Source organism: Cupriavidus sp. 01L46, from assembly GCF_056399905.1.
The window spans coordinates 1-55929 of sequence record NZ_JBFTSF010000013.1 but is presented as its reverse complement, the minus strand read 5'-3'; the positions used below and the strand labels follow the sequence as shown (position 1 = coordinate 55929).

Here is a 55929-nt window from a genome sequence, read left to right as displayed (position 1 = left end):
CGCCACCTCGGGACGCACCACCCTGGGGGGCGAGGGCCTGCAGCACCAGGACGGCACGAGCCACCTGGCGGCTTCGACCATTCCCAATTGCCGCGCCTACGATCCGGCGTTCGCCGGGGAGCTGGCGGTCATCGTCGACCACGGCATGCGGCGCATGGTCAGCGAACAGGCCGACGAGTTCTACTACGTCACCGTGACCAATGAAAGCGTCGAGAATCCGAGCCTGCCGGCCGACGCGCACGAAGGCGTGGTGCGGGGCATGTACCTGCTGCGCAGCGGCGCGGCGTTCGAGCACCGCGTGCAGTTGTTTGGCAGCGGGGCCATCATGGGCGAAGTCCTGAAGGCGGCGCGCCAGCTCGAGCAGGTGCATGGCATTGCCGCCGATGTCTGGAGCGTGACCAGCTACATCGAGCTGGCGCGTGAAGGAGTGGCGCGCGAACGCTTGTGGCGCCATGGCGAGGTTGCGGCCATCGATAGCTGGTTCGGGCGGCAGCTCGGGGCGGGCAGCGGCCCGATTGTCGCGGCCACCGACTATGTGCGCGCGCTGCCGGAGCTGGTGCGTGCCTTCGTTCCGCCGGGGCGGCGCTACGTGACGCTGGGCACCGACGGCTTCGGACGCAGCGATTCGCGGGCTGCGCTGCGGCGCTATTTCGAGGTCGATGCCGCGGCCATCGTCCAGGCCAGCCTGGCGGCGATGGCGGAGATCGTGGCCGATGAGATGGCTTGCGAAAGAAAGCACCTTGCCGAGGTGATTTCCCTGGCGTCGATCTAGCTGGCGACCGGTTGCCGGCTCTCATGCCGGCAACCTTCTCGATCCTCATCAAGCCCCATCAAGCCGCATCAAGCCGCGGTCAGCTGGCGCAGTGCTTCCAGCAGCTTGACCGCGGGGCCAGGCAGGATGCCCTGGCGCCGCCGGAAGGCCGTCAGCGTACGCGTGCCGACCCCACCGGGAATGTCCAGAATGTCGATCACGCCGGCCTTGCGCTCGGCCTCGACCATCGGCTCGGCCATCCAGCTCAGAAAGCCGGATTGCGCGACCAGGCTCTTCAGCGCGGTCACCGAACGCGTCTCCACGACGATGTTCGGCAGGCCCAGCCCCTGCGCCGCGAACACCTGCCGCATGTGCTCGAACGGCCCGGTGCCCCGGGGCGGGATGGCCCATTGCTGGTCAAGGGTATCGGCCAGGGTCAGCGCCGGCTTGCGCCGCAGCGGGTGGCCCGGCGCCGCCACCACGTAGCTGCTGTCCTCCCATCGGCAGTCGGCAATGGCCTCGATCTCGTCGGTGTCCGGCGCGCAGATGCTGAGCGCCAGGTCGATCTCATGCCGGATCAGGCTTTGCGCCAGCCGGTCCCACACGCCCTCCGTAATCTCCACGCGCAGGTTCGGCCACGCCTTGGTGACCCGGCCAACCGCCAGCGGCAGCACCATGCTGGCGATGCTGCCCACCGCGCCCACCTTGATGGTGCCCTTGGCCAGGCCGCGCATGGCATCGATCTCCTCGCGCGCGTGCTCGGCCTCGCGCTGCAGCAGCGTGGCATGGGGGAGCAGGGCGCTGCCCACCGCGGTGAGCAGCATGCCCTTGGCGTGGCGCTCGAACAGCGGCGCGCCAAGCTCGTCCTCCAGCCGCTTGATGGTGCGGCTTAGTGCGGGCTGGGTCACGTGCAACGCGTCCGCCGCCCGGCCCAGGCTGCCGCTGGCGACGATGGTGGTGAAGGCCTTGAGCTGGCGCAGATCGAAAGTCATGCGCAAAAGTAATGCCTTTTGATCAAGAAGGCAATATTCAATTAAGGGTTGGGCTCGCATACTTTGCACACCAAGCACGCGCCGGCCTTGGGCCAGGCGTTCCACCAAATGCATCGACGGGAGAGATTTGCATGACCGGTAGCACGACAACCGTGGCGGGCGCCGCGCGCAACGCAAGCAGCACCGTGCGCGACGCCGTGATCGACCTGCTGCGCCAGCTTGGCATCACTTCGGTGTTCGCCAATCCCGGTTCGACCGAGTTGCCGATGTTCCGGGATTTCCCCGCCGACTTCCGCTACGTGCTCGGGCTGCAGGAGGCGGTGGTGGTGGGCATGGCCGATGGCTTTGCGCAGGCCAGCCGCAATGCGTCGCTGGTCAACCTGCATTCGGCGGCTGGCGTGGGCAACGCCATGGGCAACATCTTTACCGCGTTCAAGAACCGCACGCCGATGATCATCACGGCGGGCCAGCAGGCGCGCTCGATCCTGCCGTTCGATCCCTTCCTGTCGTCTGCCCAGGCCACCGAGCTGGCCAAGCCCTACGTCAAGTGGAGCATCGAGCCGGCGCGCGCCGCGGATGTGCCGCTGGCCATCGCACGTGCCTATTACGTGGCGATGCAGGAGCCGCGCGGCCCCGTGCTGGTCTCGATCCCGGTGGACGACTGGGACCAGCCGGCCGAACGGGTGGCTGCGCGCGCCGTCAGCACCGAGGTGCGGCCCGATCCGGTGGCGATTGCGCGCGTTGGCGCCGCGCTGGATGCCTGTGAGCGGCCCGCCTTCGTCATCGGCGGCGCGGTCGATCGCGCCGGCGCATGGGACGAAGTGGTGCGCCTGGCCGAGGCGCACAACGCGCGTGTCTATGTGGCGCCAATGTCCGGTCGCTGCGGCTTTCCGGAGGACCATCGCCTGTTCGCCGGTTTCCTGCCCGCCATGCGCGAGAAGATCGTCGGCCTGCTGGGCGGGCACGACCTGATCCTGGTGCTGGGCGCGCCGGCCTTTACCTACCATGTGGAAGGCGCTGGCCCCCATGTGCCGGAGGGCGCCACGCTGTATCAGCTGATCGACGATCCCGCCATCGCGGCCTGGACGCCGGTGGGCGCATCGGTGGTGGGCAATATCCGGCTCGGCGTGCTTGACCTGCTGGCGCGTCCCGCGCCCAGGGCACGCCCGTTGCCTGCCCCGCGCCAGCCGCGTGCGCATGCCGAACCGACGCGGCTGATGTCCACCGCCTATGTGCTCCAGACCCTGGCCGAGGTGCGCGACGCCGCCGACATCGTGGTGGAAGAAGCGCCCAGCGCGCGTCCCGTCATGCAGGGCTACCTGCCGTTCACGCAAAGCGGCACCTTCTACACCATGGACAGCGGCGGCCTGGGCTACGGCATGCCCGCTGCCGTTGGCGTGGCGCTGGCGCGGCCGGGGGCACGCGTCATCGCGCTGATCGGCGACGGCTCCAGCATGTACTCGATCCAGGCCATCTGGAGCGCGGTCCAGCTCAAGCTGCCGATCACCTTCGTGATCCTCAACAACGCGCGCTACGCCGCGCTGCAGGATTTCGCGCCGGAGTTTGGCTTTGCCCCGGCCGATCCGGTGCAGGGCACGGACCTGCCGGGGATTGATTTCGTGGCGCTGGCCAAGGGGATGGGTTGCGAAGGCGTGCGGGTGCGTGACGCCAAGCGATTGCGCGATGCCCTGGCCGACGCGTTGCGCTCGCCAACGACGATGCTGGTGGAGGTTGAGGTGGCATGAGCACCGAGGCAAAGGCCGAAGCCGCCGAACAGGCCAAAGCCGCGTGCCATGACGACGGCTGTCTCTCCCTCTCCCCTCATGGGGAGAGGGTTGGGGAGAGGGGCGGTTTGGCTAGGAGCCACTGGAAGCGAAGCCCGTGGTTTTTTCCAGCGCGACGACGTAACGAGCGCCCGCAAGCGCAGAGCGAAGCAAACCGCAGGCAAGCAAAACAAAGGAGACAAGGATGCAGAAGATTTCGTTGCTGATCGACGGCCAACAACGCCAGGCAGGCAATGGCGCCACCTTCGAGCGCCGCAATCCCCTGGACGGCGAGGTAGCCACGATCGCCCCGGCCGCGACGGTGGCCGATGCGCTGTCGGCGGTGGACGCCGCCGCGGCGGCCTTCGACGCCTGGGCCGCCATCGGCCCGAGCGAGCGCCGCGCGCTGCTGACCAAGGCCGCGCATGCGCTGGAAGCCCGCAGCGAAGCCTTTGCTGCCGCCATGGCCGCCGAGACCGGTGCCTCCGCCATGTGGGCCGGCTTCAACGTGCACCTGGCCGCCGCCGGCCTGCTTGAAGCGGCCTGCCTGACCACGCAGATCCATGGCGAGGTCATTCCGTCGGACGTGCCGGGCAGCCTGGCCATGGGCGTGCGCCAGCCGGCTGGCGTGGTCCTCGGCATGGCGCCCTGGAACGCCCCGGTCATCCTGGCCGTACGCGCCATCGCCTTGCCGCTGGCCTGCGGCAATACCGTCGTGCTGAAGGGTTCGGAGATCTGTCCGGCCACGCACGGGTTGATCATCGAAGCCTTGCAGGAAGCCGGCCTGCCCAGGGGCGTGGTGAACTTCGTCACCAATGCGCCGGCCGATGCGGGCGAACTCGTGGAAGCCATGATCGCCCATCCGGCGGTACGGCGCGTGAACTTCACCGGCTCCACGCGCGTGGGCAAGGTCATTGCCGCTAGCTGTGCCAGGCACTTGAAGCCGGTGGTGCTTGAGCTGGGCGGCAAGGCCCCATTGCTGGTGCTGGACGATGCCGATATCGATGCCGCCGTCGCCGGCGCCGCCTTTGGCGCGTTCGCCAATTCCGGCCAGATCTGCATGTCGACCGAGCGCATCATCGTCGACAACAAGATCGCCGATGCTTTTGTCGCGCAACTGGCGGCCAAGGCCAGCGCGCTGCCGCTGGGCGATCCGCGCAAGGGGCCGGTGGTGCTGGGCTCCGTGGTCGACATGAGCACCGTTGCGCGCTGCAACTCGCTGATCGACGATGCCTTGGCCAAGGGCGCGAAGCTGTTGTGCGGCGGCAAGGCGGACAGCACCCTGATGCCGGCCACGCTGCTCGACTACGTCACGCCGCGGATGCGGATCTATGCGCAAGAGTCGTTCGGCCCGGTCAAGCCCATCGTGCGCGTCAGCGGCGACGCCGAGGCCATCGCCTGCGCCAACGACAACGAGTACGGGCTGTCGTCGGCAGTGTTCAGCCGCGACGTGGCACGGGCCATGAACGTGGCCAGGCGCATTCAATCCGGCATCTGCCATATCAATGGCCCGACGGTGCACGACGAGGCGCAGATGCCCTTCGGCGGCGTGAAGAGCAGCGGCTTTGGCCACTTTGGCGGGCAGGCCGGCATTGCCGAGTTCACTGACCTGCGCTGGGTCACCGTGCAGACGACGCCGCGCCACTACCCCTTCTAGGCCGTGCCGCCACACCCAGACAACGCCATCCAACCAGCGCCGGATCGCGGCGACGCCTATGATCAGAATCGCAATTCTCGGGGCCGGGGCCATGGGCTCGCTGTTTGGCGCACGCCTTGCCCAAGCGGGCCATATCGTCACCTTGATCGATGTCAACGACGCGCATCTCGACGCGATCCGCCGCTTCGGCCTGCGCCTGCAGACAGATGAGGCGGACCGGCGGGTCCACGGCATGCGGGCGGTGCGCCCGGAACAGGCGGATGCCATCCCCGATCTGCTGATCGTCTTCACCAAATCCATGCACACGCGCGCCGCGCTGACGGGCGTGCACCACCTGCTGGGGCCCGACACGGTTGTGCTGACGTTGCAGAACGGCCTGGGCAGCGTCGATGCGATTTCCGACTTCGTGCCGGCGCAGCGGCTTCTGATTGGCGTCACCACATGGCCTGCCGACCTGGTCGGCCCCGGGCACGTGCATTCGCACGGCGAGGGCGGGATCCGGATGATGAGCGCCGATGGCGTGGACCGGCCCGCCGTGGCGGGGACGGTAGCGGCGCTGGAGCGCGCCGGGCTGCGCTGCCACGCCGATGCGGACGTGTGGGCCGCGATCTGGGAGAAGGTGGCATTCAACGCCGCGCTGAACCCCCTTTGCGCGGTCACTGGCAGCACCGTGGACCAGCTGCGCAACATCCCGGATGGCACGGCGCTCGCCTTGTCCGTGGCGGCCGAGGTGCTGGCCGTGGCCAGGAGTCATGGCGTGGCTGTCGATGCGGACAAGGTCGGCGCCAATGTGTTGCACGCCATCGGCCACCACATCGGCCACAAGCCTTCCATGCTGCAGGACATCCTTGCCGCCCGGCGCACCGAGATCGATGCGATCAACGGCGCCGTGGTGGCCGCGGCGCGCCGCAGCGGGGTGCCGGTGCCGTGCACCGAGAGCCTGCTGCAACTCGTCCGGCTGATCGAAGCCCGGGCGGCAAATGGCGGGCAGGGCGCCAGCCCGCTCCGGCAGCACTGAGCCACGGCACGCCGCGGCCTCAAGACGTAATACGTAGTACGCGATACGCAAGACGCAATACAAAAAAGCGCTGGCCCCGGCCAAAGCGCCCATCGACAGGAGACACGCATGAACACGCCTATGAGTACGCCTATGAGTACGCATCTGTTCCGCGCCATTGCGGCGCAAGCGCCCGGCGCGCATCGCCATGGAGCGGCGGCATGAGCGCGAACCTGCAGCAAGCCGGCACGCCCGTCGACGTGGGCAGCGTGCTCGACGACGGCCCTTACACGACCATGCAGAAGATCGTCGTGATGCTGGCCGCGCTGTCCATCGTGATGGACGGCTTCGATGGCCAGTTGATCGGCTTCGCGATTCCCGTGCTGATCAAGGAGTGGGGCATCACCCGCAGCGCCTTCGCGCCCGCGGTGGCGGCCGGGCTGGTGGGCATGGGCATCGGCAGCGCGTGCGCGGGCCTGTTGGCGGATCGCTTCGGGCGCAGGTGGGCCGTGATCGGCAGCGTCTTCCTGTTCGGCGCGGCCACCTGCGCCATCGGCTTCGCCCCGGACACGACCACGATCGCCGTGCTGCGCCTGATCGCCGGGCTGGGCATCGGCGGCGCTTTGCCAAGCTCCACCACCATGACGGCCGAGTTCACCCCGGCACGCAGCCGCACGCTGGCGGTGACGGCCACGATCGTCTGCGTGCCGCTGGGCGGCATGCTGGCCGGCCTGTTTGCCAGCGTGGTCCTGCCGGCCTACGGCTGGCGCGGCTTGTTCTTTATCGGCGGCGCCCTGCCGCTGGGCCTGGGCGTGCTGCTGATGCTGGTCCTGCCCGAGTCGCCGCGCTTCCTGGTGCGCCGAGCGCACCGGTGGGACGAACTGCGCCGGCTGCTCGGCCGCATGTCCAGGCCGCTGCCCGCGAACGCCGTCTTCACCGACCTGGCCGAGCGCGGCGCGGAAAGCCGCAAGGGCTTCGGCGCGCTGTTCGCACCCGGGCAGGCGCGCGACACGCTGGCGATCTGGTGCGCGTTCTTCATGTGCCTGCTGGCCGTCTACAGCGCCTTTAGCTGGCTGCCGACCATGCTGGCGTCGGAGGGGTTGAACGTGGCGGTCGCGGGTTCCGGCCTGACCGCCTACAACCTTGGCGGCGTCATCGGCGCGCTGTGCTGCGCGGTTGCCATCGCGCGCTTCGGCTCGCGCTGGCCGCTGGCGATCTGCTGCGCCGGCGGGGCGGCCAGCGCGCTGTTGCTGCAAGGCGTGGATGTCCGCCACAGTACGGGGTTGCTGATCGTTGGCCTGGGCGTGCACGGCATGTTCGTCAATGCGGTGCAGTCGACCATGTACGCGCTGTGTGCCTTCGTGTACCCCACGGCAGTGCGGGCCACCGGCACGGCGTCGGCGCTGGCCTTTGGCCGCCTCGGGGCAATCCTCAGCGCCTTCGCGGGCGCGGCGGTGATCACTGCGGGCGGCGCGTCGTCCTACCTCGGCATGCTCGGCGCGGCGATGGCCGCCGTGCTGGTGGCGCTGCTTGCGGTCAAGGGGCATATCCCGAAGCTGGCGCGTACGCCGGCCAGCGGTGACGCGGTCCTCGCACGCAGCTGAGGCCAGGGCCGGTACATCCGGAATTCGCTATGATCCGGGATCGGAACCGTCTTTCGCGCGGCCGGCTTCCCCAGGTGCGCCGAGGCAGATAGCCGCGCCCGGAGGCCAGGCGGCGCGCGCCCATGCCAATGACCCAGATGATCAGCAAAACGCCTGTCGCTTCAGCCCAACCCGAAGCGCAGGCGGCCGCCCTGTTGCAACAATCCGAACGGATCGTCACCGATGCCGATGGCTGCCGCATGGTCTGGCGCCGCTTTGGCCAGGGGCAACCCGTGGTCCTGCTGCATGGCGGGCATGGGAGCTGGCTGCACTGGGTGCGTAATATCGAGGCGCTGGCCGCGCACCGCACGGTGTGGGCGCCGGACATGCCGGGGTTTGGCGAGTCGGACGATATCGCCAGCGATCTTTCCGTGATGACCGGCACGCTTGTCGAGGGCATCAGGCAACTGCCCGGCTGCGACAAGGCGCTCAGCCTGGTTGGCTTCTCCTTCGGCGGGCTGGTGGCCGCCAACGTGGCCGCGTCGCGCGGCACGGTGCGCCGGCTGGTGCTGATGGGCTCAGGCGGCCATGGCGGCATCCGCCGCCAGCAGCGTGCGCTGGTGGACTGGCGCAAGGCCGCGGACGCCGAGGCCCTGGCGGTGGCGATGCGCTACAACCTGGCGGCGTTCATGATGGCCGACCCGGCCAAGATCGACGCCATGGCCATGTACGCGCATACCGAGTCATGCCGCCTCACGCGCTTTCGCAGCAAGAACATCTCCCGCTCCGGCGACCTGCGCGGCGCGCTGGACCGCTTCGGCGGCGAGGTGCTGCTGGCCTGGGGCGAGCACGACGTCACGGCGGATCCCGTCCCGGCCATCGCGGCAATGACCCGGGGCAGCCCGCGCCGCGAAGGCCGCGTCATTGCCAATGCGGGCCACTGGGTCCAGTACGAGGCCCACGAGCCAGTCAACGCGTTGCTGGACGGGTGGTTGCCGAAATAGCCGGCGCGGTGGCGGCCGGGTACGTCTTCTGGTAATGCACCGTGAACGTCCCTAGCGCCGCCAGCGCGGCCTGCGGGTCGTGGCTCGGCTTGACGGCGAAGGCATCGAAGCCGCAACGCGCCATGTAGTGCACGGTATCGATCATCACGTCGCCCACCGCGCGCAGCTCGCCGCCCCAGCCATATTGCGTGCGCAGCAGCTGCGCCAGCGAATAGCCGCGCCCGTCGGTATAGACCGGGAAGTCGATCGCCAGGTGCGCGATGCCGGTGGCATCGATGGTGGCGGCGCCCGCCTCAAGCAGGTCTTCAGGGTCCGCATCCGGGCCGAGGTACACGGCCACCGGGTGGCGGCGCCGGCGCAGGGCGTCGTGGGCTGCGCGCCATGTGGCAAGGGTGACCAGCCAGCCGTTTTCATCCGGCGGCAGCGCGTGTGTTGTCGATGTCGATGTCGATGCCGAAACCGGCGCGTTCTCGTCCGGCACGAAGGCGCGCCAGATGTCTGCTTCCAGCTGGCCGTTGCGAATCACATTGTTTGGCGGTGGCAATGATTGGAGATCAGGCACGGGCTTCCTCCGCTTGCTGCCGCCGCGCGACGATCCTCGGGTCCTGGTAGACCGCCTGCTTGAAGGGGTCCGGGCCAACCCGCTCCACCACGTCGATAAACCGCTCCGCCTCGCTGTCGCGCAGGGACAGGTAGGTATCGATCAGCAGCGCCACCACATCCGGGATTTCATCGCGCGCGAACGACGGGCCGATGATGCGGCCGATCGCCGCGCCGCCGCCCTTGTGCGGGTCCAGCAGCGCATGGCCGGCCGCGCCGTTCTGGCGCCCGCCGATGGTCACCTGGTACCACTCCTCGCCGGCCTTGTCCACGCCGAGGATGCCGATATGGCCCACGTGGTGGTGCCCGCAGGAGTTGATGCAGCCGGAGATGTTCAGGTCCAGCTCGCCGATCTCGAACAGGTAGTCCAGGTCGTCGAAGCGGCGCTGGATGGCCTCGGCCAGTGGAATCGACACCGCGTTGGCCAGCGAGCAGAAATCCCCGCCCGGGCAGGCAATGATATTGGTGAGCAGGCCGATGTTGGCGGTGGCCAGGTTCAGCGCGTCCAGCGCTTGCCAGAGCGCAAACAGCGCGCCCCGGCGCACGTCGGCCAGGATCAGGTTCTGCTCGTGCGAGACCCGCAGCTCGCCAAAGCCGAAGCGCTCCGCCAGGTCCGCCACCGCATCCATCTGGTCGGCGGTGATGTCGCCGGGCGGCATGCCGGTGGCCTTCAGCGAGACCGTCACGGCGGCGTAGCCGGGCACGCGATGCGCGTGCACATTGCTGCGCAGCCAGCGGGCAAAGCGCGGATGCGCCGCCGCCAGCTCGGGATCCGGGCCGGCCTCGTGCGCCGCCGCGGGATCATAGTCCGGCAGGGTGAAGCGGCCCGCCACGCCGGCCACGAAGTCCGCGCTGACCGTGTCCGGGCCGCCGCGGATCCGCTGCCATTGCTCGTCCACCTGTTGCGCGAACACGCCCGGCGTCAGGTCCTTGACCAGGATCTTGATGCGCGCCTTGTACTTGTTGTCGCGCCGGCCGTGCAGGTTGTAGACCCGCAGCGTGGCCTGCAGGTAGGTGAGCAGGTCGGACCAGTGCACGAAGGCGTTGATCAGCTTGCCGACCATGGGCGTGCGGCCCATGCCGCCGCCCACCCACACGCGGAAGCCAAGCTCGCTATCGCGCTCCACGGCTTGCAGGCCGATATCGTGCACGCCCACCGCTGCGCGGTCCGTGGTGGCACCGCTCACCGCGATCTTGAACTTGCGCGGCAGGAAGGCAAACTCGGGATGCAGCATCGACCACTGGCGGATGATCTCGCACCACACCAGGGGGTTCACGATCTCATCCGGCGCCAGCCCGGCGAAGTGGTCGGTGGTGGTGTTGCGGATGCAATTGCCGCTGGTCTGGATGGCGTGCATCTGCACGGTCGCCAGTTCCGCCAGGATAGCGGGGGCGTCCTCCAGGCGCGGCCAGTTGAACTGCATGTTCTGCCGCGTGCTGAAGTGCCCGTAGCCGCGGTCAAAGCGGCGCGCTATCTCGGCCAGCTTGCGCAGTTGCCGCGACACCAGCATGCCGTACGGAATCGCCACGCGCAGCATGGGCGCATGCCGCTGGATGTAGAGGCCGTTCTGTAGCCGCAGCACGCGGAACTCGTCCTCGGTGAGCTGGCCGGTGAGAAACCGTTCGGTCTGGCCGCTGAACTGCGCAACGCGCTGGTCGACCAGTTGCTGGTCGACGGTGTCATACACATACATGAAGCACTTCCAGGTGTGCCGTGCGGGGAAGGGGGGAGTTCACCCCCGCCGGCGAGGGGCTTGTGGGTAGCCATGAGGCTAGCGCCCCTTGCCCGTGCCGAACAGGAGCAGAAGGGGCCTGTTCGGGCCGGAGCAGATGCCTTGCCGGTGCCTTGTTGTTTCAAATTGAATGATATACGATGCGTATATCACATATCATTTATGGGTTCATCATGAGTCGCATCCTGATCGACCTTGCGGAGGACCAGCTGCAAGCGCTGGCCGCCATTGTCGAGGCAGAAAGGCGCCCTCGGGCGGTAGTCATTCGCGAGGCAATTCAAGCGTACATAGCGCAGCGCAAGCCCGGCCTGGCCTCTGACACCTTCGGGCTTTGGAAGCACCGCGAGGTGGATGGCCTTGCGTATCAGGAAAAGCTGCGGGAGGAGTGGTGAACGCGCTCTTCGATACCAACATCCTGATCGACCACCTGAACGGAATCGAAGAGGCAATGATCGAGATGCGCCGCTACGAGTCAAAGGCGATCAATGTCATCACCTGGATGGAGGTGATGGCCGGCGCAACGGCTGAAGAAGAGCAGACATTGCGCGCGTGGCTCAATACGTTCCGGCTGATTGCAGTCGATGATGCGGTTTCCTCTCGCGCCGTCCAGATTCGAAAGACCGCGCGAATCAAGCTGCCTGATGCGATTATCTGGGCGTCCGCGCAAGCGCATTCCATGTTGCTGGTCACACGCAATACCAAAGACTTCTCAATCAGCGAGCCTGGTGTGCGGATTCCCTATCAACTCAAATAACTCAAATGAGCGAGAGCGCGCCCATCGCCGCCAGTCGCTATTCTTCCTCGCAGCCCGGCGCTGCCATGCCAGTCATTTCCCGGCCACGCCATCCAGCCGCTCCACGGCCTGCACCGCTGCCGCGCGGGCGGCCGGTGACACCGTGAGCATGATGTGGCCGGTGCCGGGCACCAGCGTGACCGGAATATCCGGGCGGCCCGCATCGGTGAACACCTGTGCAAACCTGGCGGCGACAAACACTTCATCGTCCTGCCCGGCCAGTACCGCCGCCGGCTTGTGGATCTCGCGAATATCGCGCTGGTAGTCCTCATCGGGCTGGAAATTCGTCGCCAGCGCGTAGGAATAGGACGGCGTCAGTTCGGCGCGCGGTGCGTCGTTGATGGCAAAGGCCAGAACGGGCAAGTGGTTGAAGGCGGTGATGCCGATCCGGTTCAGCAGCGTGAGCGCGATCACGCGCGGTACGCCGACCGAGACCCAGCCGCCGGCGTCGGGGCGGAACGTGGGCGCGCGGCGGTTCGTAAAGGGCGCCATGAACAAGTAGTTGTCAAACAGCGCGTGGCGCGCGCCGCCCGCCACGCGCAGCGCAAAGCCGCCGCCTGATGAGAATCCCACCAGCGTCTTCGGGCCGGCGGGCTGAACGGCGCTCACAAAGTCCTCCAGGTCGTCATCGAGCTGCCCGATGTAGGCAATGTCGCCACGCGGGCCGGAGGCCCCGTGGCCGCGCATATCCAGGGCGTAGGCCGTGAAGCCGGCCTGCGCGAAGCGCTGCGCAAGCGGATGCATGCTCTGGCTGTTGGCCGAGGAGCCATGCACCAATACCACGCTGCCTCGGCTGGGCAGGCCGCCGGCAGGGGGATAGCGGCGGTAGGTGAGCTGCGCGCCGTCGCGTGCCGCGTAATGTGCCGGGGCCGCAAGCGCAGAGAAATCCACGTCCTTGAACGGATCGCTGATGCTTAGCATCGGTTTTGGCCGGGTCGGGCCGCCTGCGGCCAGCGCTGCGGCAAGGGCCACGAGCATCACGGAAAGTATGGCGGAGACGGCGAGCGTGGCGGTTCGAAGTTTCACGGTATTCGCTTTACGCAAGGGGTGGATTGCAGAAGGGACCGCGCTGTCGGGACAGAATCGAAAAGTGCGCTAGTCCAGCCAGGAAGCTAGCACCGAATCCGCCACCGCGCGACATCCGTTGGTGGAGGGCGTGAATTCTTCCACATGCGTCAAGAGTGTTTTCCCATCGCGGCATTTCTTTCCGCCCGGCGGAAGGCTAACGTGCATTGGCGCGTCCGCTGGCTGTGGTCTCTGGCTGCTCAACGCCACAAGCGCTGGACAAGACACACGACAAGCGGGCACAGATCCCGATCCTTGCGGAGGAAGACAAAGCCATGCCAACGTCATTTTTATACGTGGCCCAGCCCACGCGCGTGCTATTTGGCGCGGGCACCCTGAGCCAGGTGGGGCAAGAACTGGAACGGCTGGGCGCCAGGCGGGCGCTGGTGCTGTGCACACCCAACCAGGCCGAAGACGCAACGCGGCTGTCCGATGCGCTCGGGCCGTTGTCCGCCGGCATTTACCCTGGCGCGGTAATGCACGTGCCGGTGGAATCCGCCCGCGCGGCGATTGCGCATGCGCAGGAAGTGGGCGCGGATTGCATGATCGCCCTTGGCGGTGGGTCGACCACCGGGCTGGGCAAAGCCATCGCGCTGACCTCCGGCCTGCCGATCCTGGCGATTCCCACCACCTACGCCGGGTCCGAGATGACGCCGATCTATGGCCTCACCGACGCGGGCCTGAAGAAAACCGGCCGCGACCCGCGCGTGCTGCCGCGCACCGTGATCTACGATCCCGCGCTGACCGTGGGCCTGCCGGTGGCCTTGAGCGTGACCAGCGGCCTGAACGCCATCGCCCACGCTGCCGAGGGGCTGTACGCTGAGGATGCCAACCCGGTGACGTCGCTGATGGCGGAGGAGGGCATCCGGGCGCTGGCCAGCGGCATTCCCCGCGTGTTTGCTGCGCCCACCGACCTGGATGCCCGCGCCGATTGCCTCTACGGCGCATGGCTGTGCGCAACGGTGCTGGGCAGCGTCGGCATGGCGCTGCACCACAAGCTGTGCCATACGCTGGGCGGCAGTTTCAACCTGCCCCATGCCGAGACGCACACGGCGGTGCTGCCGCACGCCATGGCCTATAACGCCATGGCCGCGCCGGATGCCATGGCGCGGATCCGCCGGGCCATGGGCGGCGAGGGCGTCTCCGCCGCCGCCGCGCTTTACGACCTGGCCGCCCGCCTTGGCGCGGCCACGGCGCTGCGCGATATCGGCATGAAAGCCGAGGACCTGGACCGCGCCGCGGATATCGCCATGGCCAACCCGTACTGGAATCCGCGCCCGATCGAGCGCGCGCCGATTCGCGAATTGCTGCAGGCCGCCTTTGAAGGCGTGCGCCCGGACTGAGCGGGCCCGCAAACACACAACGCACAACACACAACGCACAACACAAAACGCGCAACGCATCGGAGACGAACAATGCAAATCGGCTTTATCGGAATCGGCAAGATGGGCTTGCCCATGGGGCGTCACCTGGCCGCCGCCGGGCACGCTGTCGAAGGCTTCGACCTGTCGCCCGCCGTGCTGGAAGCCGGGCGCCAGGTCGGGCTGAAGACGACCGGCTCGCTCGCGCAGGCAACCGCCGGCAAGGACGTTGTGTTCAGCTCGCTGCCGCACGACGCGGCCTTCGAGGCCGTGGGCGCGCAAGTGGCGGAGCTGGCCGCGCCGGGCACGCTGTATATCGATACCAGCACGGTGTCGCCGCAAGCGTCTGCCCGCGTGGCCGCCGTGCTGGCGCAGCGCAACATCCCGTACCTGCGCGTGACGGTATCCGGCAACAACAAGATGGCCGAGGCGGCGCAGCTGACCGCGCTGGTGTCCGGCCCGGCGGCCGCCTATGCGGTGGCAAAGCCGCTGCTGGCCGCGCTCGGGCCGGCCCAGTTCTACCTGGGCGAAGCCGAGCAGGCGCGCCTGATGAAGCTGGTGGTGAACCTGATGATCGGCCTGACCTCCGGCATGCTGGCCGAGGCGCTGGCACTCGGCGCCAAGGGTGGCCTCAAATGGCAGGACATGTGGTCCGTGATCACCACCAGCGCGGTGGCCGCGCCCATCGTCAAGGCCAAGTCCGCGCAGCTGTTGGAGAACGACTACACGCCCACCTTCACCGTGGACCAGATGCTCAAGGACGTGGGATTGATCCTGGATGCGGGCGCCGACCTGCGCGTGCCGCTGTCGCTCACCGCGCTGCTGGGCCAGATGCTGCAGGGCGCCGCCGCGCAGGGCATGGCCGGCGACGACTATGCCGCGGTGATCAAGTCCGCGCGGCTCGCCGCCGGGCTGCCCAGCATCAATGGCTAGGCAGGGCGCTTAAGCGCACCGTCACGACGTCCACTTGCGCTCGTAGTCCATGTGCTCGAAGTGCGCCACCAGATAGTCGATGAACAGGCGCACCTTGGCGGCCAGGTAGCGCCGGCTCTGGAAGGCGATGTTGATGGTGAGCCGGGGCAGGTCCCAGTCGTCCAGCACCGGGATCAGCCGGCCCGCCACGATATCGTCGTAGACGATGTACTTGGGCTGCACCAGGATGCCTAGGCCCTCCAGCGCGGCCGCACGGATCACCTGGCCGTCGTTGGACTCCAGCTTGCTGCGCACCGTGACCGTCTTCTCCTCTGCATTGCGGGTGAAGGCCAGCTCGTGTGGCCGGTTGGCGTACGAGTAGATCAGCATGTGGTGGCGTAGCAGGTCGTCGACTTCGCGCGGCGTGCCCATGCGGTCCAGGTAGCGCGGCGAGGCGGCCAGGATGCGGCGCGTCTCGGCCAGCCGGCGCACGGTCAGGCCGGAATCCGGCTCGAACTCCCGCGTGCGGATGGCCAGGTCGATGCCGCTGTCCATGATGTCGTAGTAGCGGTTGGCCGCAAGGATGTTCACGTCCACCTTGGGGTAGAGGCTGGTGAAATCCGGCAGCAGCGGCGCGAGGTGCTTCATGGAAAACGACAGCGACGCGGTGACCGTGAGCGTGCCGCCCGGCTCCAGCACATTGGCGTTGACCGCGGCTTCCGCCTCCTTCATTTCCGTCAGCACGCCCTTGCAACGCCGGAAAAACTCGTGCCCCACATCGGTCAGGTAAAGCCGGCGCGTGTTGCGCTCGATCAGCCGCGCCGATAGCCGCTGCTCCAGCGAGGTGAGGTAGCGGCTTGCCGCCGCGTTGGAAATGTCCAGGCTCTCGGCGGCCTTGCTGATGCTGCCCAGCTCCGCGATCTGGACGAAGAGTTCGAACTCGGTCCAACGGTCCATGCCTTGTCTCCCCGCGTGCTTCTTGGTCCGCCGCGCGAGCCATTTTGATTCTCTCGCCTGGCGGAAAGAAGATTTCCTTATCCGTCGTTTTTTTCCATTTGCCGGCAGTATAGAGTTTGTTCCAGCGCTTGTCAGGCATGACAGGACGCCTGCAAAACCCAGAGCGGCGCGCCGGCCACAGGCAGCGCCGCCAGGCAACGGAGACACACCCATGATCCTGGTACGCGGGGCCACCCTGGTCACCATGGAACCCGCCCTCGGCGAGTTCACCGGCGACCTGCTGATCGACGGCGAGCGCATCGCCGCCATCGCGCCGCATCTTGAAGCGGACGGCGCCGAGTTGATCGACGCTCGCGGCTTCATCGTCGCCCCCGGCTTTGTCAACGCGCATATGCACACCTGGCAGACCGCGCTGCGCGGCGTTGCCTCGGGCTGGACGCTGACCGAGTACTTCCGGCAGATGCACGCCGGGCTGGCCACGCGCTTCACGCCCGATGACATCGGCATTGCCACGCTTGTCGGCGCCTGGAACCAGCTCGATTGCGGCACCACCACGCTGGTGGACTGGTGCCACAACAACCCCACGCCGGCGCACAGCGATGCCGCGCTGGACGCGCTGGATCATGCCGGCATCCGCGCCGCGTTCCTGCACGGCTCGCCCAAGCCGGACCCCAAGCCCGGCGCGCTGCCGTTCTGGGAAACGCCGCACCCGCGCAGCGAGGTGGAGCGTTTGTCCCGGCGGCTGCAAGGCTCGTCCTTGCTAAGCCTCGGCCTGGCCATCCTCGGCCCGCATTACTCGACGCTGGAAGTCGCGCTGCACGATTTTGCGCTGGCGCGGGAATTTGGCCTGCTGGCCAGCATGCACCAGGGCGGCGGCAGCGCCCGCACGCCGCAGGGGTGGGACCGGCTTGAGCAGGCCGGGCTGCTTGGTCCCCATATCAACATCGTGCACGGCAACAACCTCACGCACGCGCAGCTGGCGCGCTTCGTCGGGCTGGGCATGAGTTTCTCTGTCACGCCGGAGAACGAACTGACGCAGGGCCACGGTTTCCCGATCACGGGCCGGCTGACGCGCCTGGGCGCCGCGCCGTCGCTCGGCGTGGACCTGGAATCGGGTTTGTCCGGCGAGATGTTTATCGCCGCGCGCATGGCGCTGGGCATCCAGCGCGCGCTGGACCATGCCGAGTACCGCCAGCAGTACGGTGGGATCGCTCCCGCGCACGCGGTGAGCTGCCGCGATGCGCTGGACTGGATCACGCTGGCCGGCGCGCGGATGCTCGGCATGCAAGACCGCATCGGCTCGCTGGCCGTGGGCAAGCAGGCCGACCTGGTGATGATCGACGCCCGCAAGCTCAACATGATGCCGCTGCACGATCCGGTGAGCGCCATCGTGATGCAGGCCAGCCTGGCCAATATCGACAGCGTGTTCGTGGCAGGCAAGGCGCGCAAGCGCCACGGCCGGCTGCTGGTGGACGGGCTGCCGGGCAAGCTTGAGGCGCTGCGCGCGTCGGGCGAACGCCTGGCGGCGGGGCGGTGAGCGCAAGCGATGCCCCGCAGGCAAAAAGGAAGGGCAGGCGCATCAACGTGCCGCCAGCGCTAGAAGACCACGAACCGAACGATACCAACGATAAGGAGGAGACCACATGCATCGACAACCCGCCCCGCACGGCATCGGCGCCGGCAAGATCTTCAGGCTCGCATCATGAATGCAATCACCGAAATCGCGCCGCTGTTCGAGATGCGCGGCATCTGCAAGAACTTCCCCGGGGTGAAGGCGCTGGACGATGTGTCGTTCGCCATCTACCCCGGCGAGGTGCACATGCTGCTGGGCGAGAACGGCGCCGGCAAATCGTCGCTGATGAAGGTGCTGTGCGGCGTCTACGTGGCCGATGCCGGCGAGTTCTATCACGACGGCAGCCCGGTGGCGATCACCAGCCCGGCCGACACCATGCGCCTGGGCATCGCGGTGATTTTCCAGGAGTTCTCGCTGGTGCCCTACCTGGACATCGCGCAGAACATCTTCCTGGGCCGCGAGCCGCGCGGGCGCATTCCCGGCTCCGTCGATGCCGCCAGGATGCACGCCGAAGCGCGCCGCATCCTCGATATCCTGGGCATGGAGGTGAGCACCCGCACGCCGGTGCATGCGCTGGGCGTGGCCCAGCAGCAGATGGTGGAGATCGCCAAGGCGCTGTCGCAGAACGCGCGCATCCTGGTGCTGGATGAGCCCACCGCGGCGCTGTCCGACCGCGAGACGGAGAAGCTGTTCGCCGTGATCGCGCGGCTCAAGGCCGATGGCGTGTCGATGATCTATATCTCGCACCGCATGGCGGAGGTCTTCGCGCTGGGCGACCGCATCACCATCTTGCGCGACGGCCGCAAGGTAGGCGCCTGCCTGCCCGGCGACGCGACCCCGGACGAGCTGGTGGCGCGCATGGTCGGGCGCAAGGTCGACATGAGCTACAGCCGCGAGCGCAGCGCGCAACTGGGCGAAGTGGCGCTGGATGTGCGCAACGTCAGCGCGGACAGCGGCATCGCGGATATCAACCTGCAGGTGCGCGCCGGCGAGATCGTGGGGCTGGCCGGGCTGGTGGGCTCGGGCCGCAGCGAGGTGGCGCGCGCCGTGTTTGGCGCGGACCCGATCCGGCAGGGCGAAATCCACATCTCTGGCAAGCGTCTCACCGGCGGCCCGGACCGCGCTCGTGAACTGGGTGCCGCGCTGATTCCGGAAAGCCGCAAATCGGAGGGGCTGGCGCTGATCCGCACGGTGCGCGACAACCTGCTGCTGGCCGGCTTGCAGCGTGCCTTTCCCGCGCGCTGGTATCGCGCGGACAAGGCCGAGGCGCTGGCCGAGCGCGAGATCGCGCGGCTGCGCATTGCCACGCCCGACGGCAACCAGCTGGCGCAGTTCCTCTCCGGCGGCAACCAGCAAAAGATCGTGATCGGCAAATGGCTGGTCGCCGAAGCGAAGCTGTTTATCTTCGACGAGCCCACGCGCGGCATCGACGTAGGCGCCAAGGCCGAGATCTTTGCCCTGATCGACAGCCTGGTGAAGCAGGGCGCCGGCGTGCTGCTGATCAGCTCCGAACTGCCGGAGATCATCAATGTCTGCGACCGCACCTATGTCATGCGCGGCGGGCGCATCGCCGGCGAAGTCGCCCATGGCGAGATGACCGAAGAACGCATTCTGCAACTGGGGATGAATGATGCTTGATACCAACGCACTACCGCGGCCGCTCGGCCTGTCCATCGGCAAGGTGCCCGGATCGGTCTGGGTGCTGCTGCTGCTTTCGCTGGGCTTCAGTGTGACGGGCTCGGGCTTCCTGAGCGTGGAGAACCTGCTGAACATCGGCACGCAATCCACCATCCTGCTGCTGATCGCCTTGCCGATGACGCTGATCATCATGACCGAAGGGCTGGACCTGTCGATGGGCGCCGTGCTGACGCTGTGCGGCGTGGTGCTGGCGATGGTGATGGTGGCCACGGAATCGCTGCCCCTGGCCTTGGGCGCGGCGCTGCTTACCGGGCTGGCGTTCGGCCTGCTCAACGGTGCGCTGGTGTCGTGGCTGGAGATCCCGCCGTTCGTGGCCACGCTCGGCACGCTGGGCGCCGCGCAGGGGCTGGCGCTGGTGGCCACCGATGGCCAGAGCGTGACCGGCATCGGCGACACGATTCCGCTGATCTACGCCGGGCAACTGCTGGGCGTGCCGCTCCCGGTCTGGATCGCGGTGGTGTTCTACGGCCTGTTCCACTGGCTGCTCTACCACACCCGCTTTGGCGCCTATGTGTTCGCGCTGGGCGGCAACCGCGAGGCGCTCAAGTTCTCCGGCGTGCGCATCAATGTCTATCTGATCGCCGTCTATGCGCTGGGCGGGCTGATGGCGGGCGTGGCCGCGCTGCTGCTCACGGCGCGCATGAATGCCGGGCACCCCACGGCGGCCATCGGGCTGGAGTTCGACGCCATCGCCGCGGTGGCGGTGGGCGGCACCACCTTCGACCGCGGCAACGGCTGGCTGCCCGGCACGGTGCTGGGGGTGCTGGCGGTGGGCGTGCTGCGCAACGGGCTCAACCTGGTGGGCGTGCAGTCGTCGGTGCAGGTGGCGGCCATCGGGCTGCTGGTGCTGGTGGTGCTGCTGATCGAATCGTTCAAGGGGAAAGCATGAACACGGCGACTCTGTTCCCGCCACTCTCGGCGGATGCCCGCTCGTTTGCCTACCGGCTGTTCGCGCTCGGCCTGCTGTGCCTGCTGCTGGCGGTGGCATCCGATGCGTTCCTGACGCTGGGCAACATCCTCAACGTGCTGCGCCAGGCCAGCCTGCTGTTCCTGCTGGCGTCAGGCGTGACGCTGGTGATCCTGACCGGCGGGCTGGACTTGTCGGTGGGCGCCAACGTGGCCATGTCGGCTTGCGTGGCGGCCACCGTGATGAAGGCCACCGGCTCCACCATGCTCGGCGTGGGGGCGGGGCTGGGCACCGGCGCCCTGATCGGGCTGGCCAACGGCCTGCTGGTGGCCATGCTGCGCATCCCGCCATTCATTGCCACCTACGGCATGTTGTGGGTGCTGCACGGCGTCACCTACTGGTTCATGGCGGGCGAGACCATCCACGGCTTTCCACCAGCGTTTCGGGCGATCGGCAGCGGCTACCTGTGGGGCGTGCCCATTCCTGTCTACCTGATGCTGGCGTTCCTGGTGGCGGGCACCGCCATGTCGCAGAAGACCACCTATGGCCAGGAGATCTACGCCATCGGCGCCAATCCCGTCGCGGCCCGGCTCTCCGGCGTGCCCGTCAAGCGGCGGCTGGTGCTGGTGTACCTGGTGAGCGGCGCCATGGCCGGCATCGCCAGCCTGGTGTTCCTGGCGCGGCTCAACTCGGCCGAGGGCGACATTGGCGAGGCGCTGACGCTGCCCGCCATCGCCGCGGTGCTGATCGGCGGCACCTCGCTGTTCGGCGGCGTGGGCCGGGTATCCGGCACGCTGGTCGGCGCCATCATCCTCACGCTGGTGCTCAACGGCATGAACCTGCTCACCGTCAGCGCCAACTGGCAACCGCTGGTGACGGGCGTGATCGTGGTGCTGGCGGTATTCCTGGATACGCTGTCGCGCAAGCGGCTGGGCGTGAGGTCTTAGCTCGACGTCGTCAAACAAGGCCGTCAAACAAGGTCGTCAATCGAGGTGGCAGCTTTTCATCAAAGACAAAGGAGACAACATGAACGTACGTAACCTGAAGAATTTGGCCGGCCTGCTGGCCCTCGGCATCCTGGCCGCACCGGCCCACGCGGACGGTGAACGCATCGCGGTGTTCACCAAGAACCAGACCAACCCGTTTTTCCAGGTCGTGCGCCAGGGCGCGGACGCCGCGGCCAAGAGCATGAACGCGCGCGTCACCCACTACATCCCCACCAAGCCGGACAGCATCCCGGAGCAGATGAGCCAGATCGAGGACGTGATCGTCAAGAAGGCCGACGCCATCGTCTTCGTCCCGGTGGACTACAAGGCCATGGGGCCGGGCGTGAAGAAGATCAACGCGGCCAACATCCCGGTGGTCAACGTGACCGACAAGAGCGACGTGGGCAACTTTGTCTCCTTCGTCGGCGCCAGCGACTACGACCTGGGGCTGAAGACCGCCACGCACCTGTTCAAGGCCATGGGCGGCAAGGGCAATGTGGTGTTGCTGGAAGGCATCAAGGGCTCGCTGACCAATATCGACCGCGTCAAAGGCATGCACGACGCGCTCAAGGCCTTCCCCGGCATCAAGCTGGTGGCCTCGCAGCCGGCCAACTACCAGCGCCTGCAGGCCCTGCAGGTGATGGAAAACCTGATGCAGTCGTACCCGCAGATCGACGGTATCTTTGCCGCCAACGACGCCATGGCCATCGGCGCGATCGAGGCGCTGCAGGGCGCCAACCGCAAGGCGCTGGTGTCCGGCATCAACGGCACGCAGGAGGCCATCGACGCGATCAAGGCCGGCACCATGCTCGCCACCGGTGACTACAATGGATTTGCCCAGGGTTGCCTGGGCATGACCGCCGCCATCCGCAAGCTGCGCGGCATGCCGGTCACGCAGAGCATCGTGCTGCCGGCCACGGTGGTGGACAAGACCAACTACCAGTCGATCGACATCCCGGTGAGCAAGCGTGCCTGCCCGCGTTGGGAAGATGCCACCAAGGCCTGATCCTGATGTCCGCAAGAGCGTCCGCAAGAGCATCCACAATACCGCCCGCGGGAACAACCACAAGAGAACACCCATCATGCGCAACCTAGACGAAGAGACCATCACACAGGCCGTGCTGGCGCGGCATGCCGACATGCCCAACGGGCGGCTGAAGGAGATCATGACCAGCCTGGTCCAGCATCTCCACGCCTTTGCCCGCGAAGTGCATCTCACCGAGGCCGAATGGGCCGAAGGCATCAAGTTCCTGACCGAGGTCGGCCACACCTGCACCGGCAGCCGGCAGGAGTTCATCCTGCTGTCCGACACGCTCGGCCTGTCCACGCTGGTCACCGCGCAGAACCACAAGAAGCCGCGCGGCTGCACCGAGGCCACGGTGTTCGGGCCGTTTTACGTGGACGACGCGCCAGAGTACGAACTGGGCGCCGACGTAGCCAACGGCATGACCGGCGAGCCCTGCTATGTCAGCGGCAAGGTCAAGAGCGTGACGGGCGAGGCGGTGCCGAACGCGCGGCTGGAAGTTTGGCAGGCGGATTCGGAGGGCTTCTACGATGTGCAGCAGGCGGGCCTTGATGGCCACCAAGGCCGCGGCACGCTGAAAGCCGACGAGAATGGCGGCTTTCACTTCAAGTCGATCGTTGCCGAGTGCTACCCGATTCCGCACGATGGCCCGGTGGGCCGCATGCTCGAGGCCATGGGGCGCCATCCGTGGCGTCCCGCGCACCTGCACTTCATGATCTCGGCGCCGGGGTTCGAGACGCTCATCACCCATGTGTTCCGCGAGGGCGGCGAATACCTGGATTCCGACGCGGTCTTCGGCGTGCGCAGCTCGCTGATCGGGGACTGGGTGCGCAACGAAGCCGGCCCCGCCCCGGACGGCACGTCATCGGCCACGCCGTTTTACACGCTGGATTTCGATTTCATTCTCAACCCGGCACCGGCAGTGCCGGCGCCATCCCGGAGGTAGGCCTCATGCTGTTCGTATTCCATCTTCTCGACAAGCCCGGCACCGGCGAACTGCGCGCCCGCGTGCGCCCGGAGCACAAGATCTATCTCGGCGCCAAGGCCGACAGCATCGCCTTCGCGGGCCCGCTGCTGGCGCAGGACGGCACCACCATGGCCGGCAGCCTGCTGGTGATCGATTTTCCGTCGCTTGCCGAGGCCAAGGCGTGGCTGGCGGGCGAGCCCTTTACGCAGGCCGGCGTCTATGGGCAATCGACCGTGCATGGCTTTAGCAACCTGTGGCCGCAGAAGGTTGGTTTCCCGCCGGCCTGACGTTGGCTGCGCATCAAGAACATCAGGAACATCAGCCAAGATCCGCCAAGATCGGCAAAGGGAGAAATCGTGTCCATCGTCAAACACATCGTGATGTGGAACCTGCGCGGAGAAACCGACGTCGACAAGCAGGACGCCGTGGCGCGGCTCAAGCTTGCGTTCGAAGGGCTTCGGGGCCGTATCCCCGGAATGCGCCACCTGGAAGTCGGCGTGGACTCGAGCAAGGTCAACTACGCCTGCGACGTGGTCCTGTACTCCGAGTTCGAATCGCAAAAGGCGCTGGAGGGGTACGCCACCCACCCGGAGCACCTGCGGGTGAAGGAGGAACTGGGTGACTTGCGCATTGCACGGCACCAGGTGGACTACGAGCCGTCGGCGTGAATGTCCGGCGGCTGCGGGCAGCTTTGCCGCGTCCATGCGAAAATCTACCCCGGCCTGCGCCGATACCGGCAGGCCGATGGGATGAACGCCGGATGCCCGGCCGTTCAAAACGATAATTCGCGCGCGCCAGACAGTTCTCCCCGGACCCGTCTCTCGCGACGCCAAGTGGAGACAGGACATTCCTATGGGCATCACAGAACTTCTGGCGCAGCCGATCGGCAACCTCGCGGACTGCGTCCGCCTGCACGCCGCCGAGCGGCCCGGACATGTCGCGGTCGTCGACAGCCGCGGCTCGCTTACCTATGCCGAATTCGACGCGCTGGCCGACCGCGTTGCCAGCGCCTTGCAACGCGACGGCCTGCAGCCCGGCGCCTCGCTCGCCATCTGCGCGGCAGCGTCCATCGAATACGCCGCTATCCTGATCGGCGGCCTGCGCGCCGGCGTTGCCCTGGTGCCGCTCGCCCCGTCCTCCACGCCGGCAAGCCTGGCTGGCATGGTCGAAGACTCCGACGCCCGGGTGCTCTTTGTCGACGCGGACGTCCTGCGCGAGATCGCGCCGGTGAAGGACAACATCCAGGCCCGCCTCATCGGTTTGGCCGACGCCCCCGCCGGCCTCGCGTTCGAAGCCTGGCTGGCCCCGCACGGCAGCCGCCCGCAAGCGCATTCCATCGCGCCGCAACAGGTGTTCAACATCATCTACTCCTCGGGCACGACCGGCACGCCCAAGGGCATCGTGCACGCCCACGCCCTGCGCTGGAACCAGATCCGCCGTGTCCAGGAATCCGGCGGCTACGGCCCCGACGCCGTCACGCTGATCTCCACGCCGCTGTACTCCAACACCACGCTGGTGAGCTTCATCCCCACGCTGGCGCTCGGCGGCACCGCCGTGCTGATGCCTAAGTTCGACGCGCAGCGCTATCTGCAACTGGCCGCGCAGCACCGCGTCACGCACAGCATGCTGGTGCCGGTGCAATACCAGCGCCTGATGGCGCGCGCGGACTTCGGTGACTACGACCTGTCGTCGTACCGGATGAAGTTCTCCACCAGCGCGCCGCTTTCCGCCGCGCTGAAGGCAGAGATCCTCAAGCGCTGGCCCGGCGGCCTGGTCGAGTACTACGGCATGACCGAAGGCGGCGGCAGCTGCGTGCTGGCCGCGCACGAGTTCCCCAACAAGCTCCACACCGTGGGCAAGCCCATGGAAGGCCATGACATCCGCCTGATCGACGACGACGGCCATGAAGTGCCCGTGGGCGAGATCGGCGAAGTCGTCGGCCATTCCAACGCCATCATGGCCGGCTACCACAAGCAACCGGAGAAGACGAGCGCGGCCGAATGGCGCGACGCCACCGGCAAGCTCTTTATCCGCACCGGCGACGTTGGCCGCTTCGACGAAGACGGCTTCCTCACGCTGATGGACCGCAAGAAGGACATGATCATCAGCGGCGGATTCAACATCTATCCCAGCGATCTCGAAGGGATCCTGCAGCAGCATCCGGACGTGCTGGATTGCGCGGTGGTTGGCGTGCCCTCGCAGCGATGGGGCGAAACGCCGGTGGCATTTGTGGTTCGGCGCGATGGTGCCACGGTGTCTGATGACGCCTTGATGGCCTGGACCAACGAGCAGGTTGGCAAGACGCAGCGGCTCGCCGTGCTGGAACTGGTGGATGTGCTGCCGCGCAGTGCGATCGGGAAGGTGCTCAAGCGGGAACTGCGGGACGGGTTCCGGCCCGGACGGCCGCTGGATTGACGCAAGCGGGCGGGGGCGCGCCCCCGTCGCCAGCGATTGCGCTACTTTTTCCGTGCGCCTTGCCCTGGCCTTTTCACGTCGCCAGCCTGCGGCCACAACGGCGAGCTCACCGAGAAATCCGCCTCGTCCATCGTGATCGCCTTCAGCGACCGGACCACGGCACGCGTGTCCCCCGTGCGCCACTGGAAATAGTAGGACAGGTTGTGCGGCGCCGGCGTGCTCGTCAGCTCCGCCAGCTTGCCGGCGCGCACAAACGGCTCCACATAGGACTGCGGGAACAGGCTGATCCCCACGCCCGCCATCACCATGGCAATCAGGGCCGACAGGCTGTTGCAGACCAGCGCCCTGGGAATCTCCAGCCTCTGCGCCGCCGCCCATTTCTCGAAGGCCTGCGTCAGGCCCGCTTGCGCGCTGAGCATGATCACAGGGTGCTCGGTGAAGTGCCGGGGCGTGAGGACAGTGCCGCAAGCCAGCCGCTGCGGCGCCGCCATCCACTTGTACGCCAGCTCGCCGACCTTCTCCTGTGACAGGTTGGGCGAGGTGCAGGGGCCGGGGATGATCGCGAAATCCAGCTCGCCGCGCTCCAGCTTGCGCTCCAGCTTGAGCGTCAGGTCCACCTGCGGCTCCAGCACCAGGTTCGGGTGCAGCTGGCGCACCCGCGCGACCAGGCTGGGAAACCACGTGGACGCCACCAGCTCGCTGATGCCGAAGCGGCAGCTCCCGCGCAGCGCGCTTGCCATGTCCAGGTCCGCGCGGATGCGGCTTTCGATGTCGAGGATCTGGGCGGCATGCTCAAGCAGGCGCTCGCCCGCGTCGGTGATCACCGAGCGTTGCCCGGTGCGGTCGAACAAGGCCTTTCCCAGATCGTCTTCCAGCTCGGCGATGCGCTTTGACAGCGATGACTGCGTGACATGCAGGCGCGCGGCGGCGACGGAAAAGCTGCCGAGTTTCGCGGCCCAGTAGAACGCTTCGAGTTGCTTGAGTGTCATGGCGATGCCTTGGCCTGGCGCTGCCTTTGCTGCCCGGCCCGCGTGCGGTCATTCCAAAATCTCACCGGGGGACGTGAGGATTTGTCGCTTTCTTCCCGCGCGGGAGGTACGTATCGTCTGGCCATTGTCAATATCGGCTGGGAGAGGGAAAGATCATGCGGCACGGGCTCAAGGCATGCAAGGCATGCAAGGCGGATTACGCAATCCACACGCTGGGCGCGATGCTTTTGTTCGCAACGGGCATGGCGGCGACTCCGGCCAGGGCGCAATGGCCCAGCGATCATCCCATCCAGGTCTATGTCGGGTTTGCCGCCGGCGGCGGCACCGATACCATGGCGCGCACGATGGCGCCGTTCATCCAGCGCTACCTTGGCGCAAACGCCAGCCTGGTGGTGCAGAACAAGCCTGGCGCCGCCAGCGAGATCTCCAACCTCAGCCTGATGCGCTCGGCGCCGGACGGCTACACCATTGGCGTGGTCAACCTGCCGGCCATGGCGTTCTCGCCGCTGTACCGCAAGACCAGCTTCGATCCGGCCGCGCTGCGGCTGGTCGCCCGGGTGCTGAGCGACCCGACCATCCTGGTGACGCGCAAGGATAGCCCGTACAACAACCTGAAGGACGTGGTGGCGGCGTTGAAGAAGACGCCGGCGTCGCTGTCGTTCGGCCACAACGGGGTCGGGACGAACGGGCACCTGGCGCTACTGCAATTGCAGAACGTGGCGGGCGTCAAGGTCACCGACGTCCCCTATAACGGGACGGCGCAATCCAAGACGGCTCTGTTTGGCGGGCATATCGATTTTGCGGCGGTCACCACGGGCGAACTGCAGGATGCGAGCAAGGAGGCCGTGCCGCTGAAGATCATCGCGCAGATGGGGGAGAAGCGAGCCGCTTCGCTGCCCGATGTGCCCACGGCCCGGGAGCAAGGCTTTGACGACGTGATGCCGGCCGAGCGGGGGATTGCGGTGCCCGCGGGCGTGCCGCCAGCCATCGTGGAGAAGCTGCGCGCGGCCATCCGAGCGACCCTCAAGGATCCGGAATACCTGAAAAAGGCCGGCAACGATGCGCCGGTGCTGGCCTACCTGCCGGGAGACGACTGGGCCCGGGAAATCGCCGCGCGCAAGCCCATGATGCGCAAGCTGGCCGACAGCATGCCCAAGGAGTGACCAGCCCCATGACTTCCCACCCATCCTCGCGATCCTAAGTCCATGCCACGCATTGCCCCGCCTCAAAAGACCGCATCCCTGCGCACCCTGCTGCAACGGGAATCGTTCGTCGTGGCGCCTGCCGTCCACGATATCTTCAGCCTGCGCCTGGTGGAGCAGGCGGGCTACCAGGGCGCCTGCATCAGCGGCGCCATGCTGTCGTACAGCCTGCTGGGTGTGCCGGACATCGGCCTGCTCACGCTGACGGAATGCGTGGAGCACTGCCGGCGGCTGACCCGCGCCTCATCCATTCCCATCACCGCCGATGCGGACGCCGGCTATGGCAACCCGCGCGGCGTCCACTACGCCGTGGAACTGTTCGAGGAAGCCGGCGCTGCCGGCCTGAACATCGAGGACCAGGTGGTACCAAGGCGCTGGGGCTCGGCGGCGGCCAAGGACGTGGTGCCGCTTGGCGAGATGCTCGCCAAGATCGACGCCGCGCAGCGCGCCAGGCGCGACAGCAACTTCATGATCATTGCCCGCACGGACGCATTTGCCTGCGAAACCACCGAGCAGGTCATCCTCCGGGCAAGGGCGTATCAGGCGGCGGGCGCCGATATGCTGCTGCCCATTGCGCCGCGCACCGAGGACGATATCGCCCGGCTGGTGCGCGCGCTGGATATCCCGGTGACGCTGAGCGCCGGGACCGGGCTGGCGCCAAGCCCGTCGGCCGCGAATGTGCCGCTGGAGCGGCTGCGCGAACTGGGGGTTCGCCGGGTTAGCCTGACCACGTTGTTGCCGGGCGCGGCGGTAGCCGGGATGCGGCGCAGCCTGGATGCCGTGCGCGGGGCGGGCAGCGATGACGGGACGGCGGCAGCGGGGGCGGCGAGCCTGAGGGCGCTGTTTGATGTGGCGGAGCAGATGGCTTTCGAGGATGCCCTGCTGCATTGACTGGAGACTGGCAATAGCGGGTTGACTGGGTTGGTTGGGTTGATATGCCCGCCAGGCCGTCTGCCTCCTGAGGCCGGCCTCGCCAACGATCCGGGGCGCCCTCCGAATCGACCGGGTCCGCGACGACGGTCGACCCAAGGCGCACACCCGGGGCAATCCACGTTTCTACCAGTCTCCATAGGCCGATACGATGCCACGCAGCAGCGCGTCGCGTTCTGCGCCAAGGTGGGCGCCGCTCGCGTCGCCCGCGGCATCCTTGCCGACAGCGGTATGCACCACCACCAGGTTCAATGCGGGATCTACGAAGATGGCCTGCCCGTAGACGCCCAGAAGGGCAAAGCGGCGGTGGCTGCCGGGCAGGATCCAGGTCTGCAGGCCATAACCGTAGTAGGTGCTGCCGTGGTACTGCATGTGGCCCGGCCGAAATGCTTCGGGTTGCCGTGTTGCATCCGTCATCGCGAGCAGGTGGTCGCGTGATACCACGGCGGTGCCCCTCACCAGTCCGTCGGCTGCCATCATCAGGCCCAGGCGGGCGTAGTCGTGCAGCGTGGCATTGAAGGCACCTTGCGCGAACACGTCCTGGTCGGCCGGATTCACCAGCCAGGTCGCCTGCGCTTGGGCGCCGATCGGCTTCCACAGCTTCTCATCGACGTAATCACAGAGCGTGCGGCGCGTGGCGCCGCGCAACACCAGCCCCAGGATTTGAGTCTGGGCCCCGGCATAGTTGAAGCGCTGTCCTTCGGGATCGCTGCGCGCCGTGATCAGCCGGGCGGCCTGGGCAACGCCAGCCCGGCGCACGGCATTGTTGAACCTGGCCCGGTCGTCGTGCTCCGAGTAGTCCTCGACAAACCGGGCGCCCGAGGACATGCGCATCAGATTCACGATTCGGGTCTGTCCGTACAGCGTGTCCTTGAGTTGGGGCGCGTAGGTCTCGGCGGTGTCATCGAGCGAGCGGATAAAGCCCTCTTCCTGCGCCTTGACGATCGCCAGCGCGGTAATCGTCTTGGCCATCGAGTTGGAGAGCATCCGCATGTCGGCGCTGCGCATGTAGTTGTAGCGTTCCGCGACAATCTCGCCGTCCTTCACAACCAGAAGTCCGGTCGCGCGCTGTCGCTGCATGTAGTCGTCCAGTGTCAGCTCGCGGCCATGAAAGCGGTAATGAAACGGTGTCTCGATGGCGGCCTTCTTCAGCGCAAGCGGATCGTTTGCCGGAGCGAGCGCACAGGACGGATTGAAGCTGTCCATTGCGCTGAACGAACCGACGAGATAGGGCTCCGTGTAGGCTTGCTTCAGGCTGCGAGCCGGTGGATAGCCCTCGGCCTTGCCCAGGGATGCTTCGTCGGGGGCGGTAGCGTTTGCGTTGACGGCGAGCAATGCAATCAGAGGGAAGCAGAGAAAGAAGGGCAGGCGAGCGATCGTCATCATGGCAGGAAGTCATTGCGATGGCAGCATATTCTCATGCCACCGATGCAGCACGGCGCCGCTAACTCTTGTCAGGTTCCATAGCTCGGCGTCCCCACCGCTTCACCCTTGCGCGCATCCGTGGTACTGTATAAACATACAGTATCAGGAAATTTCGTGTCAGTCCCCCCGGCTGAGCCGCACGCATCACATGACCGCCGAACTCTTCCCCATATCGCCCGATACGTCGGGCGATTCGCCTTTGGCGCAGCCGCCCGTGGCCGACCGGCAGGGGGCGCTGGACGCGCTGGAGCAACGCTATCCCGGCCTGTGGCGGGCGGGGCAGCTTGGCCATCTGGGCCGGGCGGGCAGCGTGCCGGCCTTGCCGACCGGCCATGACGCGCTCTCGGCCGAGTTGCCGGGCGGTGGCTGGCCGGTGGGCGCGCTCACAGAGCTGCTGGCCGACCCCGGCGCGGGCGAGTTGCGGCTGCTGCGCCCGGCGTTGCTGGCGCTGGCCGCGGCGCAGCGCCGGGTGGCGCTGATCGGGCCGCCGCACCTGCCCAATGCAACGTGCCTGGCCGAATGGGGTTTGCCGGCGCGCCAGTTGTACTGGGTGCGCCCGCCCGCTGGCGCGAGCCGGGCCGCGGCGCAGGCGGATGTGCTGTGGGCGGCGGAGCAGGTGCTGCGCAGCCAGGCCTTTGGCGGGGTGATGGTGTGGCTGCCCACGGCGCGTCCCGAGGCGCTGCGGCGCTTGCAGGTGCTGGCGCAGGCGGGAGACGCCGTGGTGTGGGCGTGCCGGCCGGCCAGCGTGCTGCGCGAGTCGTCGCCGGCGGTGCTGCGGCTGCTGTTGTCGCCGGCGCCGGGCAATGCCGTGTCGGTCACGTTCCACAAGCGGCGCGGCCCGGTGCGCGATACACCGCTGGTGCTGTCGCTGGGCGAGATGATGGCGGTCCCCGCCATGGCCACGCCGCCTGCGGCGCTGCAGGCCCCGTCGATGCCGGTCCCCCTGAATGCCCCGGTTTTCCAAGCCGTTGCGGGAGAGCAAGCCCATGTCGTACTGGATCGCGGTGCATCTGCCGCGCCTGTCGCTGGACGCGCTGCAGCCGAACTGGCCTGAGCCCGCCGCGCTCCACGCCTGCGCCGGACTGCTGCACCACAGCGTGCCGGTGGCCGTGATGGAGCGCGAGCGGGTGGTGCTGGCCAACGGCCCGGCGGTGGCGCTGGGCGTGCAGGCGGGGATGCGGCGGGGCGGCGTGCAGGCGTTGTCGGCGCAGGTGGTGCAACTGCAGCGCGAGCCGGCGGCCGAGGCGCAGGTGATGACGGCGCTGGCGCTGGCGCTGCTGCATTTCACGCCGCATGTCACGGTGCATCCCGATGCCGGGGTGGCTACCGTGATGATCGATGCAGGGGCCAGCCTGCGGTTGTTTGGCGGCCATCTAGCGTTGTGCCGGGCGGTGTATGCGCGGGTGCGGCGGCTGGGGGTGTTCCTGCAGCTGGGCTGCGGGCCGACGGCCTTCGGGGCGGCGTGGCTGGCGGCGCAGCCGCTGCGGCGGGATCGCCGGGGCGGGCTGGTGCGTCCGGCGCGGCGCGCGGTGGGGCCGCAGCGCATGGCGCGGCTGCTGGACCGGCTGCCGGTGGGCATGTTGCAAGGGCTGGCGGACGATGGCTGGCTCGATGGCATCGGCTGCCGGACCGTGGGCGAGGTGCGGGGCCTGCCGCGTGCCGGCCTGCGGCGCCGGCTGGGGCCGGACCTGCTGGCGCGGCTGGACCAGGCCTATGGCGAGGTGCCGGTGCGCTTTACGTGGTTCAGCGCGCCTGCCACCTTCTCGCAGCGCATGGAGCTGCCAGGCCGGACCGAATCCGTGCAGGGCGTGATGGCGGGCGCGCAGCGCTTGCTGCTGGCGCTGGCCGGCTGGCTGGCCGTGCAGCAGGCGGGCGTGACGCATCTTGTGCTGCGGCTGGAGCATGAGCGCTACCGGCTGGGTGCCCAGACGCAGGCAACGCCGGTGACGATCAGCCTGGCGCAGCCCAGCCGCGATCCGATGCATTTGTCCAAGCTGTTGCAGGAGCGGCTGGACAAGGTGCAGTTCCACGTGCCGGCGGTGAGCCTGCTGCTGGTGGTGGAATCGGTCCAGGCCTGCGTGCCGCAGAGCGATGCGCTGTTTCCCGAGCCAGGCGGCACGCCGGCGGAGCTGGGCCGCGTGCTCGATACGCTGATGGCGCGCCTGGGCCGGGAGAACGTGCTGCAACCGCAGCCGCTGGCCGACCACCGGCCCGAGCGCGCCAACCGCTGGTGCCCGGTGGACGAGATGCCTGCGCGCGCGCCGCGCGAGCCGGAGCGTGCTCCAGCGGGCATGCCGGAGCGTCCGCTGTGGCTGATGGCGCAACCCGTGGCGCTGACTGTGCAGCGCCATCGGCCTTGCTACGGCGGGCCATTGACGCTGCTCTCGCGGCCGGAGCGCATCGAATCCGGCTGGTGGGACGGCGCGCTGGCCACGCGCGATTACTTCGTTGCGCAACGGGCGGACGGGCTGCGCTGCTGGGTCTATCGCCAGCGCCCCGGGCGTGAGGAAAGCGGCGAGTACCGCTGGTTCCTGCATGGCTTGTTTGCCTGAGCGTTTGCCTGAATCTTTGCCATGTCGAGCCAGCCCGCCAACCCTTCATTCTCCGCTTTGCCGCCGGCGCTTTCCGCGCTGCTGCCGGCGTTGCCCGACTATGTGGAGCTGCATTGCATCTCCAATTTCACCTTCCTGGACGGGGCGTCGCATCCGGTCGAGCTGATCGAGCGCGCGTTTGCGCTTGGCTACCGCGGCCTGGCGCTGACCGACGAATGCTCGGTGGCGGGCACGGCCCGAGCGCACCATGCGCTGAAGGACCTGCGCGAACGCACCCGCGATGCGGCCGAGCGCAGCGCGGCGCGGTTGGCCGCCGGGCTGGGGGAGGATGAGGACGAGGCAGCGGAGGCGCCGGAGGAGGGCGACCACGAAGACGGCGAGCATCAAGGGGATGGCGAATTCCCCGCCGCGCCGGACGCCACCGCCACCGGGAGCGCCGATGAAGCCTTGCAGGCCCGCCTGCGCCGGCATGATCGCCTGCTTGACCTGGCCCGTGCCGCGCAGGATTTCCGCCTGCTGATCGGCAGCCGCTTTACGCTCACCGACCACGCGGGCCGGCCCGTGCTGCGGCTGGTGCTGCTGGCGCAGGACCGCGAAGGCTTCGGCAACCTGAGCGAGTTGATCACGCTGGGCCGCACGCGCGTGCAAAAGGGCACCTACGCGCTGCATCCCGACGACATCGCCGCGCCGCAGCCGGACCAGGCCCACCTGCGCGGCATGCCCGATTGCCTGGCGCTGCTGCTGCCTTCGTATTGCCCGGACCCCGCCGAGCTGCTGCGGCAGGCCCAATGGATGCGGCAGACGTTTGGCGAGCGCGGCTGGATCGCGCTCGAGCAATTGCAGGGCTATGCCGATGCCACGCACCGGCTGCGGCTGGAGCAAGCCGCGGCGCTGACCGGCGTGCCCCTGGCGGCATCCGGCGCGGTGACCATGCATGTGCGCTCGCGCAAGCCGCTGTCGGACGTGCTGAGCGCGATCCGCGTGGGCCAGCCCCTGGCCGAATGCGGCATGGCGCTGGCGCCCAATGCCGAGCAGCACCTGCGCATGCGCCAGCGCTTGTCGCGCCTGTACCCGCGCGAGGCGCTGGCGCAGACGTTGCGGGTTGCCGCCATGTGCGACTTCTCGCTGGCGTCGCTGCGCTACGAGTATCCGGAGGAGCTGGTGCCCCCGGGCGAGACGCCATTCAGCTACCTGCGCCGCGAGGCCATGAAAGGCGTGCTGCGGCGCTTCCCCAAAGGGCTCAAGCCCGAATGGCGCAAGCAACTGGCGGAGGAGCTCGCGCTGATCCGCGAGAAGCAGTACGAGCCGTTCTTTCTCACCGTGCACGACATCGTGCGCTTTGCCCGCGGCCGCGGCATCCTGTGCCAGGGCCGCGGCTCGGCAGCCAATTCGCTGGTCTGCTATTGCCTGTTCATCACCGAGGTCGATCCCGCTGATGCCAACCTGCTGTTCGGCCGTTTTCTCTCGCGCGAGCGCGACGAGCCGCCGGACATCGATGTGGACTTCGAGCACCAGCGGCGCGAAGAAGTCATCCAGTACATCTACGAGAAATACGGCCGCCATCGCGCCGCGCTGGCGGCGTCGCTGATCACCTATCGCTCGCGCAGCGCGCTGCGCGACGTGGGCCGGGCGCTGGGCATCGATGCCAGCGTGATCGAGCAGGTGGTCAAGGGGCAGGCATGGTGGGATGGCGGCAAGACCTTTCTGGAGCGCATTTCGCAGTACGGGCTGGACCCGGACGCGCCGGCGGTGCGGCAGTGGGCCAGCCTGACCGCGCAACTGCGCGGCTTTCCGCGCCATTTGTCGCAGCACGTGGGCGGCTTTGTGATTGCGCGGCACAAGCTGTCGCGGCTGGTGCCGATAGAGAACGCGGCCATGGAAAACCGCAGCGTGATCCAGTGGGACAAGGACGATCTTGAATCGCTGGGCCTGCTGAAGGTGGACGTGCTGGCGCTCGGCATGCTCTCGGCCATCCGCCGCGCGCTGGCGATGATCCCCACGCGCTCGGGCGCGCCGTACCGGATGGAAGACGTGCCCAAGGAAGATCCGAAAACCTACGACATGATCTGCGCGGCAGACACCATCGGCGTGTTCCAGGTGGAGTCGCGTGCGCAGCAGTCGATGCTGCCGCGCCTCTTGCCACGCAAGTATTACGACCTGGTGGTGGAAGTGGCCATCGTGCGGCCCGGCCCGATCCAGGGCGGCATGGTGCATCCCTACCTGAAGCGGCGCGAGCAGGAGCGGCGCACCGGCAAGCCGCCGGCGTACCACAACGACGTCATCGAGAAGGTGCTGGGCCGCACGCTGGGCGTGCCGATCTTCCAGGAGCAGGTGATGCAACTGGCCATCGACGCCGCCGGTTTTACGCCGGGGCAGGCCGACCAGCTACGCCGCTCCATGGCGGCGTGGCGGCGCAAGGGCGACCTGAAACAGCACCAGGATGCGCTGGTCAAGGCGCTCACCCGCAATAAGTACCCGGAGGCTTTTGCGCTAGCCATCTGCAAGCAGATCGAGGGCTTTGGCGAATACGGCTTCCCGGAAAGCCATGCCGCCAGCTTCGCCAAGCTGGTCTATATCAGCGCGTGGATCAAGTGCCACCATCCGGCGGTCTTCCTGTGCGCGCTGCTCAACAGCCAGCCGATGGGGTTCTACTCGGCGTCGCAACTGGTGCAGGATGCGCGCCGGCACCACGTGCGCACGCATCCGGTGGATGTGACGGTGAGCGGCTGGGAAAGCACGCTGGAGCATGCGGCCAGCGGTGTGCCAGCGCGCGCGCGCCAGCGCGCCCAGCCGGCGGTGCGGCTTGGCCTGAACCGCGTGAACGGCATGCGCGAGGCGGCGGCCGGGCGGATCGCGCTGGCCCGCGCCGAGGCGCCGTTCGCCAGCGTGGAAGACCTGGTGCTGCGCGCGCGGCTGGACCGGCACGACATCGATGCGCTGGCCGCGGCCGACGCGCTGGCCAGCCTCGCCGGGCATCGCCGCCAGGCGCGCTGGCAGGCCCGCGCCGCTGCGCTACAGGCCGCGCATCACGACCTGCTCGCCCAGGCGCCGCCGCCCGAGGGCGAGCTATCGCTGCCCGCGCCGCGCCTGGGCGAGGAGGTGGCGGCCGATTACGCCAGCACGGGCCTGTCGCTCAAGTCGCATCCGCTGGCGCTGCTGCGGCCGCGGCTGGCCGCGATGCACTACGCCACGGCGCAGGATTTGTCCCGCTGCGGCAACAACCGGCAGGTGCGTGCCTGCGGCATCGTCACGGTGCGGCAGCGGCCGTCCACGGCCGGCGGCACCATCTTTACGTCGATCGAGGACGAGACCGGCGCCATCAACGTGATCCTGTGGCCGGATCTGATCGAGCGCCAGCGCAAGGAAGTGCTGGGCGCGAAGCTGCTGGGGGTGATCGGCACGTGGCAGCGCCAGGGAGAGGTCAGGCACCTCGTGGCGCAGGAATTGGTGGACCTGAGCCCGCTGCTGGGCCGCCTGACGGTGTCCAGCCGCGATTTTCACTAGGGCGCGATTGGGGTGCAGTCGGGGCGTGACTGCGTGACCGCGCTACTGCGCGGGCGCCTCGTGCCCGAGCGCTTCGCCACGCCGTGCCCGGTTCATCTCCCCCTGCCAGCCGACCGCGCGCAGCAGCGCATAGCCGTGCTCGGTAATGCGCGGGCACCAGCGGTCGGCCGCGCATTCTTGCAGCGACACGAGGCCGCGTTCGAGCAGTGCTTCCAGGTCCACGGGATCGAGTTCCAGTCGATCCTGTACATCGTGGACCAGCAGCAAGGTGGCAAATTCGTGGGGGCTTAACATCGCCATCTCCTGGGGTTGAACATCCTGATCGCGCGGCCCGGCAGGGGCAGAACCGCCTACGGAAAGACAGCGCCAGGTGGCATTGGTTCAGGTGTTTCTTCTGCGCTTTGCCTGCCCGCCGCGCTGCGTTCGCGATCCCTTCGTTGTACGTCGGTTTTGCGTCTGTTTTGTGTCAGCCTGATCTCCGTTCCTTGCTGCACGCGCTGGTTCTACGCCCGTTTAGCGGGCATTCTGCACCCGCATTGTGCCTTTTCGGCCCCGCCCTTGTGCATGCGAAAAAAGCCGTGAAAACGCGCTTCAGTCAACGTTTAGCCAGCCGATACAAGACGCATGCAAGCGATTCTCTGGGATCTTCGTGGCCACTTTTCTCTCCCCCGCCGTGCGCCTGATGGCGCGCCTCACCATCACCCGCAAGCTGCTGTTGCTGGCCATCCTGTTCCTGATCCCGCTTGGCGGCGCGCTCTACGCGGTGCTGAGCCTGTCGGTGCAGACGATCCGCGCTTCGCAGGACGAACTGAGCGGCCTCGCCATCGTCGACCGTGCTCTCGATTTCATGCGCGAGACGCAGGTCCGTCGCGGCGCGGCCAATGCCGTGCTCGCTGGCAACGCTGCGTTTCGCGCGACGTTTGACGGTGCCGATGCGAAGGCAGCCGCACACCTTGGCGAGCTGGAGAAGCAAGCCGGCGAGGCCGCGCGCTTCGATGTCATGCCTGACGCACGCAAGCTGGAGCAGTCGTGGCAACGCATGCATGAAACGGGCCTGAACGCCACCGCCGGCGCGCTGTTCGGCATGCACAGCGCGCTGGTCAAGCAGACGCGGCTGTTTATCGGCGATGTGGCGGACCGCTCTTCGCTCGCGCTCGATCCCGACAGCGGCTCGTACTACGTGGTGACGCTGATGGTGGGGCAGATGCCCAAACTGGCCGAGCTGAGCGCGCTGGCGCGCGGCAGGGGCGCGGCCATCATCAGCCAGGGCGGATACGCTGATGCGGCGCAGCAAGCCGAGCTGGCCGCGCTGGGCGAGCAGATCCAGGACGGGCTGGAATCCGTGCGGCGCGACATCGATCGCGTGATGCGCGGCGCCCCGGCGTATCGCCCGCGGGTGCAAGGTGCGCTCGCGCAACTGGCAGTGATGGATACCTTCTACCGCACGCTGCAGGAAAAGATGCTCGGCAGCGGCGGCATCGCCATCGAGGCCAAGCCCTATTTTGACGAGGCGACGGCGGCCATCAACGCGGTCTCCTCGGTCAACAAGGCGTTTTCAGGGATTGCCCGCGACATGCTGGAGCAGCGCATCGCTGCCGAGATGCTGCAGCTCGAGGTGCTGGCCGGCGTCGCCCTGCTGGCCGTGGGCGCGGCGCTCTACCTGTTTGCCGGCTTCAGCCACGGCATGCGCGCCGACGTGCAGCAAGTGGCCAGCATGGTGGGACGGATCAACGCCGGCGACCTGGCCATCACGCTGGAGGTGCGCGGCAGCGACGAGCTGAGCCACGTCAAGCGGCACCTGCTGTCGCTGGTGGATACCTGGCGCGCGCTGATCGGCGATACCAAGGTCGGCGCGCAGAACGTGCTGGCGGCCGCCGGCGAGATCGCGCAAGGCAACCTGGACCTGTCGCAGCGCACGGAGGAGCAGGCCTCGTCGCTGCAGCAGACGGCCGCCAGCATGGAGCAGCTCACCGCGATCGTGCGGCAGAACGCCAGCAGCGCGGACCAGGCCAGCGCGCTGGCGGGCGAGGCCTGCGACATCGCCGTGGCCGGCGGGACCTCGGTGGGCCGCGTGCTGCGGACCATGGGCGAGATCGAAGCCGATTCCAGACGCATCGTCGACATCATCGCGGTGATCGACGGCATCGCGTTCCAGACCAACATCCTGGCGCTCAATGCCGCGGTGGAAGCGGCGCGCGCCGGCGAGTACGGGCGCGGCTTCGCCGTGGTGGCCACCGAGGTGCGCAGCCTGGCGCAGCGCGCCGGCAGCTCCGCCAAGGAGATCCGCACGCTGATCTCGCAGTCGGTGCAGCGGGTCGAGGCCGGCTCGGCGCTGGCGGGGGATGCCACCGCCACCATGGACAGCATCGTTGCCGCGGTCAAGCGCGTGACTGTCATGATGGACGAGATCAGCCGCGCGTCGCAGGAGCAGAGCAGCGGCATTGCCCAGGTCAACCAGGCCGTGACGCAGATGGATCAGGTCACGCAGCAGAACGCGGCGCTGGTCGAGCAGGCCGCCGCAGCGGCCGATGCGCTCAAGGAGCAAGCGCAGCGCATGGAGCGTTCGGTGGCGGTCTTCCGGCTGGATCCGGCGGTCGCCGCTTAGCGGCTATTTCAAAAAGATGCTGGCGTCGTTGCGCGGCCTTGGCCGTACCACTTGACTGTCCGCGGCCGCGCGCCTAGCCAGAACCGCTTCGCTTCATGTTGAAACAGCCTCTCAGGCGGAGTACGGCGGCGCGCTCAGCGCCGGTTGGCGATCCAGATGCCGGCCACGATGGCGCCCAGCCCGGCCGCGTGATACCAGCGCGGCCAGTCGCCCAGCAGCGCGGAAGACATCAGTGCGGCAAAGACGGGCGTGAGCGTGAAGAAGAACACCGGCAGCTGCGCCCCGGCGCGGGCAATCGCACGGTCCCAGGCAAAGTAGGCCAGCAGCGAAGGGATCGTGGCCACATACACCAGGATGCCGAGCGTCTTGCCGTTCCAGTGAATCGGCACGCTCCCCGATAGCAGCTCCCACGCAACGAACGGCACGCAGGCCGCCACGCCCGCCACGATCTGCGCAAACAGCAGCACGGCCAGCGGCAAGTCCGGGCGCTTCTTGCGCAGCAGCCAGGTGTAAGCGCTCCAGGTGATGGTGCCCGCCAGCATGAACAAATCACCCGCCACAAAATCCAGCTGGGCCAGCCGCCCGGGATCCCCGCGCAGCATCACCACGCCCACGCCGGCCAGGCAGAGCAGGGCGCCCACCACATGCCAGCCGCGCACCCGCTCGCGGAAGAACAGCGCGCCGATGATCAGCAGGAAGATCGGGGCGGAAGCGCCGATCAGCGTCACGTTGATCGGCGACGACGTGGTCAGCGCCAGGTACTGCATGGCGTTGTACACCGAGACGGAGAGCATGCCCATGGCGGCGATCACCCCGGCATGCTGGCGCAGCGTGGCGGCATGCTCGCGCACGCCCCGCCAGACATAGGGCGCGAGCAGCAGCCCGGCCAGCGCCCACCGGGCAAAGTTCAGCGTGATCGGCGGGATGGCGCCGGCGGCGTAGTGGCCGACGATGGCGTTGCCGGCCCAGCTCAGCGGCGGGAAGGTCAGCAGGCCAAGCGTGCCCCAGTCGAGCCGGGCGCGGCCGGCGGCGGAAGTGGTCATCGGAGGGTTGTCGTCCTGTTCGTATTCTTGTTGTTTTGTTTGTCTTGTTTTCCGCCGGCATTATGCCGCAGGCGTGAATTGCAAACGATTGTGACTGGCGTGTTGCTGGCGGATGCGTTGCGCTAGTCTTCCCATCATCCGGATACGAACTGTTACATAGCGCTGTGTTCCCGCTGTCAACACGCGCTGCCACCGGGCCGTTTTTACAGGCAACGCGCAAGTTGCGCGCCTCACCTGGAGATAGACATGAAGAAGGTACTCGCCATCCTGACCCTCGGACTCTTTGCTGCCGGTGCTTTCGCCCAGGCACCGGCAGCCGACGCCCCCAAGGCGCCTGCCAAGGTCGAAAAGAGCGCGCACAAGACCAAGACACACAGCAGCACCAAGCATACCAAGGCGGCAACGCCGGCCAAATCCGCCGCGCAGTAATGCGCGGGTTCAGGGTGCGCTCCGCTGGGGGCGCACCCCTTTTTCTTTTCTCCTGACGCCATGCACCTGATCTGGACCATACTTATCGGCTTCGTCGCCGGGCTCGTCGCGCGCGCCATTACCCCGGGCAACGGCCCTAGCGGGTTCTTCCTCACGGCCGCGCTTGGCATTGGCGGCGCGTTGGCGGCCACCTTTCTCGGGCAAGCCCTGCACTGGTATCGCCCGGGGCAGTCGGCAGGCTTTATCGGCGCCGTGGTGGGCGCGGTGATCCTGCTGCTGGCCTATCACCTGATCAGCAAAAAGAGCTAGGCCCCGAGCCGCTGATGGCCATACGCCAACAGCAAGAGCCGAGCACCAAGCACCAAGCAGCAGCACCCGCAACACAGATCACGGAACCCGATCATGAGCCTGATGGATTTTTTGCAGAACGCAGCCTCCGCCCTTGGCGGCAATCCCGAGCAGCAGGTGGACCACATCGCGCAGAACGCCCCGGAGGGCGCGCTTGGCCAGTTGCTGGCCGGTGCTTTCCACTCGGATCAGACGCCGGCCTTCGGCAATATGGTAGGGGAGTTGTTCGGCCAGTCCAACGGTGCGCAGCAGGCGGGCATGCTTAACCAGCTGCTGGCAACGCTTGGGCCGGCGGTGCTGTCCGGCGCGGCAGGCGGCGCACTGGGCAATCTGCTGCAGCCCGGCGCGACCCAGGTCACGCCCGAGCAGGCCAGCCGGCTGAGCCCGGCGCAGGTGCAGGAGATCGCCACCCACGCCGAGCAGGTCCATCCGGGCATCGTCGACCAGATCGCCGGCTTCTACGCGCAGCACCCCACGCTGGTCAAGACCATCGGGAGCGCCGCGCTGGCCATTGCGCTGGCCAAGTTCAAGGAACACCAGCAAGGCTGAGTGCCCGGGCTGGCATGGGCTTGAAGGCCTTGTCGCAGCGCCCCGCGACCTCAGCGCGGGGCGGTGTGCCTATGGCAGTTCCACCTCCAGCCGCGCCAGCGTGCGCAGCAGCGTTTCGTCGTCGGGCGACAGGTGAGTCGCCATCGCAAACGCGGCGCGCGCCTCGTCCTTGCGATTCAGCTGCCACAGCGCTTCTCCCTTGTGCACCAGGCCTTCCACGCGTGCGCCCAGGTTGCTCTCGGTGCCCTCGCCAAAGGCGGCCAGCGATTGCTCCATGTAGCCGAGCGCCTGCTCCGGCTGGCCCAGGCGGAACAGTGCCCAGCCTTTGCTGTCGAGGATAAATGGGTCATCGGGCGAGTGAGCCAGCGCCTCGTCGATCATCGCCATGCCGCGCCCGACCATCCAGTTCGCATCGACCAGCGAATAGCCAACCTCGTTCAGGTTCTCCTTGGCGAGCGGTGCCAGGCCAAGCGCGATATCCAGCTGCCTGTCGTCCCGTCCGGCAATCGCCAGGTCGATCAGCTTGCGCCGCACGCGTGCCTGGAAATCCGCACTGATTTCGTCCTTGCCGGCCTCGTAGCTGGCCAGCATCTGCCGGAACACGGCCGCCGGCCCGGCGCTGGTGGGCAGGGCGGCGATGGTCTCGGACTGGCGCTTGCACCAGGCATATTGGGCCGGTTCCATACTGCCAAACTCATAGTCCAGGCTGATCGTCTGGGCCTTGTGGCTTTGCGCGTAGTAGGTATAGCCGCGGCTATCCGTCCTGTTGCAGAACAGGAAACCGTCCTTGAGGTCGAGCACATAGGGCAGGCCGCCCATGGGATGGTTGCTGGTCTCGCCACGCAGCAAAAACGACTCTCCGAAATCCCCATCGCCGATGATCGGGTTGAGGATCAACTTGCCCTTGGGATAGCGCTTAGGCAGCCGCACCGACACGGTATTGCCCTGCTTGTCGGTGACGCCAAAGATCACACTGTCCTGCTCGTTCGGCTTCGGCGTGACGCCAGCGATCCGCTGGCCCGGCAGGAACAAGCGGTAACGGGCCTCGGGCAGGGGCCGGTTGGTGGCCGGATCGCGCAGCACGAACCGGTGCACCTGCGCGCCTTCGCCGAGCGTGCCCGGCTGGCGGTAGTCGCGCGCCTGGGTCATGGCGGGAATGGTTGCCACAGCCAACAGCACTGCGCCCTTCAGGTAAAGCGTTTTGCTTCTCATTGTCTTGGTATTCAGGTTGAATTGGATTCGGGCGGTCAGGCGCCCATGCCGCTGGCGCGCAGGCTGCCCAGCATGCCGTGCAGGTCATGGCTCATGACCGCCAGGAACGCCACCAGCCCGAGGTAGTACAGCGTATAGGTCAGGCGCATTTCCGCGCTGATGGTGTAATACGCGCGGTTCTCCGGGGCCTGCGGATCGTAGCGCCAGGCCTTGAGCAACTGCGGGGCCGCCAGCAGCGCCACCAGGATCAGGATCGGGCTGGGGCGCCACAGGAACATCGCCACCAGCACCGGCACGCCAATGAACCAGATGCGCGGCGACAGCACCGCGGTGACGCGGCCGCCATCGAACGGCGAGAGCGGGATCAGGTTGAACAGGTTGATAAAGAAGCCCGCATAGGCCAGCGCCAGCATCAGGCCGCTGCCGGTGCCGCGGCCGATGTAATAGCAGGCCAGCGCGCCCAGGGTGCCAACCACCGGCCCCGCCAGCCCGATATAGGCCTCGGTCTCGACGTCGACCGGCTGGTCCTTGAGTTCGACCCAGGCCCCGACGAACGGAATGAAGGTGGGCGCGCCCACGGCCAGCCCGCGGCGGCGCGCGGCCAGGAAATGGCCCATCTCGTGGACAAAGATCAGCAGCACGAAGCCGACGGCATAGCGCCAGCCGAAGATCAGCGCATAGGCGCCGATCGACAGCAGCATGGTGCCGCCCGTGGTCAGCAGCTTGCCCATCTTCAGGCCGCCCATGAGCAGGAGCAGCAGTTTGGTCATTCGTGCAAATCCGTAGCCGGGAGGGAGGAATGCGCCTTCACTTCGGCTCTGCGGGACCGGACGGCTTGCGCTTGAACCACTTGGTGGCGGAATAGCCGATGCCCGCCACTGCCAGCATGATCACCTTGGCGAACTTGGCGAAGAACGCCGCCAGGATGGCCAGCAAGCCCAGCTTCTTCGCCGCCACCCCGCCGATCAGCGCGGCCAGCCCGTATTCCGCCACCTTGTCGGTGCTGGAATTGAAATCCGCATAGGCCTTGCCCTCGGAGAAGTCGAGGTTGGACAGCAACGTGCGCACCACGGGTTTGTTGGCGTCGACCTGGTCGCGCGCGGTGATCAGGTTCAGGCTGACGTAGCCTTCCCGCCCGAGCGCATAGGTGTTGTAGTTGACGGATTGCGGGGCATCGGCCGGCTGGCCTTTCTCGCGAGCCGACATCGACCAGATCAGCCGATGGCTGGCCGCCTCATAGTGGGGCCGCTCCACCCAGCCGACGATCTCAAGCCCGCGGATGCCGCGCTTCTCCCGCTCCTCGTTGGCGGCTTCCGTGCCTTCCTTGAGCGATTTGAAGAGATCGTCGACATTCCAGTCCTTGGCGTCGTCGTCACGGATGTAGCCCGAGGGCTCGTACTTGGCCACCACCATCCAGTCGTCGTCGCCGGTGGGCAGCACCAGGCCGAGCAGCCGCTCGTCGGTGAGGTTGCCCATGGCGTGCATGAGCTTGCCGGCGGCCGGTTGGGGAATGAAGATTTCCTTGGCCGGCAGCTTCAGTGTGGCCTGTTCCCCCAGTTTTACCGTGGCCGGACCCGCCTGGGCGCTGGACTGCGCTGCCTGCCAGGCTGCCTCCATCTCCTTTTCCTTGCTCTCGCTGCCTTGCGCCAGCAGGCTGCCGGAAGCAAGGAGGCTCATCCCGCATGCCAGGCTGGCCAGCATGCCACGCAACTCATGACCCATCATTCCCACAATGACTTCTCCCTTCGCTTGATTATTTGTTTGTTTTTTTTGGGGCACTGCCCATGATGGCCGGGGGAAGGGGGGCTTCCAGTGGCCGCGCATGCAGTGCAATTGCCCGATATTCCGGGGGTTGGTGATTTTAGCGTTTTTTTTATTTGCGGCAGGGAAAGGGGATATTGGTTTGCTGGGTTGGTCGCTGTTTCTTTGTACGGCGTTGGCTTTTGTACCCAAAGGCCAACGCCGTACAAAGAAACAACGACCAACCCCGCAGAGCGATGTCGTATGGCTTTTGGGTGCAAAAACCAACGCCGACGAAATAAACAGCGACGCCCCACGCAAAACCCCAAAAACTACCAAAACACCTCCCGGATCATCCCCCCAAATCTCATGCCGCCAAGCCACCGGCCGAGATGGATGCGGTGCTGCACCAGCCGGAGGTGAAGGCGCGCCTGATCGAGTACGGGATCGATCCGGTAGGCGGGACGCCCGACCAGTTCCAGGCATTCATCAAGGAAGAATTCAGGGCTAGCCAATCAGCTTGAGCAGCGCGGGCACCGTCAGCACGGCGGTGTAGTAGCCCATGAACTGCACGCCGGTATTGAAGCCGATCGCCCTGGAAAGCAGCCCGCCCAGCAAGCCCATGGTCAGGATCACCAGCAGGCCAAGGAACTGGCCCTCCCAGACGCTGATGACCAGGATCAGGCCGACGAAGGTGGCGATGATGGCTTCATGAGAGACCTTGCGCGACACGAACAGGGCGGCGCTGCGCGCGTAGTTCATGGCAAACGGGTAGGACACCAGCGCGGCTAGCAGCACGGCCAGCAGCCCGTAGCCCAGGAACTCCCAGTGGTTCAGCAGGTTGTGCAGGTTGTGGGTCTGGCCGGCGCCGGCATCCACGGTGTAGACGGGCGGCGCATTGAACAGCGGCGCGGCGGGGCCGGCGGCAACCGGGCTGAGCGGCAAGCCGAAGGCGATGAGCGGGATCAGGGCCTCGGCAATATAGGTGGCTTCCGTGATGCCGTTGCGTGCGCTGAGCACGGTGGTGAGGCGGTGATAAGCGTGCTTGACCCGTGCCCCCACGATCTCGCCGAGGACCACGGTCATGGCGACCGGGCTGAACACGAACGTCGCGCTCGACACGGTGGCGGTGGCCACGGTCCATTTCACCTGGCTGCGATCGAGCACCTTGAACGGATTGGGGAAGTACCCCGACCAGCCTTTGACGTCAGGCGCTAGCGCGAACTTGCGCACGCGGTCCCGCTGCATGCGCGGGCGATCCACCGGGGAGATGGAGGAGAAGAGATCCGCAATGAGCGGGCCGATGGCGATGCCCAGGAAGTAGCTGATGCTCAGCTTGACGCCGAACTTCGCCGTCAGCGTCTGCAACGCCACGATGACTACGACAAAGGGCACCAGCGTGGCCACCGAAGCCCACCTGCCGACGGAGCTGTAGGCGATGATCACGGCGGCCACCACGAAGATCCACGGCGCGGCCTTGGTGATCGCCGAGCCGAACGGCGCGAGCAGGACGGCGAAGAGCACCGCCAGCGGCACGGCGATAAACGCCGCGATGAGCGCGCCCGAGATCATCTTGCGCAGCGCGATATGCGGCACGCCCAGGTTGCGCAGGTGGTTGGCATCCTGGAGCAGCGGCGTGGCCATCGTGTCGCCGGGGATGCCGAGCAGCGCGGTGGGGATGGCGTGGGTCATGTGCTTGGCGACGGCGCCGGCGAGGAAGAACGTGAACACCCCCTCGGGCGGCACGCCCAGCAACACCACCAGCAGCGTCAGCGGCGCCAGCGTGGTGGTTTCATCGGTGCCGGAGATCAGGCCGATCGCCGCAAAGACGACGGCGCCGGCCAGCCCCATGCCGGCGGCAATGAGGATGTGGGTAAGCAGTGCAGATTCGATCATGATGAGCCTTCGATATCCTGGATATCCGTGGGCAGGCGTTCAAGCCAGGTTGGACCGGGGGCTGGCGGGCGCGGTGGGCGTGACGGACGTGGAGAGCGCCGCGTCCTCTGCCGGCTGCGGCACGCCATTGCGGCGCTCGCGCGCTGCGAAGAGCGCGAAGAGTTGCAGCTCCTTGAGCTCCTGCACCACGGACGCGGGAAGGTCTGCGATGGCGCCGAGCCCACCGGCTTCCTCCGCGAGCTTGTCCAGCACTTCCTCGCGCCAGGTCGGATCGGCGGCCTCGCCTTCGATCACTTCACGTTTAGGCCGGAACAGGCAGGCGCAGATAACGCCCGCAAGCAGGCAGCCCGCCAGGCCGGCCAGCATGGCGTAGGCACGCGCCAGCTCCGGTGTCTTGACCAGCCCGTTGAGCACGCGGCTGGCGAGCAGGAATCCCGTCAGGCTGACCACGGCCCCGATGGCGATGGACCACGCCAGGTGCCGGGTATCCGCGGTGTCGCCCCAAACCTCGACGAGACGCCGCGCCGATGGCGCTTGCTGTGTGTTCATTTACATGTCTCCGGATGTGGCTGGCATCCAGGCGCTTGCGTGCTTGCGTGCTTGCGCGCGTCGATGCCAGCTCTGGTTCTTGTCTTTCGCCGCGGCTGTGCCGCGTTTTCTTGCTTACCTGCTTACCTGCCTAGCTACTTGCCAGCCCACCTGCTCCTGAGTGCCGCCAGCAATGCCACCGCCCGGTCGGTGCGCACGTCTTTCTCCTCGGCCATGCGCTTTGCAATGCTGTCGACCTCGTCGCCGGTGGCGCCGGCCACCAGCGCGATGTTGCGCGCATGCAGCGCCATGTGGCCGCGCTGGATGCCCTCGGTAGCCAGCGCCCGCAGCGCGCCAAGATTCTGTGCCAGGCCCACCGCGACCGCAGTCTCGCCGAGTTCCTGGGCGGATTTGACGTCGAGGATCTTCAATGCCAGGCGCGCCAGCGGATGCGTCTTGGTGGCGCCCCCGACGAGACCCACCGGCATCGGCATTTCGATGGTGCCGACCAGGGCGCCGCTGGCGTCTTTCTCCCAGTGCGTCAGCGACGTATAGCGGCCGCCGCGGCAGGCATAGGCATGGGCGCCGGCCTCGACCGCGCGCCAGTCATTGCCGGTCGCCACGATCACGGGGTCGATGCCGTTCATGATCCCCTTGTTGTGCGTGGCGGCCCGGTAGGGGTCGATGGCGGCAAAGGTATACGCGTCGATCACGCCCTCGATGATCTCGGCGCCGCTGCGCTCCTTGGTGGCGAGCACCGCCGGCGTGAGCCGCACGCGGGCACGTGCCAGCCGCAGGTCGGCCAGGTTGGAGAGGATGCGCAGCCGCACGGAGCCGCCGGTGATGTTTTCGACAAGCGGCGAGACCGCTTCGGCCATGGTGTTTACCGTGTTGGCGCCCATGGCATCGCGCACATCCACGATCAGGTGGATCACAACCATGGCCCCGCGTGGCGTATCGGGGAAGACGTGGACCTCGATGTCCTTGCAGCCGCCGTCAAGGCCAATCAGCACCTTGTCGCGGCTGTTTGCCACGTCCAGGATCGCCGCTCGTTGCTTCAGCAAGGCCTGCCGGGCGCCGTAAGGGTCCGTGACACCCAGGACCTGCACCTGCGCCCGCATCAGCGGGCCTGTGCTGGATGCCTCGAAGCCGCCGCATTCGCGCGCCAGCTTGGCCATGAACGAGGCCGCGGCCACCACCGACGGCTCTTCCACCACCATCGGCACCAGCACGTCCCGGCCATTGACCTGGAAATTGCCCGCGACGCCAAACGGCAGCTCAAACGTGCCGATCACATTCTCGATCATGCCGTTGGCGAGCTCCACGCCTAGCGCCCCAGGCTCGGCCAGGAGCCGGATGTCCTGCGCCGACAAGGCGGCGGCATCGCCCACATAGGCCAGGCGCTGGGCCGGCGTCATGGCGCGGAAATTGGGCAGGCGGGAATCGGTCACCATCGGTGTCTCCGTGAGTGGGTTTGGAATGGAGACAGTTTAGGTACACTGTACCAGCATAAAAAGGTACAGTTAGGCAGGACAGTTTGATCCAGCCTTCCGGAGCACAAGCCGATGACGAACCCCAGATCCCCCTCGATTGCCACCGTGCTGGCCGATGCCATCGAGCGGCAGATTGTCGAAGGCGCTTACCGCACCGGCGACAAGCTGCCCTCGCTCAGGGAGCTGGCGCAGTTGCACGGGTACAGCAAGAACACGGTTGTCGCCGCGTTCGAGATCCTGGTGGGGCGCGCGCTGGTGGAACCCCGGCGCGGCGCGGGCTACTTCGTGCTCGAGCGGCCGGCCAAAGCGCCGCGGGACGAAGATGCCGGCTCGCTGCGGCGCGCGATGGACATCGTCTGGCTGATGCGCGAGCAGTTGAAGAGCAGCCCGGACGTGCTGGCGGTGGGCGATGGGTTTCCGCCGGTGGCGTGGCTAGCCGAGGCGCGCCTGGACAAGTACCACCACAAGGTGGTGCGCACCGGCCTGGGCGCCTTGTTTCGCTACGGCAACCGCTTCGGCTACGGGCCTCTGCGCGATCACCTGGTGCGCAAGCTGGGCGACCTTGGCATCGGCGCCGATCCCCGGCAGATCGTGCTGACGCACGGCGCCAACGATGCCATCGACCTGGTGATTCGGTATTTCCTGCCGGCCGGCGCGACGGTGCTGGTCGACGATCCCGGCTATTACCCGCTGTTCGGCAAGCTCAAGCTGGCTGGCGTCAGGATTGTCGGCGTGCCGCGCCTTGCCGATGGGCCTGACCTGGAGGCGCTGGAGCAGCTGCTGATCCAGGAACGGCCGCGCTTGTTCTTCACCCAGTCCGTCGCGCACAACCCCACCGGCTCGGACCTCTCCGCCGCCAAGGCCTACCGCGTGCTGCAGCTGGCGCAGAAGTTCGACCTGCTGCTGGTGGAAAACGACGCGCTGGCGGATTTCAAGCCCACCACGCTGCCCCGGCTCGCGGCGCTGGATCAGTTGGAGCGGACCATCTACATCGGCAGCTTCTCCAAGTCCGTCTCCGCCGCGTTGCGGGTGGGATTCATTGCCTGCGGCGCATGTGATCCTGAGCGAGGGGCACTACCAGCGCTACATCACCAAGCTGCGCTCCCGACTGGCGGAGGCCACCGACAAGGCGCTGGCGCTGTTCGACCGGCTGGATGCGCGCATCTTTGCGCGGACCGGGCAGAGCTTGTACCTGTGGGGCGCGCTGCCGAACGTGGACGACTCGCTGGTGCTGGCGCAGAAACTGCTGCCGCAGAAGGTCGTGATCGCCCCGGGCCGCGTCTTTCGCGTGGACTCCGAGGCGACATCGCCGTGGTCGCGCTTCAATGTGGGCGCGGTGCTGGATCCCAGGTTCGAGGCAGCTGTGCGCGGCGCGCTGGATCGTTAGCGCAATGCATGGCCGCCCGCGTCGACGGGGGCAGAGGAGATGCCTTCATCGATCATTTGCAAGTGCCCCATACGGTACTGCGGGCGTGAAGGCGCGCTATCGAGATGCGCTACCGAGACGTAGCGTTTGCGTTTTCGCATCCACCTTTGCGCTTCGTGACAGCCCACTATACTGACGTAGACGCGCCGAAGCTCAGGGCCGCGTCGGGACGACAGCCGCTACTGTGCCGGTCCTTGCCTCGCATCCACACTCACCAACATGGAGGTTGAATATGTCGATTCGCATCGGTGATGAAGCGCCCGATTTTACTGCCGATACTACGGAGGGGAAAATCAGTTTCCACGAATGGATTGGGGACAAATGGGCCATCCTGTTCTCCCATCCGAAGGACTTCACCCCGGTCTGTACCACGGAACTGGGCTATATGGCCCGGCTCAAGCCGGAATTCGACCGGCGCAACACCAAGATCATCGGCCTGAGCGTGGACCCCGTGGCGGACCACCAGAAGTGGGTCAAGGACATCGAGGAAACGCAGGGCCACGCCGTCAACTATCCGATGATCGGCGACGTCGACCTCACGATCGCAAAGCTCTATGACATGATCCATCCGAACGCGAGTGGCGGGCCGCGCACTGCCGTGGACAATGCCACCGTGCGCTCGGTGTTCCTGATCGGGCCGGACAAGAAAGTCAAGGCGATGCTGGTCTATCCGATGAGTGCCGGCCGCAATTTTGACGAAGTGCTGCGGCTGCTGGATTCGCTGCAGCTGAATGCAAAGCACACGGTAGCCACGCCGGTGAACTGGAAGCCGGGCGAAGACGTGATCATCCCCACCTCGGTCTCCGACGACGACGCCAAGAAGAAATACCCACAGGGCTTCAAGACGCTCAAGCCGTATTTGCGGGTGGTGTCGCAGCCGAAGTAAGGGGCAGGCGGCGGATGGGTTCGCAGTGAGATGGTGGCGCCGATCCTCCGGCTGGAGGACGGCGCGCATTGTTGTCAGCGCGGTTGTAAGCCGAAGTCGTAAGCTGCGGTCGTCAGCGCGCGCCTGCCAGTGAAGCCCTCAGTTCATCGCGCTGCGTGAAACTCGGCGTGGCCAGCCAGCCGACGAAGTCGTCGTGCCAGTTCTCCCAGGCGTTTTCGTCGAAGTCGAAGGCCTCGTCCAGCCGCCCGCCGTCGCGCAGGTAGGTGCCGACGATCCGCGTGCCATCCCAGTACGCCGCCACGGCCACGTCGGCGAGGTCCGCCGTGGTCCCGACCGGGAGGTCGCGCAGCAACATGGACAAGTGTGCCTTGAACGATGCGAATTCGTTTGAGGTCATGGCTTGCTCCGCTGATGGGAAGAGTATGTCCAGAGGATGTACCCGTTCCCGGGGCGCGTCAATTCCGAGCGTTGCGCGCCGCACGCAAGGCAGCCGGCCGAGCAGCCAGCCGAGCGGCCAACTACAGGATTCCCCGCTCCCTCAAGCCCGCGACATCCCCGTCGCTCAAGCCCAGTTCCGCCCGCAGGGCCGCATCCGTGTGCTCGCCCAGCATCGGCGGGCAGCGCATCGCCACGGGCGTGGCCGAGAACCGCATCGGGCTGCGCAGGCTCGGCGCATCCACGCCGCGCCCGTGCGGCAGTTGCACCAGCAAGCCCCGATGCTTGACCTGCGCATCCTCGAACACTTCGTCGAGCTCGTTGATCGGGCCGCCTGGCACGCCGGCGCGTTCCAGCGACGCCAGCAGGTCCGCCGCGTTCCAGGTGGCCACTCGCTGGGCAATCGTCTCGCGCAGCATGTCGCGGTTGGCAACCCGGTCGGCGTTCTGCATGTAACGCGGATCGGCCGCGAGCTCGGGCATGCCGAGCAGCTTGCACAGCGCGGCGAACTGGCCGTTGTTGCCGGAGGCAATGATCAGGTGGCCGTCGCGGCAGGCAAAGACTTCGGAGGGCGCGGCCACGGGGTTGCTGTTGCCGGCGCGCCGGGGCAGCTTGCCGGTCATCTGGTAGCCCAGCGCCAGGTGGCCATTGACGGCGACCGAGGCATCGAGCATGGCGGCGTCGATGTACTGGCCTTCGCCTGTGGCCTGGCGGTGGTAGAGCGCGCCCAGCAGGGAGACGGTGGCGTACAGGCCGGTGAGGATGTCGGTGATGGGAATGGCGGTGCGCATCGGCTCGCCGCCGGGGCTGCCGTCCGGCTGGCCGCAGGTGCTCATCAGGCCGGCCATGCCTTGCAGGATGAAGTCGTAGGCCGGGCGGGCCGCGTAGGGGCCATCGGGGCCGAAGCCGGTGACCGAACAATAGATCACATCGGGGCGCACCGCGCGGATGGATTCGTAGTCGAGGCCGTATTTCTTCAGGCTGCCAGCCTTGTAGTTCTCCACCACCACGTCGCAGCGGGCGGCCAGCTGGCGTACCAGCTCGGCGCCCTCGGGCCGGGAGATATCGATCGTGACCGACTGCTTGCCGCGGTTGCAGGCCAGATAGAAGGCGGAGTCGTTGGTGACCGCGCCCTGCGCATCGGTCAGGAACGGGCCCATCTTGCGGGTGTCGTCACCGTCGCCGGGCTTCTCGATCTTGTAGACGGTGGCACCCATGTCGGCCAGGTTCTGCGTGGCCCATGGGCCGGCTACCACCCGCGTCAGGTCGAGTACCTTGATGCCGTCGAGAATTGCGCTCATGTGCTTGCCACCTGGAGGATTGAGATCCCGCATCATTTGCCGGATCGGCCGGCCACGCAATTCGCCAATGCCAAAGCCGGCTTACTGCGGGGCGCAAGCGTGCGTGTGGCCAGCGTGGGGTTGATGCGTATGGTCGGCGGACCCTTGTGCCGGGTGCGCCTGGTGCGGATCGAAGTCGCAGCTCGGATTGGCTTCGTCATGCGAATGCGGCGACAGCGCGCCGGGGATGTGCCGGCTGTTGAGCCCGTCGGCGTTGAGCCAGGCCCGCGTGGCCGCGGCGGCGCGGTCGATCAGCGTGCCGCACTGGGTGTAGTCGTAGGGGGAGACGTCGAGCGGGCACAGTGGCGGGACGACCGAGATATGCGCGTGATCGGCCCAGCGCTCCAGGTCCTGCACCAGCTGGCGCGCCACCAGCAGCGACAGCGCGTTGAAGGCATGGTCGATGGGGCCGCGCGGCTCGCGCCGCCGCGCGCAGGCAAAACCTGCCGGCAGCACTACCACGCGCGTGGCGCCCAGGCGGATGGCGGTGGACACCGGCGTGTTGTTGGCCACGCCGCCATCGATCAGTTGCCGCCCGCCCAGCGACACCGGCGGAAACACGCCGGGGATGGCGGCGCTTGCCAGCACCGACTGGACCAGGCTGCCGGAGGACAGCACCACCTCCGCGCCGGTGGCCATGTCGGTGGCCACCACGTACAGCGGCAGCTCGGCGCGCTCCATCGCCATATCGCCAAAGTGGCGCGACAGCAGGCGCTGCAGGGCGGCGGAGTCAACGAGGTGGGCGCGCTGCCCGCGCAGCATGCCGAACAGGCTGCGCCACGACCACGGCATCACCTCGGCCCGGCGCAAGCCGCGCCAGAGCGTCTCGAGCTGGTTGGTGCCGGCCACATGCGGGTTGCAGGCGTAATAGGCGCCGTTGATGGCGCCGGCCGAGGCGCCGATCACCAGATCAGGCTTGACGCCCCACGCCACCAGCTCGCGCAGCATGCCGGCCTCGATGGCGCCGAGGCTGCCGCCGCCTGCAAAGACAAATGCGGTTTTTTCCATGGGCTCTGGTGCAGTGCATTAAAGCGGAGATCGCTGTCAAGGAAAGGATAGGCGACATTGCGCCGGCATGACAGGCGCGCGTGGGGCCAGCGGGCGCGGATGGCACATAATGTGCATGCAGTGCTAGGAAAAGCACGCGCGCCGAGGGTGTCCTGGCCGCCAAGAGAGGAGACAATGAGCAGTTCAACCGACAAGTTTTCGGCCACCATGCGCGATGGCCTGGCCCATCTCGCGCGGCGCCTGCGCTTTGCCATGGAGGAGGGCTCCATCTGGCTGGACGAGCAGCGCATGATCCTGATTCATACCGCGGCGCTGGGCGCCTTGCGCAAGGAATTGGTGGATACCCTAGGCATGGAGCGCGCGCGCGGCTTGTTCATGCGCATGGGCTTTCATTCCGGCATGCGCGACGCGGAGCTGGCCAAGAAGCTGCGCCCGGGCGACAGCGACTTTGGCCTGCTCGAGATCGGGCCCTGCCTGCACACCATCGAAGGCGTGGTGCGGGTGACGCCGGTCAAGGTGGACATCGACATCGCGGCAGGCATCTACGATGGCGAATTCCTGTGGGAAGACTCCTTCGAAGGCGACGTGCACCGGCAGCTGTTCGGCATCGTCGACGCGCCTGCCTGCTGGATGCAGATCGGCTACGCCACCGGCTACACCTCGGCCCTGATGGGCCGCACCATCCTCTACCGCGAGGTCGAGTGCATTGCCTGCGGCTCTGATCACTGCCGCATCGTCGGCAAGCCGCTGGAGGCGTGGGAGGACGGCGCCGAAGTGCTAGCGCTTTACCAGCCCGACCCGGTGATCGAGACCATCCTGGAATTGCAAAGCGAGGTCGAGCACCTGCGCGCCCTGCAGCGCAGCACCGACAAGCCAGCCGACCTGGTGGGCTGCTCGCCCGAGTTCCGCGCTGCCTGGGGCCTGCTGCAGCGCGCCGCCGGGAGCAGTGTCACGGTGCTGCTGCTGGGCGAGACCGGTGTTGGCAAGGAGCGCTTTGCGCAAGCGTTGCACGGCGTGAGCGCCCGGGCCGACAAGCCCTTCATCGCGGTCAATTGCGCCGCGATTCCCGATGAGCTGATCGAGGCCGAGCTGTTCGGCGTGGACAAGGGCGCCTTCACGGGCGCGCACCAGTCGCGCCCGGGCCGCTTCGAGCGGGCGCACGGCGGCACCCTGTTCCTGGATGAGCTGGGCGAGCTGTCGGCGTCGGCGCAGTCCAAGCTGCTGCGCGTGCTGCAGGAGGGCGAGGTAGAGCGCGTGGGCGGCGCCGAGCCGCGCAAGGTGGACGTGCGGCTGGTGGCCGCCACCAACGTGGACCTGGCCGAGGCCGTGAAGCAGGGTACCTTCCGCAAGGACTTGTATTACCGGCTCAACGTCTATCCCGTCACCATTCCGCCGCTGCGCGAGCGGCTCGACGATATCCGCCTGCTGGTCGAACGCTTCGTGGCCCGCTACGGCGCGCGCCACGGCAAGAAGATCGTCGGCATCACCGACCGCGCGCTGGCCGAGCTGCGCCGCTATGACTGGCCGGGCAATGTGCGTGAACTGGAGAACGTGATCGAGCGCGGCGTGATCCTGGCCAGCAACGGCGGCCAGATCTCCGCGGACCACCTGTTCCTGCCGACTAGCGCGCCGCCCGCCATGGACACCGCGCCGCGCCTTGGCGTCAAGGGCACCTTGCCCGAACTGCGGGAGGCTGCGGTGCATGGCTTGCTCGATCATATGGCTGAGCAGCAACTTGCCCTGGGCGATGTGGAGACGGTGCTGATGGAGGCGGTCTTTGTACGGCGTTGGTTTTTGGACCCAAGGGCCATACGACATACCCCTACTGGGTTGGTCGTTGTTTCTTTGTACGGCGTTGGTTTTTGGACCCAAGAGCCATACGACATCCCCCTGCGGGGGCTGCCGGTCACTCTTCTTTGCGTCGGCAAAGAAGACTAACGAGAAGAAAGCCGACCCTGCCGGGTGCAGAGCAATCGCGGGTGCTAGGGATACTGGTTTCTTCGTACGGCCACAGTTCTGCTGGCATCTGCCGGTACCGGCTTGAAGGGCCACGACGCTGCCGGTTTCCGGGATTCGTAGTGCGGCCCCCGGTAGCGGTATCCTTGCCCTTTCGCCAATCTGCCGTTACCGGCGCGAAGCACCACGACACATCGCCTGCCAATGGTTTCGTGGTGGGGCGGGCGCGGTGGTCAAGGTCTCGGGCAAGTCAACCCGGTGCCACCGCGCCCACGACGGAACCGGTGCGCTTGCAACTTCGTGGCCGGCCACGCCACGAGCGACAGACGGCTTGAAGCAAGTGATGTCCGCTACCGGGGGGCTCACCACGCATCCCGGAAGCTGGCAGGTTCGTGGCCCTTCAAGCCGGTACCGGCAGATGCCAGCCAACACTCGGGGCCGTACGACGCAACCACCGAGGCCCAAATAGCCTTATTGCTCTGCGCCCGGCAGGGTCGGCTTTCTTCTCGTTAGTCTTCTTTGCCGACGCAAAGAAGAGTGACCGGCAGCCCCCGCAGGGGGATGTCGTATGGCACTTGGGTGCAAAAACCAACGCCGTACAAAGAAACAGCGACCAACCCAGCAGAGCAACGTCGTACGGCCACCTTGGGTGCAAACGCCAACACCGTTCAAACAATCAGCGCCACCCACCATCC

Annotated in this window: 48 protein-coding genes and 2 pseudogenes (1 of these 50 only partly in view); 32 read left to right on the top strand and 18 right to left on the bottom strand. The window is 67.2% G+C overall.

Going from position 1 to position 55929, the window contains the following annotated elements; all coding sequences use genetic code 11:
• Nucleotides 1–772 (top strand): annotated as a pseudogene (aceE, locus tag AC1DS3_RS04230) (pyruvate dehydrogenase (acetyl-transferring), homodimeric type); it begins 1683 nt to the left of the window's first position.
• Between the two features lie 68 nt (nucleotides 773–840).
• Here aceE and AC1DS3_RS04225 read toward each other — a convergent pair.
• On the bottom strand, nucleotides 841–1743 hold the full coding sequence (locus AC1DS3_RS04225; protein ID WP_441640101.1) for a LysR family transcriptional regulator: 903 nt from the start codon (nucleotides 1741–1743) through the stop codon (nucleotides 841–843).
• A gap of 131 nt (nucleotides 1744–1874) precedes the next feature.
• Between AC1DS3_RS04225 and mdlC the strand changes: the two genes are divergently transcribed.
• The 5 genes from mdlC to AC1DS3_RS04200 all read left to right on the top strand — a co-directional run bounded on the left by mdlC (nucleotide 1875) and on the right by AC1DS3_RS04200 (nucleotide 8747).
• Nucleotides 1875–3488 carry a benzoylformate decarboxylase gene (gene mdlC / locus AC1DS3_RS04220; protein ID WP_441640100.1) on the top strand — a complete coding sequence of 538 codons (1614 nt, stop codon included), beginning with the start codon at nucleotides 1875–1877 and terminating at the stop codon, nucleotides 3486–3488.
• 223 nt (nucleotides 3489–3711) lie between these two features.
• The gene (locus AC1DS3_RS04215) at nucleotides 3712–5163 is read left to right on the top strand and encodes an aldehyde dehydrogenase (protein ID WP_477126746.1); all 1452 of its coding nucleotides are present in this window, start codon (nucleotides 3712–3714) and stop codon (nucleotides 5161–5163) included.
• Between the two features lie 61 nt (nucleotides 5164–5224).
• Nucleotides 5225–6181, top strand: a complete 957-nt coding sequence (locus AC1DS3_RS04210; protein WP_477126749.1) for a ketopantoate reductase family protein — start codon at nucleotides 5225–5227, stop codon at nucleotides 6179–6181.
• A gap of 200 nt (nucleotides 6182–6381) precedes the next feature.
• Nucleotides 6382–7764, top strand: a complete 1383-nt coding sequence (locus AC1DS3_RS04205; RefSeq protein ID WP_477126745.1) for an MFS transporter — start codon at nucleotides 6382–6384, stop codon at nucleotides 7762–7764.
• A gap of 194 nt (nucleotides 7765–7958) precedes the next feature.
• Nucleotides 7959–8747 (top strand): alpha/beta fold hydrolase, encoded by a 789-nt coding sequence (locus AC1DS3_RS04200; RefSeq protein ID WP_477126744.1) that lies wholly within the window; start codon nucleotides 7959–7961, stop codon nucleotides 8745–8747.
• Here the strand turns inward: AC1DS3_RS04200 and AC1DS3_RS04195 are convergent.
• The gene (locus AC1DS3_RS04195; protein WP_477126743.1) at nucleotides 8713–9309 is read right to left on the bottom strand and encodes a DUF934 domain-containing protein; all 597 of its coding nucleotides are present in this window, start codon (nucleotides 9307–9309) and stop codon (nucleotides 8713–8715) included. The genes AC1DS3_RS04200 and AC1DS3_RS04195 overlap by 35 nt on opposite strands.
• Complete coding sequence (locus tag AC1DS3_RS04190; RefSeq protein WP_441640095.1) at nucleotides 9302–11041, bottom strand: nitrite/sulfite reductase; 1740 nt, start codon at nucleotides 11039–11041, stop codon at nucleotides 9302–9304. Before AC1DS3_RS04190 ends, AC1DS3_RS04195 begins: the two co-directional genes overlap by 8 nt.
• A gap of 212 nt (nucleotides 11042–11253) precedes the next feature.
• Between AC1DS3_RS04190 and AC1DS3_RS04185 the strand changes: the two genes are divergently transcribed.
• Together AC1DS3_RS04185 and AC1DS3_RS04180 are read left to right on the top strand one after the other, a co-directional pair.
• Complete coding sequence (locus AC1DS3_RS04185) at nucleotides 11254–11472, top strand: ribbon-helix-helix protein, CopG family (RefSeq protein ID WP_441640094.1); 219 nt, start codon at nucleotides 11254–11256, stop codon at nucleotides 11470–11472.
• Nucleotides 11466–11834, top strand: a complete 369-nt coding sequence (locus AC1DS3_RS04180; RefSeq protein WP_441640093.1) for a type II toxin-antitoxin system VapC family toxin — start codon at nucleotides 11466–11468, stop codon at nucleotides 11832–11834. Before AC1DS3_RS04185 ends, AC1DS3_RS04180 begins: the two co-directional genes overlap by 7 nt.
• A gap of 72 nt (nucleotides 11835–11906) precedes the next feature.
• On the opposite strand, the gene AC1DS3_RS04175 is transcribed toward AC1DS3_RS04180, so the two are convergent.
• The gene (locus tag AC1DS3_RS04175; RefSeq protein ID WP_477126742.1) at nucleotides 11907–12899 is read right to left on the bottom strand and encodes an alpha/beta hydrolase; all 993 of its coding nucleotides are present in this window, start codon (nucleotides 12897–12899) and stop codon (nucleotides 11907–11909) included.
• Between the two features lie 314 nt (nucleotides 12900–13213).
• Here AC1DS3_RS04175 and AC1DS3_RS04170 point away from each other — a divergent pair, with 314 nt between their 5' ends.
• Both AC1DS3_RS04170 and AC1DS3_RS04165 read left to right on the top strand, forming a co-directional pair.
• A complete protein-coding gene (locus tag AC1DS3_RS04170; protein ID WP_477126741.1) occupies nucleotides 13214–14281 on the top strand; it encodes a maleylacetate reductase in 1068 nt (355 codons plus the stop codon).
• 72 nt (nucleotides 14282–14353) lie between these two features.
• Nucleotides 14354–15232, top strand: coding sequence for an NAD(P)-dependent oxidoreductase (locus AC1DS3_RS04165; protein ID WP_477126740.1), 879 nt, complete (start codon nucleotides 14354–14356; stop codon nucleotides 15230–15232).
• Nucleotides 15233–15253: 21 nt separating this feature from the next.
• On the opposite strand, the gene AC1DS3_RS04160 is transcribed toward AC1DS3_RS04165, so the two are convergent.
• Nucleotides 15254–16168: a LysR family transcriptional regulator gene (locus tag AC1DS3_RS04160; protein ID WP_477126739.1), complete on the bottom strand. Its 915-nt coding sequence runs from the start codon at nucleotides 16166–16168 to the stop codon at nucleotides 15254–15256.
• A gap of 211 nt (nucleotides 16169–16379) precedes the next feature.
• Here AC1DS3_RS04160 and AC1DS3_RS04155 point away from each other — a divergent pair, with 211 nt between their 5' ends.
• From AC1DS3_RS04155 to AC1DS3_RS04115, 9 genes are all read left to right on the top strand, one after another.
• A complete protein-coding gene (locus tag AC1DS3_RS04155; RefSeq protein ID WP_441640089.1) occupies nucleotides 16380–17705 on the top strand; it encodes an amidohydrolase family protein in 1326 nt (441 codons plus the stop codon).
• A gap of 165 nt (nucleotides 17706–17870) precedes the next feature.
• A complete protein-coding gene (locus AC1DS3_RS04150) occupies nucleotides 17871–19379 on the top strand; it encodes a sugar ABC transporter ATP-binding protein (RefSeq protein ID WP_441640088.1) in 1509 nt (502 codons plus the stop codon).
• Entirely contained in the window at nucleotides 19369–20328 is a 960-nt protein-coding gene (locus AC1DS3_RS04145) for an ABC transporter permease (RefSeq protein WP_441640087.1), read from the top strand. Before AC1DS3_RS04150 ends, AC1DS3_RS04145 begins: the two co-directional genes overlap by 11 nt.
• Complete coding sequence (locus AC1DS3_RS04140) at nucleotides 20325–21293, top strand: ABC transporter permease (RefSeq protein WP_174423924.1); 969 nt, start codon at nucleotides 20325–20327, stop codon at nucleotides 21291–21293. Before AC1DS3_RS04145 ends, AC1DS3_RS04140 begins: the two co-directional genes overlap by 4 nt.
• Before the next feature lie 79 nt (nucleotides 21294–21372).
• Nucleotides 21373–22338, top strand: a complete 966-nt coding sequence (locus tag AC1DS3_RS04135; RefSeq protein ID WP_441640086.1) for a sugar ABC transporter substrate-binding protein — start codon at nucleotides 21373–21375, stop codon at nucleotides 22336–22338.
• Nucleotides 22339–22414: 76 nt separating this feature from the next.
• Complete coding sequence (locus AC1DS3_RS04130; RefSeq protein ID WP_441640085.1) at nucleotides 22415–23302, top strand: intradiol ring-cleavage dioxygenase; 888 nt, start codon at nucleotides 22415–22417, stop codon at nucleotides 23300–23302.
• A 5-nt stretch (nucleotides 23303–23307) separates the two neighbouring features.
• The gene (locus AC1DS3_RS04125; protein WP_441640084.1) at nucleotides 23308–23610 is read left to right on the top strand and encodes a YciI family protein; all 303 of its coding nucleotides are present in this window, start codon (nucleotides 23308–23310) and stop codon (nucleotides 23608–23610) included.
• Between the two features lie 69 nt (nucleotides 23611–23679).
• Nucleotides 23680–23991 carry a Dabb family protein gene (locus AC1DS3_RS04120; protein ID WP_441640083.1) on the top strand — a complete coding sequence of 104 codons (312 nt, stop codon included), beginning with the start codon at nucleotides 23680–23682 and terminating at the stop codon, nucleotides 23989–23991.
• Between the two features lie 184 nt (nucleotides 23992–24175).
• Entirely contained in the window at nucleotides 24176–25738 is a 1563-nt protein-coding gene (locus AC1DS3_RS04115; RefSeq protein ID WP_441640082.1) for a class I adenylate-forming enzyme family protein, read from the top strand.
• Nucleotides 25739–25779: 41 nt separating this feature from the next.
• Here AC1DS3_RS04115 and AC1DS3_RS04110 read toward each other — a convergent pair whose 3' ends face one another.
• A complete protein-coding gene (locus AC1DS3_RS04110) occupies nucleotides 25780–26727 on the bottom strand; it encodes a LysR family transcriptional regulator (RefSeq protein ID WP_441640081.1) in 948 nt (315 codons plus the stop codon).
• A 242-nt stretch (nucleotides 26728–26969) separates the two neighbouring features.
• On the opposite strand from AC1DS3_RS04110, the gene AC1DS3_RS04105 reads away from it, so the two are divergent.
• Both AC1DS3_RS04105 and AC1DS3_RS04100 read left to right on the top strand, forming a co-directional pair.
• Complete coding sequence (locus AC1DS3_RS04105) at nucleotides 26970–27890, top strand: tripartite tricarboxylate transporter substrate binding protein (protein ID WP_441640080.1); 921 nt, start codon at nucleotides 26970–26972, stop codon at nucleotides 27888–27890.
• A 42-nt stretch (nucleotides 27891–27932) separates the two neighbouring features.
• Nucleotides 27933–28820 (top strand): isocitrate lyase/PEP mutase family protein, encoded by an 888-nt coding sequence (locus tag AC1DS3_RS04100; RefSeq protein ID WP_477126738.1) that lies wholly within the window; start codon nucleotides 27933–27935, stop codon nucleotides 28818–28820.
• A gap of 165 nt (nucleotides 28821–28985) precedes the next feature.
• Here the strand turns inward: AC1DS3_RS04100 and AC1DS3_RS04095 are convergent, their stop codons facing one another.
• The gene (locus AC1DS3_RS04095; RefSeq protein WP_441640078.1) at nucleotides 28986–30245 is read right to left on the bottom strand and encodes a serine hydrolase domain-containing protein; all 1260 of its coding nucleotides are present in this window, start codon (nucleotides 30243–30245) and stop codon (nucleotides 28986–28988) included.
• 187 nt (nucleotides 30246–30432) lie between these two features.
• Here AC1DS3_RS04095 and imuA point away from each other — a divergent pair, with 187 nt between their 5' ends.
• The 3 genes from imuA to AC1DS3_RS04080 are packed head-to-tail and all read left to right on the top strand — an operon-like array spanning nucleotide 30433 to nucleotide 36340.
• Nucleotides 30433–31338 carry a translesion DNA synthesis-associated protein ImuA gene (imuA, locus tag AC1DS3_RS04090; protein ID WP_441640077.1) on the top strand — a complete coding sequence of 302 codons (906 nt, stop codon included), beginning with the start codon at nucleotides 30433–30435 and terminating at the stop codon, nucleotides 31336–31338.
• Nucleotides 31271–32836, top strand: a complete 1566-nt coding sequence (locus tag AC1DS3_RS04085; RefSeq protein ID WP_441640076.1) for a Y-family DNA polymerase — start codon at nucleotides 31271–31273, stop codon at nucleotides 32834–32836. The genes imuA and AC1DS3_RS04085 overlap by 68 nt, the downstream gene beginning before the upstream one ends.
• A 21-nt stretch (nucleotides 32837–32857) precedes the next feature.
• Complete coding sequence (locus AC1DS3_RS04080; protein WP_477109371.1) at nucleotides 32858–36340, top strand: error-prone DNA polymerase; 3483 nt, start codon at nucleotides 32858–32860, stop codon at nucleotides 36338–36340.
• A 42-nt stretch (nucleotides 36341–36382) separates the two neighbouring features.
• On the opposite strand, the gene AC1DS3_RS04075 is transcribed toward AC1DS3_RS04080, so the two are convergent.
• On the bottom strand, nucleotides 36383–36634 hold the full coding sequence (locus AC1DS3_RS04075) for a hypothetical protein (protein WP_441640074.1): 252 nt from the start codon (nucleotides 36632–36634) through the stop codon (nucleotides 36383–36385).
• Nucleotides 36635–36989: 355 nt separating this feature from the next.
• On the opposite strand from AC1DS3_RS04075, the gene AC1DS3_RS04070 reads away from it, so the two are divergent.
• Nucleotides 36990–38945: a methyl-accepting chemotaxis protein gene (locus AC1DS3_RS04070; protein ID WP_441640073.1), complete on the top strand. Its 1956-nt coding sequence runs from the start codon at nucleotides 36990–36992 to the stop codon at nucleotides 38943–38945.
• Between the two features lie 134 nt (nucleotides 38946–39079).
• Here AC1DS3_RS04070 and AC1DS3_RS04065 read toward each other — a convergent pair whose 3' ends face one another.
• Nucleotides 39080–39988 carry a DMT family transporter gene (locus AC1DS3_RS04065; protein ID WP_441640072.1) on the bottom strand — a complete coding sequence of 303 codons (909 nt, stop codon included), beginning with the start codon at nucleotides 39986–39988 and terminating at the stop codon, nucleotides 39080–39082.
• 246 nt (nucleotides 39989–40234) lie between these two features.
• On the opposite strand from AC1DS3_RS04065, the gene AC1DS3_RS04060 reads away from it, so the two are divergent.
• The 3 genes from AC1DS3_RS04060 (at nucleotide 40235) to AC1DS3_RS04050 (ending at nucleotide 41314) form a co-directional block, all read left to right on the top strand.
• A complete protein-coding gene (locus AC1DS3_RS04060) occupies nucleotides 40235–40417 on the top strand; it encodes a hypothetical protein (RefSeq protein ID WP_441640071.1) in 183 nt (60 codons plus the stop codon).
• A 60-nt stretch (nucleotides 40418–40477) separates the two neighbouring features.
• On the top strand, nucleotides 40478–40726 hold the full coding sequence (locus AC1DS3_RS04055; RefSeq protein ID WP_017230370.1) for a GlsB/YeaQ/YmgE family stress response membrane protein: 249 nt from the start codon (nucleotides 40478–40480) through the stop codon (nucleotides 40724–40726).
• Between the two features lie 93 nt (nucleotides 40727–40819).
• Nucleotides 40820–41314, top strand: coding sequence for a hypothetical protein (locus AC1DS3_RS04050; protein WP_441640070.1), 495 nt, complete (start codon nucleotides 40820–40822; stop codon nucleotides 41312–41314).
• A gap of 69 nt (nucleotides 41315–41383) precedes the next feature.
• On the opposite strand, the gene AC1DS3_RS04045 is transcribed toward AC1DS3_RS04050, so the two are convergent.
• The 3 genes from AC1DS3_RS04045 to AC1DS3_RS04035 are packed head-to-tail and all read right to left on the bottom strand — an operon-like array spanning nucleotide 41384 to nucleotide 44203.
• A complete protein-coding gene (locus AC1DS3_RS04045; RefSeq protein WP_477126737.1) occupies nucleotides 41384–42526 on the bottom strand; it encodes a tetratricopeptide repeat protein in 1143 nt (380 codons plus the stop codon).
• 35 nt (nucleotides 42527–42561) lie between these two features.
• Complete coding sequence (locus tag AC1DS3_RS04040) at nucleotides 42562–43296, bottom strand: site-2 protease family protein (RefSeq protein WP_441640068.1); 735 nt, start codon at nucleotides 43294–43296, stop codon at nucleotides 42562–42564.
• A gap of 37 nt (nucleotides 43297–43333) precedes the next feature.
• Nucleotides 43334–44203 carry a DUF2167 domain-containing protein gene (locus AC1DS3_RS04035; protein WP_441640067.1) on the bottom strand — a complete coding sequence of 290 codons (870 nt, stop codon included), beginning with the start codon at nucleotides 44201–44203 and terminating at the stop codon, nucleotides 43334–43336.
• A 455-nt stretch (nucleotides 44204–44658) separates the two neighbouring features.
• On the opposite strand from AC1DS3_RS04035, the gene AC1DS3_RS04030 reads away from it, so the two are divergent.
• Nucleotides 44659–44790, top strand: coding sequence for a hypothetical protein (locus AC1DS3_RS04030; protein WP_441640066.1), 132 nt, complete (start codon nucleotides 44659–44661; stop codon nucleotides 44788–44790).
• Here the strand turns inward: AC1DS3_RS04030 and AC1DS3_RS04025 are convergent.
• From AC1DS3_RS04025 to AC1DS3_RS04015, 3 genes are all read right to left on the bottom strand, one after another.
• Complete coding sequence (locus AC1DS3_RS04025; protein WP_477109370.1) at nucleotides 44774–46162, bottom strand: tripartite tricarboxylate transporter permease; 1389 nt, start codon at nucleotides 46160–46162, stop codon at nucleotides 44774–44776. The genes AC1DS3_RS04030 and AC1DS3_RS04025 overlap by 17 nt on opposite strands.
• A gap of 39 nt (nucleotides 46163–46201) precedes the next feature.
• Nucleotides 46202–46711 (bottom strand): hypothetical protein, encoded by a 510-nt coding sequence (locus AC1DS3_RS04020; protein ID WP_441640064.1) that lies wholly within the window; start codon nucleotides 46709–46711, stop codon nucleotides 46202–46204.
• Between the two features lie 134 nt (nucleotides 46712–46845).
• Complete coding sequence (locus AC1DS3_RS04015; protein ID WP_441640063.1) at nucleotides 46846–48144, bottom strand: hydroxymethylglutaryl-CoA reductase, degradative; 1299 nt, start codon at nucleotides 48142–48144, stop codon at nucleotides 46846–46848.
• A gap of 111 nt (nucleotides 48145–48255) precedes the next feature.
• On the opposite strand from AC1DS3_RS04015, the pseudogene AC1DS3_RS04010 reads away from it, so the two are divergent.
• Both AC1DS3_RS04010 and AC1DS3_RS04005 read left to right on the top strand, forming a co-directional pair.
• Nucleotides 48256–49570: pseudogene (locus tag AC1DS3_RS04010) on the top strand (aminotransferase-like domain-containing protein).
• Nucleotides 49571–49841: 271 nt separating this feature from the next.
• The gene (locus AC1DS3_RS04005) at nucleotides 49842–50495 is read left to right on the top strand and encodes a peroxiredoxin (protein WP_441640061.1); all 654 of its coding nucleotides are present in this window, start codon (nucleotides 49842–49844) and stop codon (nucleotides 50493–50495) included.
• Nucleotides 50496–50607: 112 nt separating this feature from the next.
• On the opposite strand, the gene AC1DS3_RS04000 is transcribed toward AC1DS3_RS04005, so the two are convergent.
• The 3 genes from AC1DS3_RS04000 to AC1DS3_RS03990 all read right to left on the bottom strand — a co-directional run bounded on the left by AC1DS3_RS04000 (nucleotide 50608) and on the right by AC1DS3_RS03990 (nucleotide 53278).
• A complete protein-coding gene (locus AC1DS3_RS04000) occupies nucleotides 50608–50892 on the bottom strand; it encodes a hypothetical protein (protein ID WP_441640060.1) in 285 nt (94 codons plus the stop codon).
• A gap of 121 nt (nucleotides 50893–51013) precedes the next feature.
• Entirely contained in the window at nucleotides 51014–52231 is a 1218-nt protein-coding gene (locus tag AC1DS3_RS03995; RefSeq protein ID WP_441640059.1) for a CaiB/BaiF CoA transferase family protein, read from the bottom strand.
• A gap of 81 nt (nucleotides 52232–52312) precedes the next feature.
• On the bottom strand, nucleotides 52313–53278 hold the full coding sequence (locus AC1DS3_RS03990; RefSeq protein WP_477109368.1) for a patatin-like phospholipase family protein: 966 nt from the start codon (nucleotides 53276–53278) through the stop codon (nucleotides 52313–52315).
• A 174-nt stretch (nucleotides 53279–53452) separates the two neighbouring features.
• Here AC1DS3_RS03990 and poxR point away from each other — a divergent pair, with 174 nt between their 5' ends.
• On the top strand, nucleotides 53453–55216 hold the full coding sequence (gene poxR, locus AC1DS3_RS03985; RefSeq protein WP_477126736.1) for a phenol degradation transcriptional regulator PoxR: 1764 nt from the start codon (nucleotides 53453–53455) through the stop codon (nucleotides 55214–55216).
• Nucleotides 55217–55929 lie beyond the last annotated feature (713 nt).

What these genes read in the sequence shown, in the direction of transcription:
- AC1DS3_RS04225 (WP_441640101.1), bottom strand. Translation starts at nt 1,743, where the DNA reads ATGACTTTCGATCTGCGCCAGCTCAAGGCCTTCACCACCATCGTCGCC.
- mdlC (WP_441640100.1), top strand. Translation starts at nt 1,875, where the DNA reads ATGACCGGTAGCACGACAACCGTGGCGGGCGCCGCGCGCAACGCAAGC.
- AC1DS3_RS04215 (WP_477126746.1), top strand. Translation starts at nt 3,712, where the DNA reads ATGCAGAAGATTTCGTTGCTGATCGACGGCCAACAACGCCAGGCAGGC.
- AC1DS3_RS04205 (WP_477126745.1), top strand. Translation starts at nt 6,382, where the DNA reads ATGAGCGCGAACCTGCAGCAAGCCGGCACGCCCGTCGACGTGGGCAGC.
- AC1DS3_RS04190 (WP_441640095.1), bottom strand. Translation starts at nt 11,041, where the DNA reads ATGTATGTGTATGACACCGTCGACCAGCAACTGGTCGACCAGCGCGTT.
- AC1DS3_RS04185 (WP_441640094.1), top strand. Translation starts at nt 11,254, where the DNA reads ATGAGTCGCATCCTGATCGACCTTGCGGAGGACCAGCTGCAAGCGCTG.
- AC1DS3_RS04170 (WP_477126741.1), top strand. Translation starts at nt 13,214, where the DNA reads ATGCCAACGTCATTTTTATACGTGGCCCAGCCCACGCGCGTGCTATTT.
- AC1DS3_RS04165 (WP_477126740.1), top strand. Translation starts at nt 14,354, where the DNA reads ATGCAAATCGGCTTTATCGGAATCGGCAAGATGGGCTTGCCCATGGGG.
- AC1DS3_RS04160 (WP_477126739.1), bottom strand. Translation starts at nt 16,168, where the DNA reads ATGGACCGTTGGACCGAGTTCGAACTCTTCGTCCAGATCGCGGAGCTG.
- AC1DS3_RS04155 (WP_441640089.1), top strand. Translation starts at nt 16,380, where the DNA reads ATGATCCTGGTACGCGGGGCCACCCTGGTCACCATGGAACCCGCCCTC.
- AC1DS3_RS04150 (WP_441640088.1), top strand. Translation starts at nt 17,871, where the DNA reads ATGAATGCAATCACCGAAATCGCGCCGCTGTTCGAGATGCGCGGCATC.
- AC1DS3_RS04145 (WP_441640087.1), top strand. Translation starts at nt 19,369, where the DNA reads ATGATGCTTGATACCAACGCACTACCGCGGCCGCTCGGCCTGTCCATC.
- AC1DS3_RS04140 (WP_174423924.1), top strand. Translation starts at nt 20,325, where the DNA reads ATGAACACGGCGACTCTGTTCCCGCCACTCTCGGCGGATGCCCGCTCG.
- AC1DS3_RS04135 (WP_441640086.1), top strand. Translation starts at nt 21,373, where the DNA reads ATGAACGTACGTAACCTGAAGAATTTGGCCGGCCTGCTGGCCCTCGGC.
- AC1DS3_RS04130 (WP_441640085.1), top strand. Translation starts at nt 22,415, where the DNA reads ATGCGCAACCTAGACGAAGAGACCATCACACAGGCCGTGCTGGCGCGG.
- AC1DS3_RS04125 (WP_441640084.1), top strand. Translation starts at nt 23,308, where the DNA reads ATGCTGTTCGTATTCCATCTTCTCGACAAGCCCGGCACCGGCGAACTG.
- AC1DS3_RS04115 (WP_441640082.1), top strand. Translation starts at nt 24,176, where the DNA reads ATGGGCATCACAGAACTTCTGGCGCAGCCGATCGGCAACCTCGCGGAC.
- AC1DS3_RS04110 (WP_441640081.1), bottom strand. Translation starts at nt 26,727, where the DNA reads ATGACACTCAAGCAACTCGAAGCGTTCTACTGGGCCGCGAAACTCGGC.
- AC1DS3_RS04105 (WP_441640080.1), top strand. Translation starts at nt 26,970, where the DNA reads ATGGCGGCGACTCCGGCCAGGGCGCAATGGCCCAGCGATCATCCCATC.
- AC1DS3_RS04100 (WP_477126738.1), top strand. Translation starts at nt 27,933, where the DNA reads ATGCCACGCATTGCCCCGCCTCAAAAGACCGCATCCCTGCGCACCCTG.
- AC1DS3_RS04095 (WP_441640078.1), bottom strand. Translation starts at nt 30,245, where the DNA reads ATGATGACGATCGCTCGCCTGCCCTTCTTTCTCTGCTTCCCTCTGATT.
- imuA (WP_441640077.1), top strand. Translation starts at nt 30,433, where the DNA reads ATGACCGCCGAACTCTTCCCCATATCGCCCGATACGTCGGGCGATTCG.
- AC1DS3_RS04085 (WP_441640076.1), top strand. Translation starts at nt 31,271, where the DNA reads ATGTCGTACTGGATCGCGGTGCATCTGCCGCGCCTGTCGCTGGACGCG.
- AC1DS3_RS04080 (WP_477109371.1), top strand. Translation starts at nt 32,858, where the DNA reads ATGTCGAGCCAGCCCGCCAACCCTTCATTCTCCGCTTTGCCGCCGGCG.
- AC1DS3_RS04075 (WP_441640074.1), bottom strand. Translation starts at nt 36,634, where the DNA reads ATGTTAAGCCCCCACGAATTTGCCACCTTGCTGCTGGTCCACGATGTA.
- AC1DS3_RS04065 (WP_441640072.1), bottom strand. Translation starts at nt 39,988, where the DNA reads ATGACCACTTCCGCCGCCGGCCGCGCCCGGCTCGACTGGGGCACGCTT.
- AC1DS3_RS04060 (WP_441640071.1), top strand. Translation starts at nt 40,235, where the DNA reads ATGAAGAAGGTACTCGCCATCCTGACCCTCGGACTCTTTGCTGCCGGT.
- AC1DS3_RS04055 (WP_017230370.1), top strand. Translation starts at nt 40,478, where the DNA reads ATGCACCTGATCTGGACCATACTTATCGGCTTCGTCGCCGGGCTCGTC.
- AC1DS3_RS04050 (WP_441640070.1), top strand. Translation starts at nt 40,820, where the DNA reads ATGAGCCTGATGGATTTTTTGCAGAACGCAGCCTCCGCCCTTGGCGGC.
- AC1DS3_RS04045 (WP_477126737.1), bottom strand. Translation starts at nt 42,526, where the DNA reads ATGAGAAGCAAAACGCTTTACCTGAAGGGCGCAGTGCTGTTGGCTGTG.
- AC1DS3_RS04040 (WP_441640068.1), bottom strand. Translation starts at nt 43,296, where the DNA reads ATGACCAAACTGCTGCTCCTGCTCATGGGCGGCCTGAAGATGGGCAAG.
- AC1DS3_RS04035 (WP_441640067.1), bottom strand. Translation starts at nt 44,203, where the DNA reads ATGAGCCTCCTTGCTTCCGGCAGCCTGCTGGCGCAAGGCAGCGAGAGC.
- AC1DS3_RS04030 (WP_441640066.1), top strand. Translation starts at nt 44,659, where the DNA reads ATGGATGCGGTGCTGCACCAGCCGGAGGTGAAGGCGCGCCTGATCGAG.
- AC1DS3_RS04025 (WP_477109370.1), bottom strand. Translation starts at nt 46,162, where the DNA reads ATGATCGAATCTGCACTGCTTACCCACATCCTCATTGCCGCCGGCATG.
- AC1DS3_RS04020 (WP_441640064.1), bottom strand. Translation starts at nt 46,711, where the DNA reads ATGAACACACAGCAAGCGCCATCGGCGCGGCGTCTCGTCGAGGTTTGG.
- AC1DS3_RS04015 (WP_441640063.1), bottom strand. Translation starts at nt 48,144, where the DNA reads ATGGTGACCGATTCCCGCCTGCCCAATTTCCGCGCCATGACGCCGGCC.
- AC1DS3_RS04005 (WP_441640061.1), top strand. Translation starts at nt 49,842, where the DNA reads ATGTCGATTCGCATCGGTGATGAAGCGCCCGATTTTACTGCCGATACT.
- AC1DS3_RS04000 (WP_441640060.1), bottom strand. Translation starts at nt 50,892, where the DNA reads ATGACCTCAAACGAATTCGCATCGTTCAAGGCACACTTGTCCATGTTG.
- AC1DS3_RS03995 (WP_441640059.1), bottom strand. Translation starts at nt 52,231, where the DNA reads ATGAGCGCAATTCTCGACGGCATCAAGGTACTCGACCTGACGCGGGTG.
- AC1DS3_RS03990 (WP_477109368.1), bottom strand. Translation starts at nt 53,278, where the DNA reads ATGGAAAAAACCGCATTTGTCTTTGCAGGCGGCGGCAGCCTCGGCGCC.
- poxR (WP_477126736.1), top strand. Translation starts at nt 53,453, where the DNA reads ATGAGCAGTTCAACCGACAAGTTTTCGGCCACCATGCGCGATGGCCTG.